Origin of the sequence: Cryobacterium sp. TMT1-19 (assembly GCF_004403055.1) — a bacterium.
GTDB classification, from domain to species: Bacteria; Actinomycetota; Actinomycetes; order Actinomycetales; family Microbacteriaceae; genus Cryobacterium; species Cryobacterium sandaracinum.
On sequence record NZ_SOHB01000062.1, the window covers coordinates 1 to 40,503 of the forward strand.

At 63.1% G+C, this 40,503-nt stretch carries 42 protein-coding genes and 3 pseudogenes; 24 read left to right on the top strand and 21 right to left on the bottom strand.

The window, feature by feature from the left end:
* Positions 1–178 precede the first annotated feature (178 nt).
* The 5 genes from E3T40_RS17660 to E3T40_RS14720 all read right to left on the bottom strand — a co-directional run bounded on the left by E3T40_RS17660 (position 179) and on the right by E3T40_RS14720 (position 4,955).
* On the bottom strand, positions 179–337 hold the full coding sequence (locus tag E3T40_RS17660; RefSeq protein WP_370287939.1) for a three-helix bundle dimerization domain-containing protein: 159 nt from the start codon (positions 335–337) through the stop codon (positions 179–181).
* A gap of 27 nt (positions 338–364) precedes the next feature.
* Positions 365–2,098, bottom strand: a complete 1,734-nt coding sequence (locus E3T40_RS14705; protein WP_166786653.1) for a bifunctional diguanylate cyclase/phosphodiesterase — start codon at positions 2,096–2,098, stop codon at positions 365–367.
* Between the two features lie 131 nt (positions 2,099–2,229).
* Positions 2,230–2,460, bottom strand: coding sequence for a low affinity iron permease family protein (locus E3T40_RS14710; protein ID WP_134544477.1), 231 nt, complete (start codon positions 2,458–2,460; stop codon positions 2,230–2,232).
* A 184-nt stretch (positions 2,461–2,644) separates the two neighbouring features.
* Entirely contained in the window at positions 2,645–4,351 is a 1,707-nt protein-coding gene (locus E3T40_RS14715) for an AarF/ABC1/UbiB kinase family protein (RefSeq protein WP_134544479.1), read from the bottom strand.
* Positions 4,352–4,388: 37 nt separating this feature from the next.
* A complete protein-coding gene (locus E3T40_RS14720) occupies positions 4,389–4,955 on the bottom strand; it encodes a PadR family transcriptional regulator (protein ID WP_104193671.1) in 567 nt (188 codons plus the stop codon).
* Positions 4,956–5,152: 197 nt separating this feature from the next.
* Between E3T40_RS14720 and E3T40_RS14725 the strand changes: the two genes are divergently transcribed.
* The 5 genes from E3T40_RS14725 (at position 5,153) to E3T40_RS14745 (ending at position 9,861) form a co-directional block, all read left to right on the top strand.
* Positions 5,153–6,046, top strand: a complete 894-nt coding sequence (locus tag E3T40_RS14725) for a DUF808 domain-containing protein (RefSeq protein ID WP_104171245.1) — start codon at positions 5,153–5,155, stop codon at positions 6,044–6,046.
* Between the two features lie 50 nt (positions 6,047–6,096).
* Positions 6,097–6,720 (top strand): LysE family transporter, encoded by a 624-nt coding sequence (locus tag E3T40_RS14730; RefSeq protein ID WP_134544481.1) that lies wholly within the window; start codon positions 6,097–6,099, stop codon positions 6,718–6,720.
* 133 nt (positions 6,721–6,853) lie between these two features.
* Complete coding sequence (locus E3T40_RS14735) at positions 6,854–8,053, top strand: lycopene cyclase family protein (protein WP_134544483.1); 1,200 nt, start codon at positions 6,854–6,856, stop codon at positions 8,051–8,053.
* Positions 8,050–8,991 (top strand): Brp/Blh family beta-carotene 15,15'-dioxygenase, encoded by a 942-nt coding sequence (locus E3T40_RS14740; RefSeq protein ID WP_134544485.1) that lies wholly within the window; start codon positions 8,050–8,052, stop codon positions 8,989–8,991. Before E3T40_RS14735 ends, E3T40_RS14740 begins: the two co-directional genes overlap by 4 nt.
* 162 nt (positions 8,992–9,153) lie before the next feature.
* A complete protein-coding gene (locus E3T40_RS14745; protein ID WP_370287942.1) occupies positions 9,154–9,861 on the top strand; it encodes a DUF808 family protein in 708 nt (235 codons plus the stop codon).
* 42 nt (positions 9,862–9,903) lie between these two features.
* Here E3T40_RS14745 and E3T40_RS14750 read toward each other — a convergent pair whose 3' ends face one another.
* Positions 9,904–10,608 (bottom strand): hypothetical protein, encoded by a 705-nt coding sequence (locus E3T40_RS14750; protein ID WP_104171192.1) that lies wholly within the window; start codon positions 10,606–10,608, stop codon positions 9,904–9,906.
* Positions 10,609–10,894: 286 nt separating this feature from the next.
* On the opposite strand from E3T40_RS14750, the gene E3T40_RS14755 reads away from it, so the two are divergent.
* The 7 genes and pseudogenes from E3T40_RS14755 to E3T40_RS14780 all read left to right on the top strand — a co-directional run bounded on the left by E3T40_RS14755 (position 10,895) and on the right by E3T40_RS14780 (position 15,972).
* Positions 10,895–11,629, top strand: a complete 735-nt coding sequence (locus tag E3T40_RS14755; protein WP_104101598.1) for an SDR family oxidoreductase — start codon at positions 10,895–10,897, stop codon at positions 11,627–11,629.
* Between the two features lie 398 nt (positions 11,630–12,027).
* The gene (locus E3T40_RS14760) at positions 12,028–12,564 is read left to right on the top strand and encodes a DoxX family protein (protein ID WP_134544487.1); all 537 of its coding nucleotides are present in this window, start codon (positions 12,028–12,030) and stop codon (positions 12,562–12,564) included.
* Positions 12,561–12,956, top strand: coding sequence for a hypothetical protein (locus tag E3T40_RS14765; RefSeq protein ID WP_134544490.1), 396 nt, complete (start codon positions 12,561–12,563; stop codon positions 12,954–12,956). The genes E3T40_RS14760 and E3T40_RS14765 overlap by 4 nt, the downstream gene beginning before the upstream one ends.
* A 6-nt stretch (positions 12,957–12,962) precedes the next feature.
* Positions 12,963–13,550: pseudogene (locus tag E3T40_RS17665) on the top strand (acyl-CoA dehydrogenase family protein); the annotation flags it as partial.
* Positions 13,551–14,147, top strand: coding sequence for an acyl-CoA dehydrogenase family protein (locus E3T40_RS17195; protein WP_241981796.1), 597 nt, complete (start codon positions 13,551–13,553; stop codon positions 14,145–14,147).
* Positions 14,144–14,956 carry a phosphate/phosphite/phosphonate ABC transporter substrate-binding protein gene (locus tag E3T40_RS14775; RefSeq protein ID WP_104101612.1) on the top strand — a complete coding sequence of 271 codons (813 nt, stop codon included), beginning with the start codon at positions 14,144–14,146 and terminating at the stop codon, positions 14,954–14,956. The genes E3T40_RS17195 and E3T40_RS14775 overlap by 4 nt, the downstream gene beginning before the upstream one ends.
* A gap of 167 nt (positions 14,957–15,123) precedes the next feature.
* Positions 15,124–15,972: a radical SAM protein gene (locus E3T40_RS14780; RefSeq protein WP_241980729.1), complete on the top strand. Its 849-nt coding sequence runs from the start codon at positions 15,124–15,126 to the stop codon at positions 15,970–15,972.
* Between the two features lie 226 nt (positions 15,973–16,198).
* On the opposite strand, the gene E3T40_RS16440 is transcribed toward E3T40_RS14780, so the two are convergent.
* Positions 16,199–16,363: a hypothetical protein gene (locus E3T40_RS16440; protein ID WP_166786654.1), complete on the bottom strand. Its 165-nt coding sequence runs from the start codon at positions 16,361–16,363 to the stop codon at positions 16,199–16,201.
* Between the two features lie 33 nt (positions 16,364–16,396).
* A complete protein-coding gene (locus tag E3T40_RS17670) occupies positions 16,397–16,588 on the bottom strand; it encodes a helix-turn-helix domain-containing protein (protein ID WP_134544495.1) in 192 nt (63 codons plus the stop codon).
* Positions 16,589–16,905: 317 nt separating this feature from the next.
* On the opposite strand from E3T40_RS17670, the gene E3T40_RS14790 reads away from it, so the two are divergent.
* The 4 genes and pseudogenes from E3T40_RS14790 to E3T40_RS14800 all read left to right on the top strand — a co-directional run bounded on the left by E3T40_RS14790 (position 16,906) and on the right by E3T40_RS14800 (position 20,876).
* On the top strand, positions 16,906–18,894 hold the full coding sequence (locus E3T40_RS14790) for an aconitate hydratase (protein WP_134544498.1): 1,989 nt from the start codon (positions 16,906–16,908) through the stop codon (positions 18,892–18,894).
* Between the two features lie 72 nt (positions 18,895–18,966).
* Positions 18,967–19,162, top strand: a pseudogene (gene gltD / locus E3T40_RS17200) (glutamate synthase); the annotation flags it as partial.
* A gap of 200 nt (positions 19,163–19,362) precedes the next feature.
* On the top strand, positions 19,363–20,016 hold the full coding sequence (locus E3T40_RS17675; protein ID WP_134341952.1) for a DUF2249 domain-containing protein: 654 nt from the start codon (positions 19,363–19,365) through the stop codon (positions 20,014–20,016).
* 278 nt (positions 20,017–20,294) lie between these two features.
* Positions 20,295–20,876, top strand: a complete 582-nt coding sequence (locus E3T40_RS14800; RefSeq protein ID WP_134544501.1) for an IS30 family transposase — start codon at positions 20,295–20,297, stop codon at positions 20,874–20,876.
* Positions 20,877–21,233: 357 nt separating this feature from the next.
* Here the strand turns inward: E3T40_RS14800 and E3T40_RS14805 are convergent, their stop codons facing one another.
* Positions 21,234–22,160: an aldo/keto reductase family oxidoreductase gene (locus E3T40_RS14805; protein ID WP_104171202.1), complete on the bottom strand. Its 927-nt coding sequence runs from the start codon at positions 22,158–22,160 to the stop codon at positions 21,234–21,236.
* A gap of 179 nt (positions 22,161–22,339) precedes the next feature.
* Positions 22,340–24,607 (bottom strand): Ig-like domain-containing protein, encoded by a 2,268-nt coding sequence (locus tag E3T40_RS14810; protein WP_134544504.1) that lies wholly within the window; start codon positions 24,605–24,607, stop codon positions 22,340–22,342.
* 413 nt (positions 24,608–25,020) lie between these two features.
* On the opposite strand from E3T40_RS14810, the gene E3T40_RS14815 reads away from it, so the two are divergent.
* Complete coding sequence (locus tag E3T40_RS14815) at positions 25,021–26,397, top strand: serine hydrolase (protein WP_134544506.1); 1,377 nt, start codon at positions 25,021–25,023, stop codon at positions 26,395–26,397.
* 61 nt (positions 26,398–26,458) lie between these two features.
* On the opposite strand, the gene E3T40_RS14820 is transcribed toward E3T40_RS14815, so the two are convergent.
* The 5 genes from E3T40_RS14820 to E3T40_RS14840 all read right to left on the bottom strand — a co-directional run bounded on the left by E3T40_RS14820 (position 26,459) and on the right by E3T40_RS14840 (position 30,916).
* Positions 26,459–27,799 carry a DUF1524 domain-containing protein gene (locus tag E3T40_RS14820; protein ID WP_241981797.1) on the bottom strand — a complete coding sequence of 447 codons (1,341 nt, stop codon included), beginning with the start codon at positions 27,797–27,799 and terminating at the stop codon, positions 26,459–26,461.
* Between the two features lie 109 nt (positions 27,800–27,908).
* The gene (locus tag E3T40_RS14825) at positions 27,909–29,690 is read right to left on the bottom strand and encodes a DUF2075 domain-containing protein (RefSeq protein WP_134544509.1); all 1,782 of its coding nucleotides are present in this window, start codon (positions 29,688–29,690) and stop codon (positions 27,909–27,911) included.
* Positions 29,677–29,997: a nucleotide pyrophosphohydrolase gene (locus tag E3T40_RS14830; RefSeq protein ID WP_134544512.1), complete on the bottom strand. Its 321-nt coding sequence runs from the start codon at positions 29,995–29,997 to the stop codon at positions 29,677–29,679. Before E3T40_RS14830 ends, E3T40_RS14825 begins: the two co-directional genes overlap by 14 nt.
* 160 nt (positions 29,998–30,157) lie before the next feature.
* On the bottom strand, positions 30,158–30,586 hold the full coding sequence (locus E3T40_RS14835; RefSeq protein WP_134544515.1) for a carbonic anhydrase family protein: 429 nt from the start codon (positions 30,584–30,586) through the stop codon (positions 30,158–30,160).
* Positions 30,587–30,598: 12 nt separating this feature from the next.
* Complete coding sequence (locus tag E3T40_RS14840) at positions 30,599–30,916, bottom strand: carbonic anhydrase family protein (protein WP_166786655.1); 318 nt, start codon at positions 30,914–30,916, stop codon at positions 30,599–30,601.
* A gap of 231 nt (positions 30,917–31,147) precedes the next feature.
* Here E3T40_RS14840 and E3T40_RS14845 point away from each other — a divergent pair, with 231 nt between their 5' ends.
* The 5 genes from E3T40_RS14845 (at position 31,148) to E3T40_RS14860 (ending at position 35,250) form a co-directional block, all read left to right on the top strand.
* Positions 31,148–31,714, top strand: a complete 567-nt coding sequence (locus tag E3T40_RS14845) for an RNA polymerase sigma factor (RefSeq protein WP_134544520.1) — start codon at positions 31,148–31,150, stop codon at positions 31,712–31,714.
* Positions 31,701–32,309 (top strand): hypothetical protein, encoded by a 609-nt coding sequence (locus E3T40_RS14850; protein ID WP_134544522.1) that lies wholly within the window; start codon positions 31,701–31,703, stop codon positions 32,307–32,309. The genes E3T40_RS14845 and E3T40_RS14850 overlap by 14 nt, the downstream gene beginning before the upstream one ends.
* A gap of 72 nt (positions 32,310–32,381) precedes the next feature.
* Positions 32,382–32,714, top strand: a complete 333-nt coding sequence (locus E3T40_RS17380; protein WP_166786656.1) for a hypothetical protein — start codon at positions 32,382–32,384, stop codon at positions 32,712–32,714.
* Positions 32,711–33,106 (top strand): hypothetical protein, encoded by a 396-nt coding sequence (locus E3T40_RS14855; RefSeq protein WP_134544525.1) that lies wholly within the window; start codon positions 32,711–32,713, stop codon positions 33,104–33,106. Before E3T40_RS17380 ends, E3T40_RS14855 begins: the two co-directional genes overlap by 4 nt.
* A gap of 689 nt (positions 33,107–33,795) precedes the next feature.
* Complete coding sequence (locus tag E3T40_RS14860; protein WP_241981799.1) at positions 33,796–35,250, top strand: M1 family metallopeptidase; 1,455 nt, start codon at positions 33,796–33,798, stop codon at positions 35,248–35,250.
* Between the two features lie 323 nt (positions 35,251–35,573).
* On the opposite strand, the gene E3T40_RS14865 is transcribed toward E3T40_RS14860, so the two are convergent.
* The 3 genes from E3T40_RS14865 to E3T40_RS16760 all read right to left on the bottom strand — a co-directional run bounded on the left by E3T40_RS14865 (position 35,574) and on the right by E3T40_RS16760 (position 37,001).
* On the bottom strand, positions 35,574–36,029 hold the full coding sequence (locus E3T40_RS14865; protein WP_104101671.1) for an SRPBCC family protein: 456 nt from the start codon (positions 36,027–36,029) through the stop codon (positions 35,574–35,576).
* A gap of 77 nt (positions 36,030–36,106) precedes the next feature.
* Positions 36,107–36,523 (bottom strand): hypothetical protein, encoded by a 417-nt coding sequence (locus tag E3T40_RS14870; protein WP_134544528.1) that lies wholly within the window; start codon positions 36,521–36,523, stop codon positions 36,107–36,109.
* A gap of 328 nt (positions 36,524–36,851) precedes the next feature.
* The gene (locus E3T40_RS16760; protein WP_206750362.1) at positions 36,852–37,001 is read right to left on the bottom strand and encodes a hypothetical protein; all 150 of its coding nucleotides are present in this window, start codon (positions 36,999–37,001) and stop codon (positions 36,852–36,854) included.
* 251 nt (positions 37,002–37,252) lie between these two features.
* Here E3T40_RS16760 and E3T40_RS14880 point away from each other — a divergent pair, with 251 nt between their 5' ends.
* Positions 37,253–37,894 carry a DNA-3-methyladenine glycosylase gene (locus E3T40_RS14880; RefSeq protein ID WP_104101678.1) on the top strand — a complete coding sequence of 214 codons (642 nt, stop codon included), beginning with the start codon at positions 37,253–37,255 and terminating at the stop codon, positions 37,892–37,894.
* A gap of 40 nt (positions 37,895–37,934) precedes the next feature.
* Here E3T40_RS14880 and E3T40_RS14885 read toward each other — a convergent pair whose 3' ends face one another.
* Both E3T40_RS14885 and E3T40_RS14890 read right to left on the bottom strand, forming a co-directional pair.
* Positions 37,935–38,228 carry a DUF2945 domain-containing protein gene (locus E3T40_RS14885; RefSeq protein WP_370287940.1) on the bottom strand — a complete coding sequence of 98 codons (294 nt, stop codon included), beginning with the start codon at positions 38,226–38,228 and terminating at the stop codon, positions 37,935–37,937.
* Positions 38,225–38,758: a DUF488 family protein gene (locus E3T40_RS14890; RefSeq protein WP_134544531.1), complete on the bottom strand. Its 534-nt coding sequence runs from the start codon at positions 38,756–38,758 to the stop codon at positions 38,225–38,227. Before E3T40_RS14890 ends, E3T40_RS14885 begins: the two co-directional genes overlap by 4 nt.
* A gap of 245 nt (positions 38,759–39,003) precedes the next feature.
* On the opposite strand from E3T40_RS14890, the gene E3T40_RS14895 reads away from it, so the two are divergent.
* Positions 39,004–39,735 carry a dienelactone hydrolase family protein gene (locus tag E3T40_RS14895; protein ID WP_134544534.1) on the top strand — a complete coding sequence of 244 codons (732 nt, stop codon included), beginning with the start codon at positions 39,004–39,006 and terminating at the stop codon, positions 39,733–39,735.
* A gap of 220 nt (positions 39,736–39,955) precedes the next feature.
* Here E3T40_RS14895 and E3T40_RS14900 read toward each other — a convergent pair.
* Positions 39,956–40,503 (bottom strand): annotated as a pseudogene (locus E3T40_RS14900) (IS256 family transposase); the annotation flags it as partial.

Genomic DNA, 40,503 nt, shown 5'->3' on the forward strand with positions numbered 1-40,503 from the left:
CCTCGCCATGCTCAGCCTCGGCGGCCACAAACCCGCACTCCCCGGCCGGGATTGACCCACGGTTACGACAGGAGAGCCAAAATCTCCGTCGAATTCGTTCAGGACGAGGTGCTGCCGGGCCCCACACCAGGAGGTTGTTGTCTTGCCGCGCCCGAGCAGGCGGCCCTTGGCACCGTGTTCAACCAGTACGGCACATAGTCTCGATCGGCGGTCCGTCCAAGGCCCGGCGTTCGTCGAGGACCGCCCTCTCGATACTCGTGCGCGAAACATGCGGGAATCTCTCGGCGAGACGATCGACCACCTCTGCGACGGCCCTGAGTGCGTCTTCTCTGCTCACTTGCCCAGCCGTGTTCGGTTCAGCACGTCAAATGGAGCACCCTTGCGGAAGGTCCCCTGGGGCGACGGGCCGCGAAATGAGGTAGCCCTGCACGGTGTCACAGCGCAAATCACGCAGGAGCTGGAGTTGGTCCTGACGTTCGACGCCTTCGGCTGTGACCGAGAGCCCGATGGCATGGGCGGTGTCGATGATCCCGCCCACGAGCAGGGCGTCCGAAGGTGAAGAATCGATGTTGTCGACGAAGGATTTGTCGATCTTGACCGTGGTCAGAGGCAGGCTACGCAGCAGGGCAAGCGAAGAGAAGCCGGTGCCATAGTCGTCCAGGGCGATGCTGATCCCCGCCTCCCGGAGCTGTTGAAGCTGTCCGATCGCCCGGGGCCGATCGGTGATCGCGGCGCCCTCGGTGATTTCAACCTCGATGAGGTGCGCGGGAACGCGATGCCGGTGAAGTGCCTCAACGAGCTCGGGAACGATGGTGCGGGCCGCCAGTTGGAGTGGAGACACATTTACTGCGACTCGGCGCGGAGTTCCCGCATCCAACCAGAGTCTGGCTTGGGCGCAGACCTCGTTGAGGACCCGTTGCCCGATGCGGTGGATGTCGCCGGACAACTCCATGATCGGAATGAATTCGGCGGGCGAGACGGGGCCCAGAATCGGGTCGGTCCAGCGCAGCAGCGCCTCCACCGCCGAACGGTCGCCGCTGGCCAGGTCCATCTGCGGCTGATAGTGCAAGTTGAAAGCGCGGGTCGCGAAGACCTGCGGCAGGCGCCGCCGGATGAGCGCATTCCGCACGATGGGCGCGGCCTCGCCGTGCCCATCGAGACGGGCAACCTGGCGTTTTCCGGCCTGCTTGGCCTTGAGCATGGCCCCGTCGGCGTGGCGGAGCAACGCGTCAAGCCAGCTCAGTTCCCGTTCTGCTCCAACATCACCGGCCATCGCGATGCCGACGGATGCCGAAACATGCAGCAGATGGCCGTCACAGACGAAGGGCACCGACGCGCCGAGTACGACCTGATCCGCGATGGCGAGAAGCTGCACGTCATCCACGTCGACCAGCAACACCGCAAACTCGTCGCCGCCGATGCGGGCGAGAACATCGGCGGGGCGAACGATGTCGCGCAGCCGGTCTGCGAAGCCGACCAGGATCTCATCCCCGGCCTGGTGACCGAAGGTGTCGTTGATCGCTTTGAAACCGTCAAGGTCGATGTAGAGAACCGCGATGCGGGTCATGTCCACGGTTCCCTCAATCGACGCGGCTCCGCTCTCCTCCAATTGCCTGCGGTTGGGCAGTCGGGTCAGGGAATCGTGGAGTGCGGCGTAACGAAATTCTGTCGACAACCGTTCGAAGATTTGTGACACCGACACGACCCGTGGCCCCTCGTCGGTCAGCACGAGCACGTCACGGTACCGGTTGCCCTCCGGCAGCTCCAGGATGCGCTGCGCCGCATTCGCCAGGCTCATCGCACCGGGCAGGGCGAAGGAATTTTCCGGCACCATCTGGATGGCCGTCGACCGGGCGTGCAGGCCGCGACCGTAGCCCAACCGTCCGGTCAGAGTGATTTCCACCTGTTCCCGTGTCAACAGGAAGAAACTGCCGGCTTCCCGCACGACGAGGGAACGAAGTTGTCGGTTCGCACGGAATATGCGGTCGATTTCGCTGACCGGCGTCGTGGCCGTCACCTGTTGGACGCTGGTAGCCAGGTCTGCCAGACACACGACCCGCCCCACGCGGTTGGGTGCGGTGTCAGGAATGGTGCTCATCCCAAATGGATACCCGAATGCTATCCGGGACCCGACGTAACCCGCCGGAGTTTGCCAGTTGTTCAGCCACCCGCCGCTCATCACCGCCGGATGAACAGCGGGTCGTTGCCTCAGCGGGGTCACGCTCACATTTATGGCTGGGCTTCGGTTTCTGCCTGCTGTCGAGCCTGGGTGTGCTGGATAACGAACACCATGACGAGGGTGATCGAGGACGTCACGCTGTAGGGCACGTTGTTCCACCAGGAAGGAAAGCCAATCAAGAAGCCCACCGCCAGCCATAGCGCCGTGTGAAATGCGACAGCCAGCCCTACCGTGGCGAGCGAGGTCGCATCACCCACCTGATGGAAAGTCGGCTGTCCCACAGGTGCTCCCGCCGCTCTGGACCGCGGCTTTCGCCTCGCGGGGCACTTCTGACGCCGCCGCGGTTAATTGGGCGACCGGGCGCGCGTCGTGACCTCGAGGCCGACGGCAACCCCGCATCCCACTTTTCGTTCTGACCAGACATAGGCATTTCAGTAACCGAAATGGCGTTCCTCGCAGTCGGGACTAGAGCAGCGGTCCGCGCCGCGCCGATAGCCCGGCGAAGAGGGCGTGCAACAGCGGGAGCGCGGACACGGCTACGAGCACCGTTCCGAGCACGACATCTTCGGCACGAAGCAGAATGCCGCCGATCAGCAGAGCGGCGAAGAGGATTGCCGAGACGATCTGACGTGCGGTTCGCTCGATGATGACCAAGCGACGCTCGATCCGGGGAGTCTGCACCGAGACGGTACCGTCGTCGAATCGCGTCGTGAGGCTGTCGAGCCGCTGGGGAAGCCGCGCGATGATGGCCGCAACCGACGCCACTTGCTTTGCGGTCGCCTGCACCACGTTCCCGCCCTCGGCGCGGATCAATTGGGCGGAATATGGCTCGATGGAATTCCAGATATTGAAGGCGGGGTCGAGCGAACTGCACATTCCCGAGGTCAGCGACATCGCGCGCACGATGAGCAGAAAGTTCTCCGGAAGCTGAAACGGCAGCGAGCGCACCACATCACCGAACTCGATGGCGAAGGCGCGGAACTCGCGCGGGTCGACATCCTGCAACTCGGCGAAACCCATCCCGCCGAAACGGGCGAACAGCTTCGTCATCGCGCGCTCGAGTTCGGCGGTGTCAGCGGACGGCAGGAGCACACCCACTTCGCGGATGCCGTCCACCATCCCTTTTCCGTCCCGTGACGCGGCGGCGATGAGCAGATTCACCAGGCCCCGACGCAGGACATCGGGCACGTCGCCCATCATCCCGAAGTCGATGAAGGTGAACTTCCAGGCCCGGCCGTGGTCCGCTCCGGGTACACCTGCGGCGAGCGGCGTGACGAAGATGTTTCCGGGGTGCGGGTCGGCGTGGAAGTAGCCATTGACGAAGAGCTGGTCGAACATGACCGCCGCGAAGTCCTCGGCAACTTCTGACGGGTCGATTCCGGCTGCCCTCAGCCCGTCGACGTCGTTGATCTTGATCGCGGTCACGTCTTGGAGGGTCAGCACGCGCCGCGTGGTGCGCTCCCACACCAATTCGGGAACGCTGACCCGGGGGTCGTCTGCGAAGTTCTGCTCGAACCGTTCGGCGCTTGCCGCCTCGTGCAGGTAGTCGATCTCCTCAAGACTCGTGAACGCGAACTCCTCGACCAGGGCGGGCATGTCGACGCGATCCGAAACGAGACGCACGTGGCTGAGCCAGCGGGCAACACGTCGGAGAGCGCCGAGGTCGACCTCGACGATCTCGCTGATGCCCGGCCGCTGAATCTTGACGACGACGTCGAGCAGGCCGGTCTCGGCGGCATCCAGTTCCGACAGCCGAGCGCGGTGCACCTGACCGAGGGATGCTGCGGCCAGCGGCGAGGGATCGATGTAAGAGAACGCACGCTCGAGCGTCACACCCAGCTCGGCTTCGGCGACGGCCTGGATCGCCGGAAAGGGCACCGACGGAACCTCGTCTTGCAGACCTTCGAGCTCTTTCGTGATCTCCGGCGGCAGCACGTCGAGGCGCGACGACATGAACTGGCCGACCTTGATCATGAGGCCACCCAGGTCGACCGCGAGCACGTGGAAGCGCTGCGCGATGTGCTGCAGTCGCGCCGATCTGCTTCGTGCCGCGACCCGCGCGAGCCCGACCCGCGGGAGAAGGACCTCGTAACACCACGTCTGCGCCAAATACAGGGCGGCGAACCGCAAAATCCGGCGGGAGCGGGCGCGCAAGTCCGCGACGTCGGTCATCTGATCTCCGTGATGCCGACGTGCTGAGGGCACTCGGTCAGTCCTGGGCGAGGATGGCGTACAGCTTGCGACGCGCCTCATCCAGGATGGCGACAGCCTGCTTCACCTGCTCCGGGTTGCCGGATCGCCCGACCTGCGCGGCGGCCTGAGCCAGGTCGATGCCGGCCTTGGGCAGCGCGGTCGCCCGCCCGGTGTCCCGACCGCTCTGGGCCTCCCACGGGGCCGGCTGGTCGGCCATGGCATCCGCTACCCCGCGACCTTCCTCCGTGAGCGAGTAGGTCTTGCGACCGTTGGACTCCTCGGCGTTGATGAGGCCCTCGTCCGCAAGCAGCTGAAGCGTGGGGTACACCGAGCCGGGGCTCGGCTTCCAGGCGCCATTGCTGCGTTCCTCGATCTCATGAATGATCTGGTAGCCGTGCATCGGCTTCTCGGCGAGCAGCGCAAGCACCGCCGCACGCACGTCCCCGCGTGCCATTCTCGGACCGGCCTTGCGGTCGAACTGTCCGCGCAGCTGCTCCATGGCATCCCACATCCCGCTGGGCCAGCCCTCACCAGCACCGCCCCGGCGTGCCCCGAACCCGTCACCCATAAATGAACCACTCATGATGTCCTCCTCAGCGCCGAAGCCATCCGGCTCGACGATAGTTAACGATATATCGTTCGCGACGTGATGGCGAAACCAGGGTCAATCTTCTTTCCACCGTCTGGGAGGCGCCTGTGCCCACCCTGCCGCGCGGTAATGTTGACCCCATTGCCGTCGCCCTGCACCAGGACGACGCCCCTGAATCCGAGGAGAACCAGATGTCCGTCGGCCTGCTCGCCGTTGTCGATGACATACTCACCGCCGCTCTCAAAGCTAGCGCGAAGACCGCAGGCGTCGTGATCGACGATGCGGCCGTCACGCCTCAGTACGTTCAGGGACTGTCACCGGCGCGCGAGCTTCCCATCGTGTGGCGGATCGCTCTCGGTAGCCTGTTCAACAAATTCGTCATCATCATCCCGCTTGCACTACTCCTCTCCGCCTTTGCGCCGTGGGTGTTGCCGTGGCTGCTGATCATCGGCGGTACCTATCTGTGTTTCGAGGGTGCGGAGAAAGTCACCGAGTGGTTCGGAGTTCATCACGGCACTGACGACACTGAGATGAGGGATGAGCGAAAGCTCGTCTTCGGTGCTATTCGCACCGACCTCATCCTCAGCACGGAGATCATGCTCATCGCACTGGCGGGTCTCGATCCCGATTTTGGGATCTGGATGACGCTCGGCGCCTTGGTCGTGATCGGCCTGGGGATGACGGCGCTCGTCTACGGCGCGGTCGCCCTGCTGGTCAAGATCGACGACATCGGGCTGACGCTGATGAAGCACCCGGTACGACGGGTCAGACGCACCGGCGCGCGCATTGTGCGATCGATGCCGGCCGTGTTCCGAGTGATCAGCGTCATCGGCACGGTCGCCATGTTGTGGGTAGGAGGCCACCTGGTGATCGTGAACCTGAACGACACGATCTGGAGCGTTCCCTACGACGTTCTGCACGCCGTGACGCAGGCGGTCGAACCTGCCGGACCCATCATTGCCTGGGTCACCGACACCGCGATGTCGCTCGTTTTCGGGCTCATTCTCGGCCTGATCATTGTCGCGGCCCTGTCCGGGATCTCGCGCCTTCGCAAGCAGAATCGGTCCCACCGCGTAACGGCCTGACCCCGTCGCCGGCTGGCAAGCCGCAATCAGCATGAAACGAGGATGTCCCGGTGCAGTTCTCCCTGTGGGTGGCCCTTGTCGGCGCGGGCACCCTGATCAGCTTCACGCCCGGTGCGGGGGCGATCAACACCATGAGCAACGCTCTCAACGCGGGCTTTCGCCGCTCCATCTGGGGAATCCTCGGCCAGCAGGCCGCGCTTCTCATCCACATCGTGATCGTGGCACTCGGTGTCGGTCTGCTCGTGGCCGGTTCTCCGATCGCCTTCAACGTCATTCGCTACGCGGGTGCCGCCTACCTCGTCTACCTGGGCATCCGTCAGTTTCTGGCCAAGCCGGAACTCGATGGCGAGCGCACCCGGGCCCTGACCGATGAGCCCCGCTGGTCGATGTTCCGACGCGGGCTGTGGGTGAACATGCTCAACCCCAAAGCGATCGTGTTCTTCCTCGCGTTCCTGCCCCAGTTCATCCGGGTGGACAGGCCGATGCCGACCCAGTATCTGATCGTCGCGGCCACCGTCGTTGCGATCGACATTCTGGTGATGTGGTTCTTCTTCGCCGGAACAGCGCATTCATTCGCGCGATTCACCCGCGACGATCACGGCCAGCGCGTGTTGAACCGCATCTTCGGTGTGCTCTTCGTGGCTGTCGGCGTGCTGCTCGCGGTCCTCCACTGAGGAGTCCAAACCACCGGTTGAACGTGTTTTTCGCAGCCGGGTGAGCAGCCGAAAAATCACATACCAAGACCACTAGGATGTTCGAAGATCGTCCCATTGGCACCTCGGACGTGATCGAGAGCAAGGAGCACAGATGACGCCTGCCGTGGACGCCGACCTCGTGATACTAGGTGGTGGACTCGCCGGTCTCACGCTGGCCGCCCGGCTGGCCCGAGTACGTTCCGGTTTGCGCGTCGTGGTGCTGGAACCCCGCACGGCCTATCGAGACGACCGCAGCTGGTGCTTCTGGCGACCGGAACAGCACGACCTGTCACACCTGGTCTCACGAAGCTGGAAGACCTGGACCTTTTCGGATGCGGCGGGCCTCACCGTTCGGCATCGGGTACCCGGGCTGGCCTACCAGTACATTCGGGGCAGTGATTTCTACGCGAGCGCGCAGGCCGACATCGCCGAGTCTGCGAACGTCGACCTGCGTCTCGGCGTGCACGCCGAGACGGTCGACGCAGTCCCCGGCGGCGTTCGGGTTGAGACGAGCGCGGGCCCCCTACTGGCCCGTCAGGTGGTTGACACCCGACCACGGGCCGCCGAGTCGATGCTCTACCAGAGCTTCGTGGGCTTCGAACTGGAGCGTGAGCATCCGTTGCCGTTCGAGCTCGGCGAGGTCACGCTGATGGGGTCGCTCGACGCCGACGCCGAGGGTTTGAGCTTTGTGTACGCCCTGCCGCTCGGCCGGAACCGCGCGATCGTGGAGTGGACCCGCTTCGGCACGGCGCCGATAGAGCGGGAGCGCCTGGTCGGCGAGCTCGACGAGGTACTCACTGGGCTCGGCCTGGCCGACGCCCGCCGGGTGCGCACCGAGGGTGGCGTGCTGGCCATGGGTCTGGGCCGGCAGACGGCGTCGCCGATCCCCGGGGTCGTGCACGCCGGCAATGCCGGCGGGGCGCTGCGGGCTGCCTCGGGCTACGGGTTCCTGCGCATTCAGCGCTGGGCTCAACTCTGCACGGAGAGCCTGCTCGCTGGCCAGGGGGCGGTGGGCCACCCAGACGAACCTCGGGCGAGGCGCGCCTTCGATCGCATCTTTCTGCAGGCCGTTCGGGCGCATCCGGAACGCACCGCGGAGTATTTTTTCGCCCTCGCCCGCGGCGTTGCCCCCGCCGCGCTGGTGCGTTTTCTCAGCGACGGCGCCCGACCCACGGACTACGCACGCATCATCGCGAGCCTGCCGTGGACCCCTTTTCTTGCCCAGGTGGCCGCGCCTGCGGCGTTCACCCCGGCACAGACCCTGCCGGCCACCAGACCGACGCCGACCACAGAAACCAGCGTGCAGCGATGACCGATCAGACCGCTCCTCCCCGTAGCGAGGCCGCCCGCGTCACGCCGCGGCGGCGGCGCGTGCCCGCCGAGACGGTGGTGTTCTCCAGCCTGGCCCTGGTCATTCTGGCCGTGGTCGGACTGGGCATTCCCATGCCCTCGCCCACGGTTCAAATCGTGCTGCTGGGCATCCTCGCCGGTGTGCTGGGCCTGCCCCACGGCGCTCTCGATCCACTGATCGCGCGCCGGGCTGGGCTGTGGCGCACTCCGCTGGGCTTCGCCGGGTTCAACGCGGTCTACATTCTGGTCGTGGTCGGCGTGGTGCTGCTCTGGCTGGTCGCGCCTGTGCCGAGCCTGGTCGCGTTTTTGCTCGTGTCGGCGCTGCACTTCGGCTCCGATTGGAATGCGGACCGGTCGGTCGGGCTGCGTTTTCTCGCCGGATTCGGGCTGCTCACCGTGCCGGCGCTGTCGCATCCTGACCAGGTCAGCGCAATCTACGTGGTGCTGTCCGGTGACGGAGGCGCAGTGGTGGCCAGCGTGCAGGAGTGGCTCGGGCCGATCGCCGTGGCAGGTCTGATGATCGCTGCCCTGGTCGCCCTGCGACACCGGCCGAGCGAGAGCGTTGAGATCGTGCTCGCCACAGTGCTCGGCCTGGCCACAGAACCGCTGGTCTTCTTCGTGCTGTATTTCTGCGCACTGCACAGTTTTCGGCATTTGAAGGGAGGATTCCAGGAGGAGCGGGGCGGCGGACGGCAGACGGCCCTCCTGGTCGTGGTCTACACCGTGGTCCCCCTCCTCGCGGTAGCGGTCTTCCTCGTCGCGTTCGGCCCCGGCGGCGTTCTCAGCGAGCAGATCCTGCAGCTGGTGTTCATCGGTCTGGCAGGGCTCACCGTGCCGCACATGATGGTGGTGACCTACGAAATTCGTCAGCGACGAGCAGCTGGTGCGGTTCTGCTTTGACATCTCCTGCCCGTGCCGAGCGGAACTGTGGTCAGCACTGCGTCGCCCACCAGGGTGATGCCCCCATTCGAGGAGGTCCAGATCTCGGTCGGCTTGCTCGCCGTAGTCGATGACGTACTTACCGCCGCCCCCAAGGCGAGTGCTAAGACCGCATGAGTCGTCATCGACGACGCGGCCGTCACCCCACACTACGTTCGGGTTTTCACACCGGCACGCGAACTCCACGTTGTCAGGCAGATCGCACTCGGCAGCCTGTTCAACAAGTTCATCATCATCCCGCTCGCACTGCTCCTTTCCGCATTCGCGCCATGGGTGTTGCCGTGGCTGCTGATCATCGGCGGCACCTATCTCTGCTTCGAGGGTGCGGAGAAAGTCACCGAATGGTTCGGCGCCCACCATGAGACTGACGACACTGAACCGCGGGATGAGCGAAAACTCGTCTTCGGCCCTACTCGCACCGACCTGATCCTCAGCACGGAGATCATGCTCATCGCACTGGCGGGTCTCGATCCCGATTTCGGGACCGGTCTGACGCTCGGCGCCCTGGCGGTGATCGGCCTCGGCGCGCGCATCGTGCGGTCAATGCCGGCCGTGTTCCGGGTGATCGGCGTCATCGGAACGGTCGCGATGTTGTGGGTCAGCGGCCTCCTGGTGATCGCAAAACTGGCCGACACCTTCTGGCACGGCGCCTACGACGTGGTGCATGCCGTCACGCGCTCGATCGAATCTGCCGGTCCTGTCGTCGCCTGGGTAGCCGACACTGCGATGTCGGCCGTGTTCGGGCTCATTCTGGGCCTGATCATTGTCGCGATCTTTTCCGGAGTGTCGCACTTTCTGGAACGGAATCGGACAGACCGCGTAGCGGCCTGACGAGAGCCTCGTGGGCGTCGGCGTGCTGCTCGCCGTCATCCACTAGGAATCTGAGGATGCTTCTGCCTCTACCCGGGCTGCGAACTCCTCCATGCCTGTGGCGATGTTCTCTTGTCGCGAGTCATCATCTTCGGGGTTGTCAGGAGCGTCATACGGCCAAGACATGTACACGTTGGGGTCGATCACGAGGAACGCGGCCAGCGAGCTGCTCGGGATCGCTTCATAGTCGCGCACCTGCTCGTCTGACTGGTCCATGCCCATCCATGCGATGCCCGTGTTTTCTGGCAGGACAACCCAGCCTTGACCGCGGAACACCTCGGCGAGATCTGGTGGGACGCTGGCATGCACCTGAGCGAAACCGCGGGTGGTGAGGGCCGGTGCGAGAGTGTTGAGGAGTTCCCGGCACACCTGCGCGGATCCACCGGTGATCAGCAACTCGAAGACGGCGGTGCCGTGGTCGCTGACGATTGCATCGTCGATGTCATCGTCGGTGGAGTCTTCGTCGAGCTGATTTTCGTCAACGTAGCTGTCCGGTTCGGTGACAAGAGCGCCGAGAAGCCGGCCGTCATCGGTTTCGGCGACGAGGGCCAGAGCCATGGACTCAATTTGGAGTTCGATGGTGTCGTCGAAATAGATCTCAGGCGCGTCATCGACTTCGGCCTGCGGGTGTTCAGCGAACAACGCGACGAAAGCGGTTCGATGCTTCTTATTGAGGCGTCGGACTCGGAAGCTCAGTTTCTCGCTCATGCTTGAGCCTCTCGACGATGTTCTGCGTGCTGTCATGCTCCGGTACCGGAACACTCGAATTTATCATGCGGGCCAGAGCAACACTGGCACTCCGCTCCACACCCCCGCTCGTCCTGACGCTCATCGTCAGGGGAGCATACTTCTGTCTCTATTTCTTGATCTCGTGCCGAGACGAAGAGTTTTCGCATGGCGCCAACGTAGCCCGCTGTCAATGAACGTGGCTAATGTGGCGAGACGTTCGTCTTGCGACCCGAGCGGGGCGAGAAAAACAGAATCGAGACCGATCATGGGAAAACTCGACGGCAGGATCGCGCTGGTGACAGGCGGTTCCGTGGGCATGGGCGCGGCGGATGCGACGCTGCTGGCAGCAGAGGGAGCCCGGGTCATCGTGGCCGACATAGCCGATGACGCCGGCCAGGCGCTGGCAGATTCGATTGGCGGCGTCTACCGACACCTCGACGTGGCAGACGAGGCGCAGTGGAAGCAGGTGGTGGCCGACGTCGACTCCACCGTCGGTCACATTGACATCCTCATCAACAACGCCGGAATCGTCGCGTTCACGCCTGTTGCCACTACAGAGTTGGAGGAGTGGAACCGCGTCATCGGCATCAATCTGACCGGAGTCTTTTTGGGCATCCGCTCGGTCGCTGAATCAATGAAAGCTGCCGGCGGAGGCGTCATCGTCAACGTGTCGTCCACCGCGGGAATCATGGGCTACTCCAACCTGAGCGCCTACGTTGCCAGCAAGTGGGGAGTGCGCGGACTTACAAAAGCCGCGGCCCTGGATCTCGGCGCTGACAACATCCGCGTAGTCTCGGTGCACCCGGGCGGCATCCGTACACCGATGACCGCCGGTATGGAAAGTTTGGAGATGTACGCCGGGCAGCCGATCCCGCGCATTGGCGAGCCTGAGGAGGTGGCGAAGCTGATTCTGTACCTGGTCGCCGACGCAACCTACTCCACGGGCACCGAATTCATCGCCGACGGCGGTGCGACGGTTGGGCAAGTCCTGAACGTGTGAGCGTCAGGTCGCCGGTTTTGATCCCTGCGGAGTGACGACCACCTTGCCGAGCGCACGCCCTTGTCTGAGGGCAAGGACACCCATCCGGCGCCCGGTCAGCAGGCCAAGCGCAAGGCCGATCGTCGCGACCCCCAGAAGCGTGGGCACTGCTCCGCCAACGCAGAAATAGCGGCCGTCCGAAGCAAACGCCTACCGGGACTGAATAGTCCAACTCGACGATTTGCTGCTTCAGTCGCTTTGTCTCGGCCTGCGCGTCAGAGGCCGTTTCCGAAAGGATGGCACAACACGGTCGGGCAAATGATGGGATTTCGACGGGAAGTTTTTTTTGGGATTTTCCATCTTCTCGGTATTGCGGTTTGCTGTCCGTGCCGCTTGGATGCTGGAGATGAATGGTTCTCATGTCCCGAGTCAATGATGCGCCGGTTGTCGCGGTTCCCGTCTCCCGCGCGACAGGGGTTATGGTCGCGGTGCTCCGCGTCGGTGTTGCACTGATGTGGATCCAGAATGTCGCCTGGAAGATCCCTCCGGACTTCGGCCGAGCACAGGAGAACGGACTTTACTTCTGGGCGAGCCAGGCGATCGCCCGTCCTGTTCTACCGCCCTACTCCTCACTCGTCGAAGCCGTCATCCTGCCCAATATCGAGGTCTTCGGGTGGTTCACCCTCCTCGTCGAAGGCGGACTCGGGGCTTTTCTGCTCATCGGCCTCGCCACGCGTTTCTGGGCTGTCGTCGGCATCGGCCAGACCCTGGCAATCACGCTTTCAGTACTTTTCGCCCCGAACGAATGGCACTGGTCGTACTATCTCATGGCGCTCGCTCACCTCGCGATCTTCGCGACCGCAGCTGGGCGAAGCTATGGAATCGACGGTGTCCTTCGCCAGCAGTGGGTGCAATCCTCAGGGCGCGCGGCCCGACTGATGATGAGGCTGTCATGAGGCGATCACCAGCCGGCTCGAGCGTCTTCGACCGCGGTAGCGTTCTTCTCGGCCTGGCCTCACTTGTGTTTGCGGGCTTTGTGTTCGGCGCCCAGCTTCCGACCGAATTCGACTTCGTGCACATCGGGGCAACTGGTGCTGTCGTTCTACTTGTGAGTGGCGCACTCGCCATCGCCGGCGGTACCACTCGGCGCCCCGCGCTCTACGCTGCCGCCGGTGTTCTGCTGACCGTCGCCGCGCTCGTGCAACTCGCAGGGCTCGCAGCGTCTTTCAGGCCGCTGGGGGGCGACGCCTCTACCATGGCGGTCACCGGTGGTCTCGGAATCGGGCTTCTCATGCTCGCCCGCGCTGTCCGTTCGCTCATTCGCACCCACGATTCCGACGAAAGGTAAGCCTCAATGGACCTGAATTCACGCGTTCAGCCCGTGCTCGACGTTGCACGAACTCACGCCCACGCAGTAGATGCGGATGGGCGTTTTCCACATGAGGCCGTGGCGGCCCTGCGCGAGTCCGGTTTGCTCGGACTCACTCTGCCCACTGAGGCTGGTGGTCTTGGTGCGGGGCCACGCGAGCTCGTTGAGGTCATCAGCCAGCTTGCGGGAGCGTGCGGGTCGACCTCCATGATCTATCTGATGCATGTGAGCGCTTCCATGCCCGTCGCAGCCGCACCGCCAGCGGGGATGCCCGCACTCCTCGAGGATCTCGCCAGCGGTCGCTCTCTTGCCTCCCTCGCGTTCTCTGAAGCGGGTTCCCGCTCACACTTCTGGACTCCGGTGTCGCGCGCGACCTCGACGTCAGACGGAATGCATATTTCTGCGAAAAAGAGTTGGGTGACCTCCGCAGGCCACGCGGATGTCTACATCATCTCTACCGGGACTGCGGATGCCGAGACCGTCGACCTGTTCGCGGTCCCGGCAGATAGCCCGGGGCTCAGCGTTGACCGGCCGTGGAGCGGTATGGGATTGCGTGGGAACTCCTCGAGCCCGATGACCATCGACATGGATTCTTCCGAGGGATTCCGTCTCGGGACGGCCGGTAGCGGATTCGGGCTCATGATGAGTTCTGTTTTGCCGTGGTTCAATCTCGGCAACTCGGCTGTGTCTATCGGGCTCAGCCGTGCGGCCGTCGAAGCAGCGGTGAGGCATACGGTGGGAACCCGGCTGGAGCATCTCGACCAAAGCCTGTCAGCGCTACCGACAATTCGGGCGCAGTTGGCGAAGATGTCAATCGATCTCGCGAATGCGAGCGCGTACCTTGATCGGGCCGCTGGTCGCGTGGCTGACCCGCAGGAGGATACCCCCCTATTCGTGCTCGGCAGCAAGGCATCATCGAACGATGCCGCACTGCGAATTACGGATGCCGCGATGCGCGTCTGCGGCGGTGCGGCGTTCTCGGAGCACCTGCAAATAGATCGGTACTTTCGCGATGCCCGCGCGGGCCACGTGATGGCTCCGACATCCGATGTGCTCTATGAGTTCTACGGCAGGGCGATCACTGGCCGCCCACTTTTCGACGCCCCGGAAACCGCCGCGGCACCCTCCGCCCAAACTCGTGACACTGCCTCTGCGGGTGCTGCAGCATGAGTGCGCCCCTGATCATCGGCTCCGTTGCGTACTCTCCCAATGTCGTACCCATCTGGGAAGGGATGCGAGACTACTTCGCCGAGACCTCAACGCCGATCGACTTCATGCTGTTCTCAAATTATGCGAGTCTGGTGGACTCCCTCATCACGGGAACAATCGATCTTGCGTGGAATACCAACCTGGCCTGGGTGCGCACCGTCGCCCAGACGGATGGAGCATGCCGTGCACTCGCGTCCCGGGATACGGACCTTGTGTTCCAGACGGTGTTCGTCGCCCGAGCAGGCAGCGGTTTCACCGGGCTGGAGAGTCTTCGTGGACGTCGACTTGCCCTGGGGTCACGCGATTCAGCGCAAGCCGCCATCCTTCCCGTGCATTTTCTGCGTGAGGCGGGGATCGGCGAGACGGATGTCGATCTCACTCGCATCAATAGCGATGTCGGGAAACACGGTGATACGGGCAGGAGCGAACTCGACGCCCTTCGCGCGGTGCTCGAGGATCGGGCGGATGCTGCGGCGATCGGCATCAACACGTGGCAAGCGATCGGTCGCGGTGAGCTCCTCCCCGGCGCGTTCGAGTCCTTCTGGATCTCCCCCGAGTACAGCCACTGCACCTTTACCGCCATGCCGTCGCTGACGATCGACCGGTCGGACGAGTGGGTGGCAAACCTATTCGCGATGGACTGGGAGAACCTCGAACATCAGCGAATCCTCGAGATGGAAGGCCTGCGGGCGTGGGTGTCGCCGAAACTTGACGGGTATGCCTCGCTCATCGCGGCCGTGCGGGAACAGAAAGTATCGGACCGATGGTGACCGCGAGCCCTCCGGTAGGCGCGGGCCTGCTCCTCGACCTGGTCGAGAACGTGAGCCGGGTGGCAACAGGCCGTACGGCTTCTGTCGACTTCGGGACATGCGATCGGGACGCCGCCCTGGAACTCATCTCAGCGTGGTGCCTTTCGAGTGGGAATGAGATCGTCAGCATGGTGGGGTCGGCCATCACCGTGCTCCACGGCCGCTCGCCCGACCCGCTCGCCGGGCTCGATCCCGGTCAGCTCCCAGGATCCCGGGTCTGGGTATATACCAATTTCGATTGCAATCTGGCTTGCGACTATTGCTGCGTTCGGTCGTCTCCGAAGGCAGAGCGGAGAGCCATCGGAATGGATCGAGTCCGGCAGATCGCGCACGAGGCTGCAGATGCCGACGTCAAAGAGCTCATCCTCACCGGCGGAGAGCCGTTCTTGCTGAATGACCTCGACGAGTTGGTCAATGCCTGCACGAACAAACTGCCCACGACGTTGCTCACCAACGGCATGCTTTTTCACGGCAGGCGGCGCGAGCGCCTGCGTCGAATGGACCGCTCCCAGCTCGTGCTGCAGATCAGTCTCGACTCTGCCACATCCGAGATCCATGACAGCCACCGCGGCTCCGGGTCCTGGGCCAGGGCCGTCGCGGGCATCCAAATCGCACACGACGAGGGATTTCGAGTCAAGGTCGCAGCCACCTTGCCGGCCGACCAGATGCACGAACTTGCGCCGTTTCACGCCTTTCTCGATACTCTCGGTATCCTGCGGGACGACCAGGTAATCCGCGCACTCGCCCACCGCGGAGTCGCTGAGTCCGGCATAGAACTGACCGTTGACTCGCTCATACCCGAGGTGACGATCACCGCCGACGGCGTTTACTGGCATCCCGTTGCCGCCGACCACGACGACCAATTCGTAACGGGAAACATCTTCCCGCTTGCGGATGCGATCGCTGAAGTGACCCGCCGATTCATCGCGCATCGCCGTTCCGCCAACGCAATCTCGGAATGGTTCCCCTGCGCGTGACCGTATCGGCTCGGCGAGCATCCGCGTGGTCTCGGTTCACCCGGGCGGCGAATTCAGGTGGTGTGTGCAACACCGGTTTGATTTGTTCGATTCGAGATTAGTGTGGCGAGGACTTCTGCGGGCGTTCGGTAGCCGTGGCGTGTGCGGGGCCGGCGGTTGAGCTCGGCGGCAACGTTCTCGAGGATCCCGGACCCTCCGACCTCTGCGGTCGCTGTGTTGCCCGCCCTTACCGCAACGCGGCGGCAACTTCCAAGCGCAACGATCCACGACCTTGAACGTAGAGGGCCTGGTAGATCGTCTCGTGTGACACCTGCATCTCCAGATTCTCCGGATGCTCGACTTTCAGTCGACCCGCAACCTGTTCCGGGCTGAACCGATCGGTGAGCATCACGGTGACCTGTTCCCGTAACGCTAACCCGTCTAGCTACCGGGCTCTTGGCCGGCGAGCCCTTGCCCAGGTCTGCTCCTGCGCGAGCGAGGGCACATACCGGCCAGTGATTCGGTTTCTGGTCACCTCCCGACTGATCGTCGACGGTGCCCGGCCCAGCGCCGCTGCGATGCGACGCACCCCGTGACCCCGGGCGAGCTGGAATCCGATCTCTTCTCGATCTCGCAACGATCAAAGTCCGACACTGGCGACACTGAAATCCTGAACCGGTGATGGCAGCACCTTCTAATAAACCACCGATACTCAGTAGGACGCGACACCCCCGCAGCCTGCGCCGCGACGGCGCCCGATAGCCCCGCGTCCACCCCCTCCCAAAGCCCCGTCTTCCCGGTCCATCTTTCCAGTACAGAGGACGTCCATTCTCCCTGGAAAAGCTAGCCCCAGCGCCACGAGTGGCCTACCTTGGGGACGAGCGGAATGCCCCGGAGGCCAATTCGCTACCGCCGTATGTCGGCGGGCACCGCTATCGAGTAAGGAAGCTCACCGTGGCATACAACGTCGCCCAGAAACTCATCGCGTCGCACCTGGTCTCCGGGGAGATGGTGCCGGGGACCGAAATCGGCCTGCACATCGACCAGACCCTCACCCAGGACGCGACCGGGACCCTGGTCATGCTGGAGTTGGAGGCGCTGGGACTGGACCGCGCGCGCACGGAGGTTTCCGTGCAGTACGTCGACCACAACCTGTTGCAGGCCGACAGCAAGAACGCGGAGGACCACGACTTTCTCCGCTCCGCCTGCCAGCGGTTCGGCCTGTGGTTCTCGAAGGCCGGGAACGGGGTGTCGCACCCCACGCATATGCAGCGGTTCGGCATCCCCGGCAAGACGATGGTTGGCTCCGACAGCCACACCCCGGCCGCCGGCTCGCTGGGGATGCTGGCCATCGGCGTCGGCGGCACCGAGGTGGCCCTGGCCATAGCCGGCGCGCCCTTGTACATCAGGATGCCCGAAATCTGGGGCGTGAAGCTCACCGGGCAACTGCCGCCGTGGACCAGCGCCAAAGACGTCATCCTCGAAATGCTGCGCCGGCACGGCGTCAAGGGCGGCGTCAACCGGATCGTCGAGTACTACGGCCCCGGCCTCGCCACCCTGACCGCGATGGATCGGCACGTGATCGCCAATATGGGCGCCGAACTGGGCGCGACCACCACCGTTTTCCCGGCCGACGATCAGGTGCAAACCTTCCTGCGCGCCGAACAGCGCGAGCAGGATTTCACCGAACTGCTCGCGGACGAGGATGCGACCTACGACGTGACCGGGGAGATCGATTTGGCTTCGATCGTGCCGTTGATCGCGCTTCCCAGCTCGCCCGGCAACGTCGTGCCGGTGCGCGAAGTGGCGGGGCGCCCGGTGGGACAGGTCGTGATCGGGTCGTCCGCGAATCCGGGCCTGCGCGATTTCGCGATCGTGGCCGCGATCACGAAGGGGCGGCAGTCATTCCCCGGCCTGTCCCTCGACGTGAATCCCAGCTCCCGGCAGATTCTGCAGGACATGACCATCATGGGGGCCACCCTGGATCTGATCGGGGCGGGCGCTCGGCTGCATCAGTCCGGCTGTATGGGCTGCATCGGCATGGGCCAGGCCCCGGCGAATGGCAGCATCAGCCTGCGCACGATGCCGCGCAACTTTCCCGGCCGCTCGGGCACCCAGGAAGACTCGGTCTACCTATGTTCGCCGGAGACGGGGGCCGCCGCCGCGCTGACGGGACAGATCACCGATCCGCGGGACCTGCCCGGGCTCTTCGGCTTGGAATATCCCCAGATCACACTTCCGGCGGTGTCGAGCGTGAACCTGGCGATGCTCGAGAAGCCCTTGCCGCCGGAGGAATCCATAGCGGTGCACCTGGTCAAGGGCGAAAACATCTCCTCGTTGCCGGTCTTCGGACCGCTCTCCGAGCACATCGAGGCACCTGTCGCCCTGATCGTGGGCGATGACATTTCGACGGATGAGATCCTGCCGGCGGGTGCGCGCGTGCTCCCTTTCCGCAGCAACGTCCCCAAGCTCGCCGAATTCACCTTCGACCAAGTCGACCCGACCTACCCGACTCGCGCTGCCCAAACCCGAGATACGACCGGCCACATGATCGTCGCCGGTGCCAACTATGGGCAGGGCTCCTCTAGGGAACACGCCGCGATCACCCCGCGCTTCCTAGGATTAAGGGTGGTGCTGGCGGTCTCGTTCGCACGCATCCACTGGCAGAACCTGGCCAACTTCGGCGCGCTGGCGCTCCAGTTCGCCGATGCGGCCGATCACGATCGCATCGCGCAGGATGACGTGCTCGTGCTCGACGGGATTCGTGAGGCTCTCTCGAACGGAACGGAGATCCTCGTGCGCAACACAACCCGTGATGAGGTCTACTCCGTGCGCCACGAACTCTCGACCCGGCAGATCGAGATGCTCCTCGTCGGTGGCCTCATCCCGTGGCTGCGCACCCGGAGCGCGCGCGGAGCCGCCGTTCCTGAGGAAACCAAATAGGCCCGCGCAGTTTCATTTTGCGGCAAATTTTCATTCTGTGACGGTAACCGCCCCCAGTGCCCGACCGATCTCAATGTCGCATGTCACGGTGAGTACCAGACCAGCCACGAGGGCGTGTCCGTCGCCGGTGATGCTGGCCGGGGAAGTCGCTCATCGTCTGGGCCTTCGCTGAAGGTCGCGCCGCAGCAGCAGCCGTCGATCGTTTCTTGAAGGTGAGACGCAGCTGCCCTCCCCAAGCCAACGGACCACCCCTTCACCATCTAATTGACCTTCAACCCAACCGCGGCACTATGCGCCTAGACCGCGCGGAAAACGGAGATCTACAAGCATGAGATCCTCGAAAATCAGCAGACTCCACGCGCTGGCAGCGTGGCCGACTCCGAACTGAGAACGGGCGGCACCGACCAGCCACGCGCGGCAATCACAGCACCGTTGACACGCGCACAGCGGTAGCGCAGCATGAGGGAAATGGAAGTTGAGAACGACATGCAAAAGAAGTCGCTCACCGCACTCGTGCGCCACCATCTCAATCACGCACGGGACGCATCCAGCGGTCGCAGCGCGGAGACCGTTTACGGCGGCCACGTGCACGTCCTCCGGCAAACGCTGATCGCGCTCCGTGCCGGGCGACGCCTTGGAGAACACGACAACCTGGCTGAAGCAACCGTGCAGGTCCTCGAGGGGCGGGTCGTTCTCACCTCGGGTGGCGCATCGTGGTCTGGATGGCGCGGGGACCTGATCACGATGCCGCCGGGCCGCAACTCGCTGGAGGCTGTCGAAGACGCGGTCATCCTGCTCACCGTGGCGAAGCTCATTGCTCCGGCGCGGCGTCCTCCGCCGATTGCACTCGGCAAGCCGACGGCAGATGGGGGCCGTGACGGGACGACCGAGGGGACGGACACCATCGTGCTCGACGCCCGCACCATCCCGCACGCCATCCGGCACGCGGCCGTCTTCGGCGCGCTCGACGCCGTTGTGCCGGGGTTCGCCCTGGACGTGATCGAACCGCACGACCCCCAACGGATGCTGGCGGAACTTCAGCAGAGCCAGCCAAACACTTTCGACGTGAGCTACATCGAACGAGGCCCGGAGCTCTGGCGGGTGCGTTTCAGCCGCGCTTAACCGACAGAGCCGACCGGTGGATTTGGGGAAGTTGTTGGTGGCCAGGAGGCGTTCGATCTCTTGGCGGCCGTCGTCGCGCCAAGTGAGTCCGTTCCACTCCAAATATTTCCCCACCTTGGCCGCCAGAATCGTCAACAGTACGCGGCACGCTGAGGAGCAACCAAACCACCTGCATTTCCAGTCAGGAGAACCGAATTCCCGTGGAGTAAACGCGATGGGGAGACCATCCCTGCGGATGATCTCACCGGAAACCGTGTGAATGGCGACTAGCTGAAGGAATCTCCACAGGCGCAACTGCTGCCCGCGTTCAACAGTGGAGACCCAGGCAGATCAGTCACCAGCTGCGGATCGATTTCCCGGGACAGCCCGAGATGGACGTCGTGCACGAAAGTATCTATCGGGCTCTGTATTCGCCGCACGCAAACGGGCTGTCCCGGGGAATGGCCCGTCACCTCCGAACCGGGCGCCGCGGGCGTCCGACCCACCGTCACACGACGAAACGGCGTTCGAGGTTCTCCGGCCCGCTGCTGGGCGAGCGCCCTGTTGAGGTCGACACCCGACTGGTTCCCGGCCATTGCGAAGGCGACCTCGTCTGCGGAACCTTTAACCGTTCAGCCATTGCGACCCTCGTGGAACGCACCACTGGCATGCTCCTGCTCGTGCTCCTGAACGGCAAACGCGACGCCGCCACCGTCCGTGAACGCGTCGGTCAGGCCATGTCAGGGCTGCCGGCGCACCTACGAAAATCATTGACCTGGGACCAGGGTTCGGAAATGGCTGAGTATCTGCAGTTTCAGACCGAGACGAACATCCCGGTCGCGATGGTAATTTCCTGGTGTCGGGATATCTCCGCTCCCTGATCCCAGGTCGTCGAACGGCGCAGCCTGCGTCGCGACGGCCACCGACAGCCCCGCGTCCAACTCCTCCCAAAGCGACAAACGAACGCTCAAAGGCGACAACGGTCGAGCCAACAACAACACCCCACAGAACTCAGGGTGTTGCGCTCACCACCTGAACTCGCCGACGACCTCATTGGCGTGATGTCCACCTTGCCGACGGCACGCCCTTCTCGGGTCATCATTGTCGACGTAGCGTAGGCGGGTGATTCCCGGCGGCACGGCCGACAAGCTGCACGACCCCTCGTGCAATTCATCGCGTCGCTGGCCGCCGGGGTTACCTGCATCTGGGGTCAGGAAGACGATGTGGAGCGCTCCTGTTTATGGGAGGACATGCCCAGCGGTCGTGAAGAGGCGGTACCACTCCTCACGGCTGAGCGGAATTTCGGATCCTGCGGCAGACTCCACCACTCGCGCGGGCTTGGTCGTCCCCAGGACCACCTGAATGTTGGCCGGGTGCCTGGTGATCCAGGCGACCGCGATCCCCGTCGGCGTGACCCCGTGGGCGGCGGCGATGTCATCGAGGGCGTCATTGAGCGGGCCGTAATTCTCCCGGTCGCCCACGAACACGCCGTCGAAGATGCCGCTCTGGAACGGCGACCAGGCCTGCAGGGTGATGTCGTTCAGTCTGCTGTACTCGAGGAGCCCGTTGTCGCGGTCAATCGACTGGTCCAGCCCTGCCATGTTGGCAGCAACTCCCTGCGCGATCAACGGCGCGTGGGTGATGCTCAGCTGCACCTGGTTGAAGGCCAGCGGCTGGTTGACCGAACGCTTCAGCAGTTCGATCACCCCGGGCGTCTGGTTGGAGACACCGAAGTTGCGCACCTTTCCCGCGGCGTGCAGCGCGTCGAACGCCGCAGCAACATCCTCGGGCTCGACCAGAGTGTCCGGACGGTGCAGCAGCAAGATATCCAGGTAGTCGATGTTCAGCGCCGCGAGAGACTCGTCGACCGAGCGGAGGATGTGCTCCTTGGAGAAATCGAAAAAGCCCTGACGGATGCCGACCTTTGACTGAATGATGACCGCCTCACGCTCTGCGTCCGTGAACGTGACCGCGTCACCGAACCGCTTTTCGCAGCCGTGCGCGCCACCGTAGATATCGGCGTGATCAAAGAAATTGATGCCGGCATCCCGCGCGGTGCCGACGAGAGCGCGGATCTCCTCATCGTCCATGTCCGAGATCCTCATCATCCCGAGAATGACATTGGATGCCTGCAGATTTGTACGCGGAGGGTTGTATATCTTCATCAGACCATCCTGCCCTACTTCGAATTTCTGCCAGCTCGCGCTCAAAGAAAAACCAAGGGGGAAGAGGGAGCCAAGAACCGAGTGAACTTTGCACCGTCAACGGACGCATGGAATCGTCAAAAGTGGTCGAGAGCGTGTTGGATCTGTCTTCACAAACAGCACTCATCTTGGGCCATCGCCTAGGTGGTGGTGAACCGATCTACTCGAAGAAGGTTTCCTGAGAAAGACCGGCGGCGTTTGCGGACGAGAAGAAGTCCCGTCAGGAAGAGCAGAGTCGCGAGAATTATCGGTTGGCCAGGGTCGGCGCCCGTGGCTGCGAGAGATCGACCAGCATCGACTGGCGGACCGCCTACCACGCCGACCTTCACTGTGACAGTGGCGGTGTCGCAATTGCCGTCAACGTCACAAACTTTGTAGGTGAAGGAGACGGTGCCGGTGTAGCTGGAGTCGGGCGAATAAGTTACCTCTCCGACATCAGGGTCAACATCGACGGTGCCGTGGCTGGGTCCGGCAACGATCGAGACCGAAGTCGGGTCAAGATCACCATCACGGTCAGTGTCATTGTCGAGGACATCGATGACTACTGGTTTGCCGGTAGTCGTGGTCACGTCGTTGTCTGCAGCAACTGGTGGCGTACTGGTTGCCGGAGGAGCCGTAACCCTGACTGTGACGATTGCGGTGTCGCAACGGTCTGTGGTGTCGCAGATCTCATACGTAAACGTATCGGTCCCCGTGTACAACGAGTCCGCGGTGTATCTGATCTCACCAGAAACAGGGTCGACCGAGAAGACACCGTGTGATGGCGCCACAGTCACCGACACGGTCGTGACATCGAGATTTCCGTCGACGTCCGAATCGTTGTCCGCGACATCAATCAATAAGGTGACACCGGAGACGGCCGGCGAGCTGTCATCAACAGCCACCGGCGAAGACTGAACCACCGGAACTGCAGTGACGTTGAGGGTCACCGTGGCGGTGTCACACACCGGTCGACCATCACAAATGCGGTACTCGAACGAGTCCGAGCCGACATACGAACCCGACGGCGAGTACGTGACAACACCCGTGGTCGCGTTGACCGACGTCGTCCCGTGGGCAGGCGGTGTCGTGACCACGACCGATGTCAGATCCAGGTCGCCATCAACATCAGTGTCATTCGCCGGAACATCAACCGTACGGGCCACCCCAGAAGTCGCCGCAAACGGCCCATCATCAACAGCCACCGGCGGAGACTGAACCACCGGAACTGCAGTGACGTTGAGGGTCACCGTGGCGGTGTCACACACCGGTCGACCATCACAAATGCGGTACTCGAACGAGTCCGAGCCGACATACGAACCCGACGGCGTGTACGTGACAACACCCGTGGTCGCGTTGACCGACGTCGTCCCGTGGGCAGGCGGTGTCGTGACCACGACCGATGTCAGATCCAGGTCGCCATCAACATCAGTGTCATTCGCCGGAACATCAACCGTACGGGCCACCCCAGAAGTCGCCGCAAACGGCCCATCATCAACAGCCACCGGCGGAGACTGGACCACCGGGTTCGTGGCGGTGACGGACTTGGTATACGTGCCGAGATCGGAGTTGTAGTGGTACGAGGAGCCCGAATAGTCGTAGATGTTTGCATTGACAAGACCGGTACCTGGAGCTTTTACCAAGGCCGTGACCGTGACCACGATCGAGTTGCCGCCTGCCTTGCCCGTCCCTAGACAGGACCTGTAGGACCCACTTGTCGTAACCGGGTCCCATGTGCACGCGTTGGCGTAGAAACCGGCGGTCGGCGGACCGCCGGCCCCTGTTTCTGGCTGCGTATAGGTGCCAGTCACGGACAGAATTTCAAAAATGGTGCCGTCAAGTGAGGGCCCAGCGGACAGCTGCTCGTAACCCTGTGTGGCAGTCTTTCCCGTCAGTGAGTAGCTGACTGTCTGACCGACAACAACATTTGTCGGTCCTGTCACGGAGGTCACTGCGTTGCGGTTTTGAGAGACGAGCTTCTCAACGTAAATCTCGCGTGTCGTCGGGGTGCTCACGGTGGTGACTCCCGGGGCCGCAGCCGAAATCGTGAAGCCACGTTTGGCGTTGTAGGCCGCCGCATCGCGTGTGATCTCGACCGTCCACCATAGCTTCGTGCACGAATTGGCAGCGATAGCGGGAACACTTTTTGTCGCAGTGCTGTCGAGATTGATGTAGGTATTGGCAGTCGTCCAATTCCATGCCACGTCAACACCGCTAACCGCCGTGCCGGTTACGTTGCATACCTTGGCACCAACCGAAAACTGGTTGGGCCCTGACGTAACACTGTTGCTGTCCAACCCGACGACGTTCCACTCGGTGGGGGTGATCGTTAGCGAATTAGTAGCGGCAGAAGCGGGTGAAACGCACACAGCGAGAATAATGGCGCTCAGGGCCGTGATCGCACCAACGCGAAATTTGACAGGAATCAAGACAGGGGCCTTTTGCTAGTCGGGTTTCTCGAGGGTGCAAGTTCCTCCGAGCAAGACCATGCCGCCGCTAGGTGTCGGTGGCGAGATCTTGAAGATCCTGTCAATAAGGGTCCGGACTGTACATACCCCAGTTAGGGACTGTGCGGAAGCCGGATTGAGCCAAACACATCGCATCCGACGAGACCGGTGGAACACCGCTACGGGCCCGACGGTCTCGGTATGGGCCACATACTGCCCGAGGGGGGCGATTCGCTTAGCATTTAAGACAATCCGACGCGCGTGAACAGGGGCAAACTTGAACCAACCTCCGAGCGATCTCAAGACTTTTTTCGACCGGGCCGATTGGATGCGCAACTTCAGCAAGCCGTCCGAGCCCGAGTACCGGAATCCGTTCGACCCGGCACAATTGAACCATGACCCCGCTCCCCCGCAGCACCCCCGAGGCCGAGGGAATCTCCTCCGCCGCCATTCTCGATTTCATCGCCGCGGCGGAGGCGCAGCTCGAGAGCCTGCACAGCCTCATGGTCGTTCGACACGGTTGCGTCATTGCGGAGGGCTGGTGGTATCCCTTCGCGGCGCAGCATCCGCACCTCATGTTCTCGGTGAGCAAGAGCTTCACCTCGACCGCCGTCGGGCTCGCCATCGGCGAGGGCCGGCTCACGCTCGACGACCTCGTCGTCGACCTGCTACCAGACGACCTGCCCAAGCAGATCCACCCGCACCTGGCCGCGCTGACTGTGCGCCATCTGCTCACCATGACCACGGGGCATCCGACCGATACGGTGTCCCTCGCCGACGACTCGCACGGTGACAACTGGGCGCGCACCATCCTGGCCCAGCCCCTCGAGTTCGCGCCGGGCACCCACTACGTCTACAACAGCGGCGCGAGCTACCTGCTCTCGGCGATCCTGCAGCGGCTCACCGGAGAGCGTCTGTTCGACTACCTCACCCCGCGGCTGTTCGACCCGCTCGGCATCATCGGCGCCACGTGGGAGTCCTGCCCGCGCGGCATCGACGCCGGCGGCTGGGGGCTCTCCCTCACGACCGAGCAGCTCGCGACCTTCGGCCAGCTGCTGCTGCAACGCGGCGAATGGAACGGCACGCGACTCGTGCCGGCGGAGTGGATCGACGAGGCCACCCGGGTGCAGGTGGACACGTCGGGCACCGAGCACGACGTCGACGGCCGTCAGGGCTACGGCTACCAGTTCTGGCGGAACCGGCCGACCGGTTACCGCGCTGACGGAGCGTTCGGTCAGGTCTGCCTCGTGCTTCCAGAAACGGATGCCGTGGTCGTGCTGACTGCGGCGCTCCCGGCCGCGCAGCGCGCGCTCGATCTCGTCTGGGAACACCTGCTGCCCGCTTTCACCGACCAGCCGCTCGCAGAGATACCGAGTGGTCTTGCCGGAAAGCTGGCGGGCCTCACCCTGCCGACCGTCGTGGGCGAACCCACGTCACAGACGGCGGCGCGGGTGGCGGGCGTCCGCTTCGACTTCGACGATGCGGACGTGACCGCGGTAACTTTCGAGCCGGGACTGCTCACGATCATCCGTGGCGGCGTGGGCCGGCGGCTAGCCTTCGGCCACGGCGAATGGGTGGCATCCGCCGATGCCCGGGTACTGGCGAGCGGCGCGTGGGTCTCCCCCAGCACTCTGGTCGTGCGGGCGCACAACGTGGGCACGCCGTTCTCGCGCACGTACACGCTCGAGTTTCGGGATGACGCGTTGACCCTCGACATCGAGCAGAGCGTGGCGTTCGGGGATCCGCCCCCTACTCGCCTGGTCAGCCGGTAGCTGTGCAGATCCGCGTGGTTTCGCGACCAGTGAGGTCGTCCAGAATGAAGTCAGTGATTCATCAGGTGTCGCAGCCAATGCCGTCACCGTCGCGGTCGAGTTTGGGTGCGTAACCCGGTTCTCCCGCATACAGCGGTGCCGCTCCCGCAGCGCGCACAGCGTCGCAGTTCGCGTAGGTGACCTCGACAGGTGCGGGTGCAGGAGCAGGTGCAGGAGCAGGTGCAGGAGCGGGTGCCGGTGCTGGAGCAGGAGCGGGTGCCGGAGCCGGCGGGGCAATAACAACCGGAGCTGGTGCCGGCGTGAACGAGGAGGTCAGTGCCATTTCACCAGTGCAGGAGCCGAGGATGCTGGTCATGGCGTCGTGCTCTGCCTGAGTGACCCACAGTCCATACGTCGCCTTGACGGACACCTGACGTGCGACGTAGCCACAGCGGATCGCCTTGTTCGACGGCAACCAGGTGGCGGTATCGCCGTCGCCCTTTTGAGCGTTGGAGCGACCGTCGACAGCGAGGAGATTCATGGGATCGTTGGCCAGAGAAACGCGCTGAGCCTGAGTGAGCTGCTGAGCGCCCGTCTGCCACGCATTCGACAGAGCGACTACATGGTCGATCTGGACCAACGCTGACGTGTCCTGACCCCGAACGAAGGCGATTGGCGTGGCGGTGTACGGCGAGACGAAGTAACCGGTCATCACCCGACAGGTCCCCGACTTGGTCGTAGGGCTCAAGTCTCGAGCGAGGATGTCGTTACGGGTGTCGCATCCGTTGCGGTCCACGTCTATCCAGGCGGAGCCGAACATGCCGGTGCGCTCGTAGCCGGTCTTCGCTGCCTTGCCTTTGACGGGGATGGTTGCGAGGAGCGCCAACGCTGTCGTATCGGTGGAGCTCGTATCAACGGTGACGACTGATGCGGCCTCAGCTGGAGCGGAGACTGTCGAGGGATCGACCGGTGCTTCTTCCGAGAATTCTGTCCCCGGTGTTGGTGCGGGGGTCGGAGTCGGAGTCGGAGTCTGAGTCGGTGTCGCGCTAGCCGTGGGCTGCTCAGCCACAGCAGTTTCACCTGCATCTGGTGCCGCAGCAGCGACCCCCCCTGAGATGAAGAACACGAGGCTGGCGGCCAGCGCGAGTGCAGCTGTCTTTCGGGTAGGAATTGATGCCCACAGCTGGCGACCACTGATCGCATACACCCCCGTAACCATGGCAGCCATTCCAAGAATGACGAGCGTTGCAGGGAATCCACCGACGATGGCGTACATCAGAGCGAAGAAAGCGACCAGGCCGCCGAGGATCCCAGTGCTGAGAGTCGGCTTGGACCACTTCGTTTTGGTGGTGGGTGGCGTGCTGATGACAGTCTTCGTTGGCTCCGGTTTTTTCCTGCCAAATTTCATCATCTGATCCCCCATTTCAAAGCGCTCGACGAGAGTGCAGACACGCCTATCTGAAACGTATTGGAGGCAGGGATTAGCCGATCACCAGGCGAACACCCCAGAACGGGGAACCAGCAAGTTCCAGTTACACAGCGTTCGGTATGAATCCCCGCAGATAGGCGCGAAGTGCTGGGTCGCAGACGTAGACGTAAGTCCCCCGGATGCCACGGGTCAGAAGAACCGCATAGATGTTGGTGATGAACCGCAGGAGGTCGTCGTCGGTGTACTTCTTGCCGAGGACGTCGTTGTTCTCCTTGCCCTTCTTGTCGAAGTACGAGCCCCGATCGATAACCAGCTTGCTCTCCCTGGCGTCGTAGCGAAGGTCCGGGCCGATGATCACGCCGGCGTAATTGAGGTCATACCCCTGCACGGTATGGATCGAGCCCACTTCGTCCACGGACTTCGGTGAGGCAATCCAGTCGGTCTGCGTGCTGTTCCAGCGCAACTGACAGTCGCCGACCTCAATGTCAAACGCGGTCTTGTCGGTCTTGGTCTTCCAGGCCCACGCGTAGCCGGCGAGCAAGCGTGAGAGGCCGACCTCGGCATCCCTGCGACGGATCTCCGCGCGCATCTCCACGAGGCTGGCGAACAGCCGAAAGTCGTAGCCCTCGAAAAGCTCAGGAGCCACCGCTTGCGGCCGGCTGATCACGGTCGTCGCGCCGAGAATGCGCCTGACATAGCCGACATAGTCCGAACCCGCCTGCACTCGCATTTGCGACATCAGCGGATAGTGACGTTTCGTCAGGCGCGCTTCGAGCACGAGGCTGTTCAGCAGTTCTGCAGGCACATCGGCCGGGCGAACACTCTGCGCCGCGTCCAGCAGGAAGATCTGATGCTTGCTCTTCGCCGTGATCCAATCAAGCTGGGTCTTCGTCTTGTCGTCGCTCCCGAAAAGCTTCTGGGTGATGAGGCTGAAGTTCCTGTTTTGGACACCAGAGGGTTGATTGGCTCGCTGATTCAGACGGTGGGATTCGTCGACGATGAGCAGGTCGAATTCTTCCTCGGCGAATCCGACCTCGAACGCGGTCATGACCATCTCCGGCCGCAGCCCCGGCGTCTTGCGGAACACCTTCTTGATAGACTCGCGCAGCGACTGCTGCGGCACCACCAGACCGATCCGGATGTCGGTGAGGAGCTCCCGATAGCCCGGCACGAAGAACTCGGAGAACAGGGAGTCGCTGTCCAAGTCATCGCCGGGCGTCGAGGCCGCAATGTCGACGAGCAGCTTGAGCAGGTAGATGGCGACCACGGTCTTGCCGGTGCCCGGGTCACCCTGCACGACGATCGTGCTGTCGGTGCCGGCCTCCAGATCGTCGAAGAGCCCCTCGAGGATGCCGTCGACGGCGACGGCCTGGTCCTGCGAGAGCGCCTTGAACGGTGACAGCTTGAAGAGGTCGCTGTTTTCGATCGCGGGAATGCTCCGGGTGAAGACCCCGTCTCGCCTGAGCTCGTCGAACACCTCGCGGAAAGTCTCGCGGTAACGGCCGCGGTCGAAGTAGTCCGCCTCGGTGATTCCATCATTGCGGTTGAGTACGCGGTAGACGCCATCGCCGGCGAGCATCCGAATGAGGTACGACTCCAGATCGAGGCACACGGACTTGTTGAACGTCGCGTCAACGATGACCCGAACTGTGCTCAGGTGCTTCTTCTCGGACGAGTCGAAATGCTGGCGCATTCGTGCCGCAGCGTTCCGCGACTCCCCCACGTATACATCGTTGAGTCCGCCCCTGATCGAGGGCTTTCTCCTGATCTTGGCGTCGTCTAATACATAGACAACCGGCCAGTTCGTGTTGCGGTCGTCGAGTGGCGCCCACGCGCGGACCGCTTCCTTGGTGAAGTCGAAGCGCTCGATTTCAAAGGACGTCATATTTGGTGCTGCGCCCCCGCGATTTGTCGACCGGATACTTCTTGCGTGTCTTCGCCAGCTTGTCAAGAACAATTTGATTCGGATCGACCCCGAGGCGGTCGGCAAGCAGGATGCAGTAGGTGAGCACGTCGGCAAGTTCATCACGCACCCGATCTGTGTCGCCCTCGGCATTCCATTGGAAGCACTCGAGTAGTTCACCGGCTTCGATGGCGATGCTCTTCGCCAGGTTCTCGTGGCTGTGAAACTGCGCCCAATTACGCTCGGCGACGAAGGCTGCGATTTCGTCGCGGACTGAAATTTCGTCCATGCCGCAAACCTAGCAGTGTCGAGTTCCATCGGACTTTGGCGGCGGATGCGAGGCCTTCCAGCGAAGCCTTGCTGCTGGCCAACTTCAGCCTGCCCGCAATCGCCACTTATGGGTTCCGGGCCCGGAAGCCCCGGCGCGCTGGCCCGGAACGACCCGGCCGCTACCCCTCGATCCCGAGCTTCGCGGATCCGCCAACCACATCCCGGTCCCCCAGCGGCTGCGTCGGCCGTGCATTGTGACTGTGTGCGCCTTCAAGTGTGCCGATCTGCTCCGCCGACATCGAGATCGGCGTGCTCATCACGACCCACTGCACGTCCTCGGTGCACGGCGGTGTGGTCAGGCCGCCCGAGTACTCGTAGTTCTCCAGCGACCGCGGCAGCACGGCCGCGATATCCATTGTCACGTCCTCATCGTCAGCCAAATGCGTGGCCGCGTCGACGAACGGCGCCAGGGCGCCGGATGTTTGCCCCTCGGTCACGAGGATGCCCAGCACCAGTGGATTGCCAGCTGCATCCGCGTGCACCAGGTGCAGCTCGGCCGCCGCCGGCAGGCCGTTCACGGTGCGCTCCGACGGCACGTGGGCGTGCATCTGCTGCAGACTTTACTCGTCGCCGGCGAAAGTCAGGGTCTCGCCCTCGCCGTCGGCCTCGAACTCCACCGCGTGCCCGGTGTCGAACACATCGGCCTCCGCGTCCTCCGCGCTCAGCTGGATGACCGAGCTCGGTGCGGGCACGGTCGCGGGCAGGTCGATCGGGGACTGGGCGTTGCCCACGCCGCAGGCCGCGAAGCCGGGGTCCAGCTCCGCCCACGATGCCGGGCCGCTCGCGCCGTCGCAAGACCATCGCGCCGGCTCCGCCACCGGTGGCTTGCTCGACTCCGTCGAGGGCTGGGCGCAGCCGACAAGGGTGATGGCGGCCACCGTGAGAGCGGAGGTGATGAGCCAGGGTCGTGCGGACAGGGGACCTCCTGGAAAACGGCATGGAAAAACGCCACACCGAACATGTGGCGTGACCACTCTTGTGACAGAGCCGCCTTCCCGAATTATCCTCTCGCTGCACCCGGCCTACGGTCATCGCCGATCTCCTGCAGTGCGAAAGCACCTCGCCTGAAATCCCCGCGCCCCTGCCGGACATCCCTCAGTATGAGAGTTGTGACCGACACCGAGCGCGAGAAGCGGATGCGTAACCTCGTCGTGCTCGTCGTCGACCCCGTGCGCCGCTATTTGCACCGCCGCACCGACGCCGCGACGGCCGACGACGTGATCGGCGACACCCTGCTGGTGTGCTGGCGCCGCCTCGACGAGGTGCCCGACGACGCACTCCCCTGGGCGATCGTCGTCGCTCGACAGTGCCTCAGCAACGCTCAACGCGCCGAGCGTCGGCGCATCCGTCTCATCGGCCGCATCATTGCCATCGACCCGCCGCCGGCCGCTGCGGACGAGAACCCCGCAGCATCCACCGTCGATAGCGCCGCCAAGACGGCCCGCGTGACCACCGCCCTCGCCGGCCTGCGTCGAAACGACGCGGAGATCCTGCGGCTGTGGGCATGGGACGAGCTGAAGAGCCCGCAGATTGCCGTCGTGCTCGGCATCAGCGCGAACGCAGCGGCGATCCGCCTACACCGTGCGAAGGCTCGCCTCAAGCAGGAGCTACTGAAATCCGGCGACCCGACCGGACATGTACCGTACGACGAAGGGAGCGAAGATGCACGACGATGACCGTGCGCTGCGCGATCAGCTGCGTGCCGCCGATCCGGCCCGCACGCTGCCCCCTGCCTCGCCGACATGGCTCGACCACAGAATGGAGCAGATCATGACCGACCAATCCCCTGGCACCACGACCGTCACCCCCACGGCGCCGCGACGCGCCTTGCGGCGTTGGATGCCGGTGGTTGGCATCGCCTCCGGCCTCGCCATCGCCGCCGCAATCGTCGTGCCCCTCGTCGTCGGCGGCCCGGAGCCCACCGTCGAGGCGTTACAGCCTCCCATGGACGGAGGCCTCGCGAGCGGCAGCTGCCTCAGGCTCGAGCCGGCGACCGTCGCGGCGCAGGAGCAGGCGTTCGCCGCGACGGTGCTGCAGATCCAGGGCGACACCGTTCTGCTGGAGGTCAGGGAGCGCTTCGCTGGCGACGTCGCCGACCGCGTGGAGGTAACGCAGGTCGACGCGATGACCTCCGACTTCTCGGGCGTGCCCTTCGTGGTCGGCCAGAGCTACCTCGTCGGCGCAGTCGATGGAACGATCACCGGCTGCGGCGTCACCGGTGCCGACAGCGCTGAGCTTCGCGCGGTCTACGACGCAGCGTTCCCTGGCTGATCCACGCCCGCGAGCGGATGACGGGACCGGTGCCGGAATCGTCACATCTGGTTTCGGACCCCGCGGCGGTCAGTGAGACCGTTGTGTCGTGCCCCGGAAGAAAACGAGTTTGCCGGATGCGACAGTAACTCACTGCTGCGCCGGGATAATCTCCTGGCCGATCAACAACGATGTCCGACCGACCGTGATGACGTCGCTGCCGCCGCGCAGGAAGCCGGCTCTCGGTGGGAGGCCATGATTCAGAAGGAAACGGGCGACGCAACACGCGCACGGGTGATCCGCCTCGTCGGTGACGGACTCGCAGCCAACGTGATCGCCGGCATCGAGCCTGCCCCCACCCCCGCACAACTCGACGCACTCCTCGACGCCCTGATCCCTCGACCCGGTGGTGCGTCAAGACAATGAGTGGAGCGCTACTGGGCGCGATTGCCGGCCTAGCGGCTCTCGACGCCTTCAATCCGGCGACCATCGTCGCCGTCACACTCATCCTGCTTGTTGCACCCAGTCGGCCCGGACTAAAGGCACTGGTGACCATTCTCGGCGCGGCCACAACCGTGTTCGTGGCGAATGCAGCACTGTTTCTCGGCGCTAGCGCAGCCGCAGGCGCCGTCGGCGGCATTGTGCTCGCGCTGCGCTATGTCGCCTTCGGGGCAGCGGGAGCCGCGGTGGTTATCGCTGGCGTTCGACGCTTCCGAACCCGACCCCGCAAACCCATCGAACTGCCCGCGTGGTTCACCCCGTGGACTGCATTCCCTTTTGGCGCACTATTCACGGCCGCTACTGCCTACCCTGCCTAGTGCTCCTAGTCATCGGCCTGCTCTCTCGCCAACGAACCCATGCGCTCCTGGCCCGCATCACCAACAGACTCGGAACCGGAGACGTCCCAGCGTCACATCCGTCGGCGATCGCGCTCATGACCCTGGGTCTCTTCGTCGGAACCCTGCCTCTCTGGGCTCTCAGCTAACATCGACCGCCCTTCTCTCTGGGTCTTCATCCTGTCTGGCCATTCGCGACTCATGGGTCTACTACCTCCTCGGTAGCTTCATCGAAGTGGTACTTCTCATCGCCATTGCCGTAACCGCATGGAAGTGGCCGCCGACTCAAGTCGCGTACTCACCGACGTAGGCAACCAACGCGACGAGCCCGCGTCACGATCCCACGGACATCCACTCGCGGGAGCAACGATGCCGGGTGCACTGTGCTTGCTGCGCCAATTCCATGAGCGCGGTTGATGTTGCCGGAGATGGGCACTAAGTTGTGGATTCCCTGAATTTAACCATCGTCTTCACGCTTTTCTCCAGTCCAGCCAGTCCATATTCGACCTCACTCCCAACAAAGGGGATGTCCCTTGGATTCATTGAGAAGGCTCACAACCGTCGCACTCGCGGGGTTATCCGTGTTCGCTCTGGCCTCCTGCGGAACCGGAACAGTAGTAACCCCCAACGCGTCCGACGCTAGGGCGACGTTAGCTCCAGCGGTCGCAATCGTGCCGACAACGGTCAGGTCTGGCGCATTCAGTGAGACGGCGCAGGTCTCCCTTGGGAAGGACGGGGCGCTCTCTACGGCCGGCGCGGCTGGAAGCGGTGACGCGTACTTCCCCAACGCCGGCAACGGCGGGTACGACGTCCAGCACTACGACCTCGCCCTTCGCTACATGCCGCCGACGGAACCCACGGTCCTCACAGGCCGCCTCAGCGGCGTCGCGACCATCACACTCCGCGCGAAGCAGGATCTGCAGTCGCTTAACTTCGACTTACGCGGCCTCGACGTCTCGTCGGTCCGAGTGGACGGCAAGGTGGCGGCGCACGGGAAAGCGCAAGGCAAAGACAGCGCCGAGTGGTCACAGAAGCAGGACGATGCAAACCGATACTGGGAACTCACCGTTGGGCTGCGGCCGAAGCTCAAAGCAGGACAAACGACGACCATCGTCATTGAGTATGGCGGGATCACCGGGCGGCCACTAGACACCACCGGGGCCCTCTACGGGTGGGTCACCACTGCTGATGGCGCGATGGTGGTCAACGAGCCCGATGGAGCGGCGACCTGGTACCCCGTGAACGACGACCCGGAAGACAAGGCAACTTACAGGTTCCGCATCACGGTGCCGGCCGGTAAGACAGCTGTGGCGAACGGGCTGCCCGCCGGGGCGCCCAAGACGAAGGCCGGCTGGACAACATGGACGTGGCGGGCATCCGACCCGATGTCCAGCTACCTGTCGACGGCAAGCGTAGGCGACTACGCCTTGTCCCGCGACGTAAGTCCGGACGGTCTGCCGATCATCAATGCGATCGACGATGGAGTGACGGGCGCGCCCCTTGCAGAAACGGCGGCGGCACTCGCGCTGCAGCCCCAGATGATCACCTTTCTGGAGGCCCAATTCGGGCGATACCCGTTCGAGTCGTTCGGCGCCATTGTCGACGACGACTCGGTCGACTACGCCCTGGAGACTCAGACCCGCCCGGTGTACTCCGAGGTCGCGGACGAAAACACAGTGGTGCACGAACTGGGGCACCAGTGGTTCGGCAACTCTGTGACCCCGTCTGATTGGAAGGACATCTGGCTGAACGAAGGCTGGGCGACCTATATCGAGTGGCTGTGGGCAGAACATCAGGGCACCGCATCAATTTCCAATCAGTTCGCCGACACGGTGGCATACCTGGACGCAAACGACGGCTGGGCACTCAACATCGCAGACCCGGGTCGCGACAGCCTCTTCGCGAATCCGGTCTATCTGCGGGGCGCGGCTACCCTGTACGCATTGCGCGCGAAGATCGGTGACGACGCGTTCTTCGCCGGCGCCCGCTTGTGGCTGACTGAGTACAACGACTCGAATGCGACCACTGCGGAATTCGAAGCCGTAATGGAAGAGAGCTCAGGCCAGCAACTCCAGACTTTCTTCGACGACTGGTTGCGCGAAGGCGACCGCCCGGCAATGCCCTAGCCATTAGCGCAGTCCCCGGCAAGGAGAACCCGAAAGTACACGGCACGGTGTGCCCCGAGCAATCGAGCCCGACTGACTTCATGCGCCCGGACAAGGTGAAACACACAGCGTTCGAGACCATCCGACGCAGGTGAAAACAGAAAAACAGCCGGAGCTACGGCGCTGAAGAAGAACTCGCAGCCACAAAAAACTGCAAGATCCACTCAAACCAGAAATCGTTCCTGAGAAGCCTCAGGTGCGATTTCTTTATATTTGCCTTCACTGATCCGGTTGACCGACGACTCTATCCAGTACTGCTTGCCGAGGTTGGTCTTCCGGCAGCGTCAGGCCTTCACATCTCCGCGCCATCCGCCGTCGGAGGTTCCCTTCGCCTCGATGAACTCCTTAAAGTTCCTGAGGTCTTTTTTAATGGCGTGATCGTCGATACCGAGAGCGGCCCCAGCCTTCTCAAGCAGCCCTGTCGCCTCCCAATCAAGCTGTACCGTCACCCGTGTCTCGTTCGCGGCCAACTTATGGAACGTGACAACTCCCGCGTGGTCAACCTGGCCGCCGGTGCTGTTCCAGGCAACACGCTCGTCAGGGTGCTGCTCAGTTATCCGAGCCTCAAACTCGCGCTCCACGCCACCGACTTTAACCTTCCACTCGGTGAGAGTGTCGGTCACCTGCGTGACGGATTCAACAAAACTGAGAAACTTTGGAAACTCCTCGAATTTTGTCCACTGGTTATACGCGACGGTAACGGGAACGTTGACGTCGACAGTCTCGATGGCGTTGGGCATGATGACCTCCTAATGCGAATTCGACGGATGAAATAGTTTCTGCAATCCCATTCACAGTACCGAAGGCTAATCCAAGGTCAACCCGGGTAAGGAAAAACTCGCGGGAACGAGAAGGTTCCTGTGCGCGGAACCTCAGCAGCGTGAACAGGCGATGGGACGGGCTGAACGACGGGCGAGGGAGACTCTTCAGAATCTCTCTCGGTCCCAGGGCGAAGGGCGACCAAAATGCACTTCAGATCGATGACGATCGCGGCCGTGGGGATAAGCGACGTCGCCCCGGCACCCAACTCTTGCATGCCGTGCAGAATCGCCTCGACTGCCGCTACGGCGGCATCAAGGGGTGCGCTATCACGCGGGCCATCGTCCGGGGCACGCAAGGTTTCTGCGACTGCGTGCAGGGCATCGCTGAGAACCGGAGGCAGTTCGGGCGGCAGCTCAAGGGGAATCGGTTTACCCCAGATCATGCCCGCAAAAACTTCGGTCAGGTTGCGCACGTGAAAGGTGACGTTCTCCAGGGCCGCGAGGCCCTCCTAGTCAACAACAAGATTTCTGCGGTTGAAACGAGCGCGAGGGTTACCCTTACGACTCTCATCGGCGCGTTGCACAGCCGACCTAACGTCTCGTGCCGCGTCCGTGAGTGCGCTGCCCCTGGTCGCCCGGAGTTCACGCTCGGGAGGCCAACTCCCAACCAAGGCCACGCCGATATTGCTGAGGTGCGTGGCGAGGGTGCCTCAAAAACTGCTCAACCGCTCGACCTCCGCCCACAGTAAGCCATCGCATGCCTCCGATAAGGGGGCCGAGGCCGATGACCAGCCAGATCGTCTAAACGCTGGGCTCGCTCAGGATGAGCACGGCCCCGGCGAGGGCGATTCCGAAGGCCAGCCCAGCGAGGGTTTGTAAAGCGCTGCGGAGCGAACGCATGAGGGTTGGGTGCATGCTCAGAAGTGCGCCCAGCGGCGCGTAGTACCGCAATTCCTGAGCGTTTCCAGGGAGGAAAGGGAACGGTGTCCAGGCAATCGCCACAGCAACAGAGATCTCGGTGATCTGGAGGAATCGCGGAGGTTGGAGACGACGACGAACCGACGTCACCGTCTCATGCCGCTGCATCTCTTGCGCTGCTCATTCAAAAAATTATTTCGCGTGACGTTGAGACCAGATCAACTTCTGAGATGCTCTGAACGCTCGTTCGCACGTTGCTCGCCAGGAATGCATACGATAACCAAGTGACTTTGCCGAACGGATTTCATCTAGCGAACCGAGAGTTCTTTGCCCGCGAGGTGCTCAATGTCGCACCCGAAATTCTCGGCTGCATCCTTCAACGCACCGATGACGACGGCATTGTGACCATTCGAATTACCGAGGTCGAGGCGTACGCGGGTGAACGCGACCCCGGCGCACACGCCTATCGGGGCCAGACGAATCGGAACAAGACAATGTTTGGTCCCGCCGGGCACCTCTACTGCTACTTCACCTATGGAATGCACCACTCGCTGAACCTCGTCGCCGGACAACCAGGACAGCCATACGGTTGTCTCATCAGGGCGGGAGACGTGATGGGAGGTGCCGCCATTGCCCGCAGCCGTCGAGAAAGCAAACCACGAAAAGTTCCTCTTCCCAGTAGCAGTTTGGCGCGGGGCCCTGGCTGCGTTGCCCAAACCTTCGGGGCAACCCTGGCAAACGACGGTGACGATCTTTTTGGCGGACAGTGGAAGTTTTTCGTTCCGGATGATGGCCTGGTGTTACCCCACCGAACCGGACCACGCGTTGGCGTCAGCGGACCCGGCGGCAATGCGACGAATTTCCCCTGGCGATACTGGTTAGCTGATGCGGCATCCGTCTCAACCTACAAACCAGGCCGCCCGTAACCGTGGCTCGCCGTTTGTCTGCATTGGTGGCCGCGGGTGGTTATATTTTCGTCAGGGCCTCGCCCTTATGCATCGCCACGTGGTCGGTCGTGTCACTCGTGATCTCATACTGCGGATCATCGGGACTGCAGCGGTGAGTGTGCCCTTTGTATTCCACGTCTATCGTATGAATTTTCGCGATGGTGCCGTGCACATGGCCGGCCTCGGAGTTCCAGCGCACGTGATCGCCGACTGAGTATTTTTTTGTCATTGGTATGCCTTCCACTGCCATAATGATGCTCTCGAACGTATTCGCTGTACCATCTTGCTTCGGATTGGCACCCTCGGGTTTCACTCTTCCGGTGGATACCAGAGGCGGTTACCGTCGACTTTCGCGAAGCTGGTGAGGGTGTGGGGCTTGGTCGAGGTCAGGCTCATGATGTCGGCAACCTGCAGGCCGCGAGCCAGCAACGCGTCTCCGATCAGTGATCGGTGACAACGCCAGGGCACGGCCTCGGCACACATGATTGCCACCGTCTGCTTCTTCGTCAGCGCCATCAACTCGTCGATGCCGGCACTGAACTCGGGCGTTTGCATGTAGTCGGCGTAGTTGCGAAAGCTTCTGTTACGCCAGGCTCCGTTGATAGATGCTTCTGCCGCCGGAGTATGACGTAACCCGCCTAGCTCGGGAAGTCGCTGATAGTCAATACCTGCCTCCGGCATGCTTGTGTCGAGTTCGTGTTCCCCAAATTGTGGGTTGTGACGAGACCCGGGAACGGTGCGAACGTCGATGAGTCGTTCGACACCATTTGCTTTCAACATTCCAACGAACTCATCAATGGGATGAGTGGAATGCCCGATCGTGTACACACAGATTCCAGCCATGTTCCCATTGAACCGCAGTGCTGAAGCCCGCATCAGAAATGTCAGATTTATGCGCCCGATACTCGGCTCCGCGATAAAGGGCGCAGCCTCGTATGGTGGCATCGCCCTGTTGCCGTCCTGAAGCCGTCGGTAACCTGATCAGGGACGAAGCTTCTTCGTTCCAGTCCGCCGGTTCACGCGGGCTAGGCGAGGATATCTCCGGTGACGCCGCTGTCACTGGAAGTCTTGAATGAACGGAAGAAAGCATGCAACCCATCCCGGCCCGTTCCGACCATTCGCATGCGAATGAAACTGCAGGGGCTGGTGGTGTCCCACTGACAGTGTCGATGCCGACGGGTGTAGCCCGGGCTGGGGTCATTGTGCTCCACGAGGTCTGGGGCCTCTCCGCGCCGGTCACCGCTCTCGTCGTCCGCCTAGCCGGCTGCGGCTATATCACCGCCGCGCCGCACCTCTACCACCGCATCGCAGACCCCGTCGTCACCGATGGGAAATTCACACAAGCCCGCCGTCACCACAACACCCTCACGAGGGAAGGGCTCACATTTGACATCGAAAGCGCCTTGTCCTGGATCCGTGCGCAAGGAGCACAGAAAGTAGCAGTAATAGGATTCTCCATGGGAGGCACCCTCGCATTGTGGACGGCAGCAACACTGCACATCGATGCCGCAGTCACCTTCTACGGTGCCGGCCTGGCTTCGCCACGCTGGCCTTGCATCCTCAGCGGAATCGATGCCGTACGCGTGCTCAAGGCACCCTGGCTGGGAATATATGCCGGCAAAGACGCCAGCACCCCGGCCCGCGACCTCCAACAGGTGCGCGAAATCCTCACCCACAACACCACGCAATCCGCGGTGGTTGTTTACCCCAAAGTCCGTCACGGCTTCGCCCTGGACCCGGACCTTCCACGCCACGCCGCAGACGAGACAACAGACGCATTCGAACGAACATCCCTCTTCCTAAGAACCCATCTACGCTAAAACAGCCAGCCAGTTCCGTAACCGGTGCCGCTCGTCGGTCACCCGGCGCATCACACCTAGCGCCATACGCGATGCACGTGGCCCAATGAGGACGGAATGGCCCATCATCAATACAGCAACAAACCGGGAGCGCATCAAGAGCCGCACCGCGTTCCAACTCCACGTCAAGGAGAAGCCCGATGCAAATGGCCGCGTCGTGCTGCGCTGCCCCGCACTGGCTCGAGGCGACCATCTCCTGCGATCCCTTCGGCACGACCGCGAGGACGTTGCGCATGAAGTGAACCCGGCAGCGCTGCCAGCCGGCGCCCTGGAACACGGTCCCGATGGCCTTCTTCAGGCCGGTGTGCGCGTCAGACATAACCAGCTTGACCCCGTCGAGACCGCGGGTCTTCAACGACCGAAGGAAGCTGGTCCAAAAGCCCTCGTTCTCGCTGTCACCAACGTCGAACCCAAGAACTTCCCGGCGCCCGTCGGCAGCCACGCCGACCGCGACGACAATGGCCTGGGACACGATCCGGTGCCCGACGCGCGCTTTGCAGTAGGTCGCGTCGAGGAACACGTACGGGAAGTCTTGGGCGGCGAGGGTGCGGTCGCGAAACTCGGCCACCTCAGCGTCCAGGCCCGCGCAGATCCGGGACACCTCCGACTTCGAGATCCCCGTGTCAGCTCCGAGGGCCTTGACCAGGTCGTCGACTTTGCGGGTCGAGACGCCGTGGACATAAGCCTCCATCACGACCGCGAACAACGCCTGGTCGACCCGACGGCGAC

What these genes read in the sequence shown, in the direction of transcription:
- E3T40_RS14775 (WP_104101612.1), top strand. Translation starts at nt 14,144, where the DNA reads ATGAGTGCGCCCCTGATCATCGGCTCCGTTGCGTACTCTCCCAATGTC.
- E3T40_RS14765 (WP_134544490.1), top strand. Translation starts at nt 12,561, where the DNA reads ATGAGGCGATCACCAGCCGGCTCGAGCGTCTTCGACCGCGGTAGCGTT.
- E3T40_RS17675 (WP_134341952.1), top strand. Translation starts at nt 19,363, where the DNA reads ATGGAAGTTGAGAACGACATGCAAAAGAAGTCGCTCACCGCACTCGTG.
- E3T40_RS14715 (WP_134544479.1), bottom strand. Translation starts at nt 4,351, where the DNA reads ATGACCGACGTCGCGGACTTGCGCGCCCGCTCCCGCCGGATTTTGCGG.
- E3T40_RS14820 (WP_241981797.1), bottom strand. Translation starts at nt 27,799, where the DNA reads ATGGGGGATCAGATGATGAAATTTGGCAGGAAAAAACCGGAGCCAACG.
- E3T40_RS14725 (WP_104171245.1), top strand. Translation starts at nt 5,153, where the DNA reads ATGTCCGTCGGCCTGCTCGCCGTTGTCGATGACATACTCACCGCCGCT.
- E3T40_RS14805 (WP_104171202.1), bottom strand. Translation starts at nt 22,160, where the DNA reads ATGAAGATATACAACCCTCCGCGTACAAATCTGCAGGCATCCAATGTC.
- E3T40_RS14755 (WP_104101598.1), top strand. Translation starts at nt 10,895, where the DNA reads ATGGGAAAACTCGACGGCAGGATCGCGCTGGTGACAGGCGGTTCCGTG.
- E3T40_RS14815 (WP_134544506.1), top strand. Translation starts at nt 25,021, where the DNA reads ATGACCCCGCTCCCCCGCAGCACCCCCGAGGCCGAGGGAATCTCCTCC.
- E3T40_RS14740 (WP_134544485.1), top strand. Translation starts at nt 8,050, where the DNA reads ATGACCGATCAGACCGCTCCTCCCCGTAGCGAGGCCGCCCGCGTCACG.
- E3T40_RS14760 (WP_134544487.1), top strand. Translation starts at nt 12,028, where the DNA reads ATGTCCCGAGTCAATGATGCGCCGGTTGTCGCGGTTCCCGTCTCCCGC.
- E3T40_RS14750 (WP_104171192.1), bottom strand. Translation starts at nt 10,608, where the DNA reads ATGAGCGAGAAACTGAGCTTCCGAGTCCGACGCCTCAATAAGAAGCAT.
- E3T40_RS14705 (WP_166786653.1), bottom strand. Translation starts at nt 2,098, where the DNA reads ATGAGCACCATTCCTGACACCGCACCCAACCGCGTGGGGCGGGTCGTG.
- E3T40_RS14855 (WP_134544525.1), top strand. Translation starts at nt 32,711, where the DNA reads ATGAGTGGAGCGCTACTGGGCGCGATTGCCGGCCTAGCGGCTCTCGAC.
- E3T40_RS14825 (WP_134544509.1), bottom strand. Translation starts at nt 29,690, where the DNA reads ATGACGTCCTTTGAAATCGAGCGCTTCGACTTCACCAAGGAAGCGGTC.
- E3T40_RS14895 (WP_134544534.1), top strand. Translation starts at nt 39,004, where the DNA reads ATGCAACCCATCCCGGCCCGTTCCGACCATTCGCATGCGAATGAAACT.
- E3T40_RS14890 (WP_134544531.1), bottom strand. Translation starts at nt 38,758, where the DNA reads ATGGCTGGAATCTGTGTGTACACGATCGGGCATTCCACTCATCCCATT.
- E3T40_RS14780 (WP_241980729.1), top strand. Translation starts at nt 15,124, where the DNA reads ATGGTGGGGTCGGCCATCACCGTGCTCCACGGCCGCTCGCCCGACCCG.
- E3T40_RS14735 (WP_134544483.1), top strand. Translation starts at nt 6,854, where the DNA reads ATGACGCCTGCCGTGGACGCCGACCTCGTGATACTAGGTGGTGGACTC.
- E3T40_RS14830 (WP_134544512.1), bottom strand. Translation starts at nt 29,997, where the DNA reads ATGGACGAAATTTCAGTCCGCGACGAAATCGCAGCCTTCGTCGCCGAG.
- E3T40_RS14865 (WP_104101671.1), bottom strand. Translation starts at nt 36,029, where the DNA reads ATGCCCAACGCCATCGAGACTGTCGACGTCAACGTTCCCGTTACCGTC.
- E3T40_RS14720 (WP_104193671.1), bottom strand. Translation starts at nt 4,955, where the DNA reads ATGAGTGGTTCATTTATGGGTGACGGGTTCGGGGCACGCCGGGGCGGT.
- E3T40_RS14850 (WP_134544522.1), top strand. Translation starts at nt 31,701, where the DNA reads ATGCACGACGATGACCGTGCGCTGCGCGATCAGCTGCGTGCCGCCGAT.
- E3T40_RS14835 (WP_134544515.1), bottom strand. Translation starts at nt 30,586, where the DNA reads ATGCACGCCCACGTGCCGTCGGAGCGCACCGTGAACGGCCTGCCGGCG.
- E3T40_RS17195 (WP_241981796.1), top strand. Translation starts at nt 13,551, where the DNA reads ATGACCATCGACATGGATTCTTCCGAGGGATTCCGTCTCGGGACGGCC.